Below are 42,947 nucleotides of genomic sequence, written 5' to 3' on the forward strand. Positions count from 1 at the left end.
CGAATGGGGAAACCCACCCTCACCATTTCCTTTCGATTGTCTTCGGACAGTCGGAAAGAGGTGGATAGGGTATCACCAGACTGAATACATAGGTTTGGTGAAGCGAACCCGGGGAACTGAAACATCTCAGTACCCGGAGGAAAAGACATCAACAGAGATTCCCGTAGTAGTGGCGAGCGAACCGGGACCAGGCCAGTGCCTTCATTTCAACTAGCAAAACACTTTGGAAAGAGTGGCCATAGCGGGTGACAGCCCCGTATGCGAAAGTGATGATGAAGGACTCGAGTAGGGCGGGACACGTGAAATCCTGTCTGAACATGGGGGGACCACCCTCCAAGCCTAAATACTCGCACATGACCGATAGCGAACACAGTACCGTGAGGGAAAGGTGAAAAGCACCCCGATTAGGGGAGTGAAACAGTACCTGAAACCGGATGCTTACAAGCAGTTGGAGCCCCATAGGGGGTGACAGCGTACCTCTTGCATAATGGGTCAGTGACTTAATCTACCATGCAAGCTTAAGCCGTTAGGTGTAGGCGCAGCGAAAGCAAGTCTGAATAGGGCGACTGAGTATGATGGATTAGACCCGAACCCCGGCGATCTAGGCATGGCCAGGTTGAAGGTGCAGTAACATGCACTGGAGGACCGAACCGGTGAATGTTGAAAAATTCTCGGATGAGCTGTGTTTAGGGGTGAAAGGCCAATCAAGCCGGGAAATAGCTGGTTCTCCGCGAAATCTATTGAGGTAGAGCGTCGGATGTATGCCGATGGGGGTAGAGCACTGGATGGGCTAGGGCTGCGCGAGCGGTACCAAACCTAACCAAACTCCGAATACCATCGAGTCTTATCCGGCAGACAGACGGCGGGTGCTAAGGTCCGTCGTCAAAAGGGAAACAGCCCTAACCTACAGCTAAGGTCCCCAAGTCATATCTAAGTGGGAAAGCATGTGGGAATCCCAAAACAACCAGGAGGTTGGCTTAGAAGCAGCCATCCTTTAAAGAAAGCGTAACAGCTCACTGGTCTAAACAAGGGTTCCTGCGGCGAAGATGTAACGGGGCTAAAGATATGCACCGAAGCTTAGGGTTCAGAATTTATTCTGAGCGGTAGCGGAGCGTTCCGTAAGCGAGTGAAGGCGAAGGGTAACCGACGCTGGACGTATCGGAAGTGCGAATGCTGACATGAGTAGCGACAAACAGGGTGAGATGCCCTGTCGCCGAAAGACCAAGGGTTCCTGCGCAACGCTAATCGGCGCAGGGTTAGCCGGCCCCTAAGACGAGCCCGAAGGGGGTAGTCGATGGGAACCACGTAAATATTCGTGGGCCTGAAAATGTGTGACGGATCGTGGAAGTTGTTTTCTCTTATTGGATTGAGAGGGCAGCCAAGCGGTTCCAGGAAATAGCCTCTTCACTATAGACCGTACCCGAAACCGACACAGGTGGTCAGGTAGAGTATACCAAGGCGCTTGAGAGAAGTATCCTGAAGGAACTCGGCAAATTGCCTCCGTACCTTCGGAAGAAGGAGGCCCCATATCGACGCAAGTCTTTGTGGGGGGCACAGGCCAGGGGGTAGCGACTGTTTAGCAAAAACACAGCACTCTGCTAAGTCGGCTTCAAGACGACGTATAGGGTGTGACGCCTGCCCGGTGCTCGAAGGTCAAGAGGAGGAGTGCAAGCTCCGAATTGAAGCCCGAGTAAACGGCGGCCGTAACTATAACGGTCCTAAGGTAGCGAAATTCCTTGTCGGGTAAGTTCCGACCTGCACGAATGGCGTAACGACTTCCCCACTGTCTCCAGGATATGCTCAGCGAAATTGAATTCTCCGTGAAGATGCGGAGTACCCGCGGTTAGACGGAAAGACCCCGTGCACCTTTACTGCAGCTTCAGAGTGGCATTAGGAAATTACTGTGTAGAATAGGTGGGAGGCTTTGAAACATCGGCGCCAGCTGGTGTGGAGCCAACCTGTGAAATACCACCCTGTGATTTTCTGATGTCTAACCACGCACCGTTATCCGGTGTTGGGACCCTCTGTGGCGGGTAGTTTGACTGGGGCGGTCGCCTCCTAAAGAGTAACGGAGGCGCGCGATGGTATGCTCAGGACGGTTGGAAACCGTCTGCAAGAGTGCAATGGCATAAGCATGCCTGACTGCGAGACCGACAGGTCGAGCAGAGACGAAAGTCGGTCATAGTGATCCGGTGGTCCCTCGTGGAAGGGCCATCGCTCAACGGATAAAAGGTACGCCGGGGATAACAGGCTGATGATTCCCAAGAGCTCATATCGACGGAATCGTTTGGCACCTCGATGTCGGCTCATCACATCCTGGGGCTGGAGCAGGTCCCAAGGGTTTGGCTGTTCGCCAATTAAAGTGGTACGTGAGCTGGGTTCAGAACGTCGCGAGACAGTTTGGTCCCTATCTGCCGTGGGCGTCGATTGTTGAAAGGAGTTGCCCCTAGTACGAGAGGACCGGGGTGAACATACCTCTGGTGTACCTGTCATCCTGCCAAGGGTGCCGCAGGGTAGCTATGTATGGACGGGATAACCGCTGAAAGCATCTAAGCGGGAAGCCTCCCTTGAGATAAGCAATCTTCGAACCGTCATAGACCATGACGTTGATAGGCCGGGTGTGGAAGCGCAGTAATGCGTGTAGCTAACCGGTCCTAATAGTTCTTTTCGCGCTTGTAGGATCTGCACCATCAATGACAGCCCTGTCGCAAGACAGGCGGCTCAACGGTGGTAGAGGAAACTTCAGCCGGATAAGCCCTCAAAAGCTCAACAGCATCGATTTAAAATCCGATACGGTCCCCGCAGGGTAAAACCTGCGGGCGGCCCGTCCGCCCGCTTTATTGCTTGGTGGCTATAGCGTCTGTGACCCACCCGATCCCATCTCGAACTCGGACGTGAAACCGGACTGCGCCGATGGTACTAGTGCTCAAGCACTGGGAGAGTAGGTCGCCGCCAGGCATTATAGCGGACGGACGCGGAACAAACCCATTCATGATTTCAAAAAGCCGCTGCCGGTGCAAACCGCGCGGCGGCTTTTTCGTCTCTGGCCTTGGTGCCAGCGAGGAAGGCGCCATCGAAGTGCGCAGCACTTCGCAAGGCCGACCGGCCGCCCGGACCCCGGACCTGATCCGGGGGAGGGAAGCCAAGCCGACAAATGTCGGCACCGGCGCTTGAGGCGTAAAAGAAGGTACCGCGGGGTGGAGCAGTCCGGTAGCTCGTCAGGCTCATAACCTGAAGGTCGTTGGTTCAAATCCAACCCCCGCAACCATCGAAGCCCTGAAATCATTGATCAAAATAGCCTCGCTGCTTACAGGGGGGCTTTTTGTGTCTGTATCCGTAAGCACATAGTAAGCAAATTTTCTTGGATGTGCCTTTCGGGGGTGCAAAATACCGCTACAACGCATCGGTCTATTGTCCGGTTTCCGCCCTCATCTCCGTCGTTTGAAGGGCTTCAATTTTTGCGCGAAAGCCGCCGTTAATTCAGACTGGCGTCGTTGGCAGCTACGCACCTTCCTTCCGGTTGTCTGACCGCTTCCAGAAAGAGCGATCTATCTGCAACACGCCGTAGTTTCAGTGTTAGGTCGGGCAATTGAGAATTTTCTTCAGTCGCCATTGTGGTCCCAATGGCGGTGATCCAAGATCGAGTCTTGCGCAAAATGCTGCGCCGATCGGAGAAGCCTGGTGCGCCTTACCTTTGCAATATTCGGCCCCGTTGAGGGGCGAGGGCACACAGTCGATGGTGTCATCGCGCCCGCCTCAAATCGCGCTGAGCTGCGGTTTCTGGCCATTGCCTCAGCGATGGTCTTCATCGCCTATTCCTTCACGCTTTCGATCGCGAATGCAGCCCCCTTGTGGGATGCTCTGGCCCCGGCGGCAGCCAATACCGTGCCGACGACGCTGTTTGGGGCAGTCGCCTATTGGATCATCGTCACCCATATTGTCGGCCGCCCCACGGCATTTCAGGCTGGGGCGCACCTTGTCCTGGCGGCCGGCTTCGCGCTTGTGTCCTACTGGTTCCTGCTGGTGCTGCTGGGAGTTGCGCAGAGTGCCTCGGCCATTGAGTTCGAGGTGCGGCCGCTCATCAGTCGAGCTATGGCGTGGCAGACGCTACAGAATGTGACTGTCTATGGGATTGTCGCTGTTCTCGCCCATCATCGCACCGGGCAGATCGGCGAGGAGCAGGAAACGGACGATTTGCGAGAGTCTCTGGCGCGCTATTTCATCCGCATTGGCGACGATGCGATCCCGATCGACACCAACTCCATCGTCTCCATAACGGGGGCCGGCGACTATGCAGAGGTCGCGACCGCAAGTGGTCGGCATCTGGTGCATATGACTTTGGCCAAATTCGAAAGCCTGCTGCCCCCTGCGTCCTTCGTACGCATCCACCGGTCGAATATCGTCAACCTTGATCATATCGCACGCCTCGAACCTGCCGGAAGCGGCAGGCTGCTGGTTCACATGGACGATGGCGCGACCCTCAGCGCCAGCCGCGCAGGTTCGAGCGTGTTGCGCGAACGGATTCTTTGACCTGCGGATGTGTCCGTTCACCGAACGATAGTGCCATTTGCGGAAATTTTCCTGGCCCAGCTGCGCCGCAAACTAGGCTCGCGTCAACTTCGGTTCTGATGCGAGACAAACATGACGTTTTTCAAGCTTGCCACGGTCATTGTAGCCTTTGGTTGCGTACTGATGGATCCCTACGGTGCGGCGGCGCAAACCGTGCGCTATGACCTCATGGCCTCGGACAGTGGTTCGCTGGACGATGCGGACCTCGCTGGGCTGGCGTCGCGCCTGCTCAACTCACCTCCCGACGGGGTCACCCGCCCGCCCGCGGATCGCGCTGCCCTGCTGCTGGCTGCAAGAGCTAGCGACAACCCAGCACAGGCCTATCGCGCGATCGGCTGCGTTCCCGATGCCGATCCGATGAGCAGCCGCACCTGTTTCCTCACGGCGTGGGCGCAAAGCCAGTCGGGCGATGTTCCGCTGGCGGACCGTCTTGGCGCGCTTTTGGCGCCACTGGATCCGGTTGCGAAGGAGCGGCTACTTGGCTGGCTGCGCGTGCGTGAGCGCGCGGACGGTGCCATGCTCGATCGCCTGCTTGGGCAATATGCAGGCGCCGAGATCATCGGCGACGAAGATGCGATGCAGATCGTCGAGACCGCGCTCGTGCTGCGGGCCTACCAGCGTGCTGGCGCTACCATCGACGCGCTCGTCGCGCAGGAACGCACGCGGAGCTACCAGATCGACGAGGATATCGTGATCCACACCCCGCAGGGCGCGACCCTCTCGGCAACTCTCGTCCTCCCGCGCACAGCAGGCGAACCGTTGCCCACCGCGATGTGGTTCACGATCTACTCCGACCTGGCGCGCAATCGGGAAATCGCAGCGATGGCGGCCGCCCATGGCTATGCGGGACTGGTCGTCAATGCGCGCGGCAAGTTGCAAAGCACCGACGAAATTCGGCCCTACGAAGTCGAGGTCGACGATACCGTCGCGGCGATCGAATGGGCGAGCCAGCAGGGCTGGAGCGACGGGCGTGTCGGGATGTACGGCGGCAGCTATACGGGTTTTGCGGCCTGGGCCGCGACGAAACGCCTGCCAGAAGCTCTCAAGACGATCGTCCCCTATGTTGCGGCAGTTCCCGGGCAGGGCCTGCCGATGGAAAACAACGTCTTCCTGAACGCCAATTACGGCTGGGCTTTCTATGTCGCGAACAACCGGACACTCGACAGGGAAACTTACAACGATCCCGATCGCTGGTCCTCGCTCAACGAGAACTGGTATCGCAGCGGTCGTCCTTACAAGGACATCGACGCCATCGACGGCACGCCCAATCCGTGGCTCCAGCGCTGGCTTCAGCACCCATCCTACGATGAATACTGGCAGGCGATGGTCCCCTATAGTGATGATTTTGCGCATATCGATATCCCGGTGCTGTCGATCACCGGCTATTACGACGATGGCCAGATCTCGGCGGTCCGATATTTCAAGGAGCATTACCGGCACCGGCCCGATGCCGAGCATTTCTTGCTCATCGGTCCCTACGACCATTTCGGCGCGCAGCAGTCGTTCAAACCGACCCAGATTCGCGGCTATGCGATCGATCCGGTGGCGCAATTCGATACGAGCGAGATCACCTTCGCCTGGTTCGATCACGTGTTCCGGGGCAAGCCGCGGCCGGCGATCTTGAAGGACCGGGTCAACTTCGAAGTGATGGGTGCGAACGTCTGGCGCCACGCTCCTTCGCTCACCGCGATGAGCAAGACGACTCAGCGCTTTTTCCTCACCAACGCAGTCTCGAATGGCCATTACCTGCTCTCCGAGCGCCCCCCGGAAGAGGCGGGCACAATCTCGCAAAGCGTGGACTTCGCCGACCGGACGACGAGTGATGCCGGATATTACCCATACCCGATCCTCAATCAGGACCCCGACCTGGCTTCCGGTACGGTGTTTGCGAGTGAACCGCTAGCTCAGGCCGTCGAGGTCAGCGGCGGGTTCTCGGGCGAATTGCACGTCCGTACCAACAAGCGGGACTTCGACTTTCTGGTAGCGCTGTATGAACTGCGCGCCGATGGGAGCACCCTTCCATTATCCTACTACATGGGGCGGGCGAGCTACGCGCGCGATATCACGACGCGCCGATTGCTCGAGCCTGGCGCAGTCAGCGTCATCCCATTCGAACGGACGCGCCTTGTTAGCCGGGAGGTGCAATCGGGCAGTCGGCTGCTTGTGGTGGTCGATGTCATCAAGAACAGTTTCCACGAGATCAATTACGGCACCGGAGGGACCGTGAGCGAAGAGTCGATCGGCGATTCCTCGGTGCCTCTGACGATCGACTGGCTGACGGACTCCTTCATCGAGGTGCCAATAACAAGGATCAGCGAAACGTCGATTGGGCAGTAGTCAACTCTCGCAGAAGCGATAACGCCGGGGTACGGCGTTGGTTGTATTGCGCGTTTTGTAAGTTTCGATCATGAAAGCCGCCCGTCCGCTACCGGCCCAAGCCGCGACATCTTGAGCGTTACCTCTTCGGCCATTCGGGCCAAGGAGAAATGCAATGGGATACTCACGTTTTGATACAGCAACGCGGCATCGTCCGGCTTGGAACGCTGGCAAGAATGTCGGAACGAAGCGTCCACTGACACAGAAGCAGATCTGGGCGATCCGGTTTCATCTAGATCGCGAGGGACGATTGAGGGACAGAACTCTTTTCGACCTCGCCATCGATAGCAAGCTGCGCGGCTGCGATCTGGTGAAGATCAAAATCGGTGATGTGGTTGCAGGTGCCGATATTCGCAATCGGGCCACCGTCATCCAGCAGAAAACAAATCGCCCGGTGCAGTTTGAACTCACCGCCGACGTTCGAGCCACATTGCTAGCGTGGTTGGAGCGCCGAGGCGGCTCTACAAGCAACTACCTGTTTCCAAGCCGTGTCGATCCAGCTGGCCATATGAGCACGCGGCAGTATGCACGCCTAGTTGATGAGTGGGTGACGGCGATCGGCTTGCGAAAAGCCGAATACGGCACACACTCCCTCCGGCGAACGAAAGCCGCGATGATCTATCGCGCGACCGGTAATATACGAGCGATCCAGATACTGCTCGGTCATACCAAGATCGAGAATACCGTTCGCTACCTAGGAGCTGATGTCGAAGACGCTTTGCTCTTAGCGGAGCGAACCGAAATCTAGCCGAAGAAGCGGTCGCTCAGCAGGTCTGATCGACCGCTTCCAAGTTGTTTCACATATGCGCTGATCGGCAGCGATTGGGTGGTAAGCAGACATTGAATGGCCATCTCGCACTACGACTATATCGCACTAACTTTGCGCCACCTATTTCGGTAGCCGCGAGGAAAATCTAGCGCGCGAAAGGATCTTCGAGTGCTCCCCCTCCCCTCAGACATCTATTAAGCTGTGCGTAGGCTTCTGACGCGCCTGTAAGGGGATATCCGTCTATAACCTCGTTCGCATGCACGAAGTTGATGGTCTGCTCTTCACTTAGGTCCTTACCTAGTTTCGCAGCGTTGAAGTAGGCACCGAAACCTCTACTTCCGTCATCAAGAGTGAAACTTAAGAATTTCGCCACACCCCACCCTCTGTCTGCCGTCCCGTCAGTTTCAAATATCATTTCGATTTCATATTCTTCGCCTTCACCGATGCTACGGAACTTCTCATTTGCGAAGGCGAGGAGCATTCGGTCGGCTCCGACATCTCTACCGAAGAGCAAAAGCGACTTGTTAGCCGCCCCCTGCTCCTGCGCAAACGCCGCCACCAAAGTGCATGCGGTTCGCTTGCGGTGCGTTGCGACCTGCCACTGTCCTTTCTTCCAATGGAATCTGGGCAACAAGAGTGAATCTGCGCCTTCGGATTCGTCTATCTGACTAGTCCCGCTTTCAGGGGTTTTCGCGAACTCATCCGGGTCCGATAGGACGGTGAAACTGATGCCCGATTCATAGGAGTCAGTGGGATCGATCCAGCGAAAACTGGAAGGGGAGGCACTGGTAGCGAATACAATGGCTTTTTGGGGCATATTCAGCAGCGTTAGGTAGCGACCTATCAATGCATTACCCAAGCCGGTTTCTTGATGCCGGCCGTCCTGAAGTGTGTAGCTAGCGTGGAAGCCAACGCGGCTATTCTGGCCGAGCGATCTTGAGCTTCCTGCCACCCAAATTAAAGCGCAAGAGGATACGCACGTGACGCCATCGGGGACCACTGTCCCGAACTCTTTCAATCTGATTATTTCTCCAATTTTGAGGGCTGGCTCCAAAGCCCCCCCGTTACTCTCAAGAACCACGGTCGCTGATTCTGTTTTGATGGCCAAGCGTTGAAAATGCATTGCATCTCCGGCCTCGATCTTCCCGCGCAAATGGATCCAATTGACACCATCACGGCGTTCGGTTGCGATTTCCGCCCCAAGAACAGGTGACGCGTAGAAGGTGGCGACCAGGGAAAGCCAAAAGCCAAACCAATTTCTCACGATAAATTTCCATTGATAGCTTTAGTCTGTGATCGCAGCAGCCGATGGCAGCCATCAAAGCGAATATCAAATCAGGTTGTCGACTGAACCGTCATAGTTTGCCGGAAGCCCCGTTCCTCTCCTTTGTCCGTGCGAAGGTAGAATCTGCCAGAAATTGCCTCTCACTTCGAGATAGAATCAGCGGGGTCGTCCGCTATGTCATTGTCAGCGGAGTATCCGAATTCACCCGAAACCTGGCTTAAGCTGCTCGTCCCAGTTCGTGTGAGCTCTGAAGCCGGGCTAGTGCATAATTTTGGGGTGGGAAGCAGACTGTCAGGGTGCCGAAGCGCGTCTTTCGCGTTTGCGCTAAAACCGACCAGGTCAGTGAGGCTCTTCTAGTGGACGAAGCGTTCCAGAAATTCCCGCGCAAGCGAGCTCGTTTCAATTTCTGCTCGGGCCGCGCTGTTTCCCCACCAAATCGCTTCGGTGTTGGCCAACGCTATGAGTGTTAGCCCCCGTTCCGGCACCTTAAGATACATGGCGGAGTATCGCCCAGGATCCCAGCCCGAGTGCCATGCAAGCCTATGATCCTCCCAATCTTGCACGAACCAGCCCCAGCGATAATCCCCGGCCTCCAGTTCGACCGGAGCCTCGAATATGCGTGCATACCAATCGGCTGTAAGGAGCGTCCCTTGCTCCAGCGCCTGGTCGAAAGTCGCGAGATGCCGGGCGCTAGCCTTGATCCCTGCTGCTGCTCGAAAATCGTCATCCCCAACCGCAGTCCTCACCCGGCGACCGTTCTCTACCGTAAACGGGAGCGCGAGCAATCTTAGAGCCGATCCGCCTTGCGGATCGCGCCAGCCCAGCGCGATATTTTGAATGGCAGCTCGGTCCATGATGCGCTCACGCACGATCTCGCGAAGGTCTCTTCCGCCGCCCCCGGAGATCGCGCGATCGATCCGAGCGTATCCGATCGGATTGTAAACGAAGGTCGAACCATCACCGTTTGCCCGCATATTGAGCATGTCGGAAAGTGTGGTTTCTCTCTCGCAATTCATCGGGGGGATGAACGTGCCGTCGTCCTCCATGCCGCCGCGACCGAACAGGATTTCGCTGTCACTCAACCATTCACAAATGTCGGCCCAACCCTCATCCTTGCGCATCGGAAGGGCCAGATCGAGTGCATCAGCCTGGGCCTCTATGATGATTGCCGCCGCGGTGATCGGCTTCGTGACGGACGCAATGGAATAGGTCGTATCCAACGTCGTAGGAGTGTCACCCTCGTCATCCGACCATCCGTAGGCTTTCTCGAAGATTGGAACTCCATCCTGCAAGACGATAACCGAGAGAGATGGGATCGACTTCTCTTTCCTAAAGGTCGCGAGGAAGTCGTCGAATTTTGAAATCGCAGCCGTATCGGCTTTCTGCACGACTACGGGCTGCTGGGCGCTTGCCGAAGATAAGACCAAAGCGAACGTCGAAAGGACAAACAACGTTCTCATTCCACCTCCTCCGTTTTATCACGCCGTCATGACCATGTAGCGTCTTTTCTCATAGCCTGTCCGGAGCGACTGCTATTGTAAAGTGCGTCAATCGAAAGAGCCATCCGCTGGCGGGTCGAGTGAACGGTCACCTTGCAGACATCGGGTCCTAAGCAATGATATTCCAACGATTGCCTCATGCGCGGAGCGGCAAGGTCCGCGGACTATTATGCAACGGGGCTAACCGCGCCGAGCCCTCCGTCAAAAATATGATCCACCCGCTCAGCCAGTGACTTGGACTCTAGCGCTTGTTCAAGCCGTTCTATCGCAGTGATCGCGTTTCCCGCCTCTGCATTCAAAGCTGCAGAAGCCAAGTCCAATGCAGCAAACAACGGCTCAAGCTCCACGGCAAGTGCTTTCCCCTTACTGGTCAAACCCAGAACAGATCGTCTTCCGTCACTCATGTCACGGATCGATTTAACAATTCCGGCAGCCTCGAGCGACTTACGCGTCACGCTAACGCTGACATGTGAGATGCCAAGGCGATCGGAGATGTCGGTAACGCTGAGCGCCTCTCCGCCTCGCAAGCAGTTAAATAGAGGAAACCAGCGCTGTTCGAATTCTATACCCATCTTCTCGTAGATTGATTTTGCATCACGATCGATCCTGTCGCTGAGGCGTCTGAGCCGTCCTCCCAATGCGAAAGCGCCATAAACCGCGAGGCGGTCTTCAGAGATCTCATCCGCTCCCGCGGCCATTCCGCTTGACATATCCGTAACCCACTACATAGTTATGTGTAATCAGTTACTCAATGACTGTCCGCCAGGAAATTGCAAGAGTGAGACCTTAGTATGCATCTTTTGAGAACCTCACGGCGCGGAGCGCTCTCTCTGTTTGGCGGACTGACTTCAGCCATGACAATTGCAAGCTGCGCAAGGCATGGGACCCAGAGCAAGGGGCTCGTTCGCCATTCAGAGGCGCTGGTGCGAACAAAAGACTTTAGCGGAACTGTATTGCTTGCTCGCGGCGAGCATGTCGAATTTGCCGCAAGCTATGGATTGGCGGACAGAGGCAGTGGTCAGCGCAACACTATCGACACGAAGTTCAACCTCGCATCCATACCGAAGATGTTTACAGCTACCTGCATTCTGCAGCTGGTCGAGGCTGGAACGATTTCGCTTGATGATACGCTCGGCATGCACCTGCCGGACTATCCCAATCGAGAAGCAGCTGGGCGTGTAACGATTGCTCATATGCTGATGCACCAGTCTGGGATCGGCAATTACTGGCAGGGACTGGATGAGCTGAACAGCCCACATCCCGAAAGCCACCGTGACTATTTGCCTTTGTTCGCAGACATTCCACTCGAGCACGAACCGGGTAGTGCATTTTCCTATTCGAACGGCGGCTATGTCGTCCTCGGACTGATCATCGAAGCGGTGACCGGAAAGAACTATTTTGAGCATGTCCAGCAAGCGGTCTTCGACAAGGCGGGAATGACGAACACCGGCAACTGGCGACAGGATGCCCACGTCTCCAGCCGTGCAATTCCGTATATGCGATCCGAAGAGCGGCCGGGCGAATGGATTGATTGCAGTAGCCGGTTGGAGCCGCGAGGCAGTGCAGCTGGCGGGGCCTACTCAACCGTCGGCGATTTGCATCGTTTTGCCATGGCGCTAATGCGCAATCGCTTGCTCGGCGCCGAGATGACCAAGGCGTTCCTGCAAGGCCGCGGGGAAACGCCGGTTGGAAGCTATGGCTATGGGATCATCGAGCAAGACCTTAATGGAACACGTCTGCTTGGACATTCGGGTGGCCACTATGGTGTTGCATGTGAGTTGATGATGTTTCCCGAGCTCGACACGACATTTGTCGTGCTCACGAACGGGGATGTAGATGCATATTGGGATACCGAAGCCTTCATGCATGAATTGATCGCCGGTCCCACGGACAAGACACGTAACTACCGTTTTACTCAGGACCTGATCGACCTGACCGCCCTGAATGGCCTCGAAGCTGGTGTCACAATGGGCCAGGCAAACACCGACGGCCGCAAAGCGCGAGAAGGTGTGATTGATCTTGCCGCATTCAAACATATCCATCGCGGCCAGAATGCTATCGGTATCAGCCTGTTGCAGCTCAATCGCGCGCTTCATCCGGACTCAGACTATGCGATCTACCGGCTCGCTGATGGTCTGCGAGTAACGGGTCGGACTGCATCAGCACTCAACATGTATCAAACCTATTTGAAACGCGTGCCGGGCGACGCAGAAGCCGCAAACCGCATTATTGAACTATTGGGAAGCTGAGTAAAATCTTGCTTAGCCCGCGTTGTCGCAAAGCTTAGCGTGATTGCGCTGAGCTCTTTTCCCGCTTCGCTTTCCAGATAAATGTAGGCCTTCACGTCATCTTATTGAAAGGCGTAACCACTTATGAACTTGCTTGCCTCGCTGTTGCTGGCCTCCAGTGGCCTCTTAACTTCTCAAAGTCCGCCGACTCCTCCGTGTATTGATGCGCAAACCACCATGAAGGCTGCGGCCGCTACCCTGCGCGCTCGTTATGTCATGCCCGAAATTGGCTCCGAAGCGGCCAGTCGGATCGATGCCCGGGTCGCAAGGGGCGAATATAAAAGCATTTGCGGGAGTCCCAATGAAGTCGCGCGTGCCCTTACACGGGCAGTTCGCTTTATCCTTCCCGACGAACATCTGCGCATCGCCGCTGGCCCACCACAACCCACTACCCTCCCTGCCGAGGCGCCTTCCGATGCGCTTGCAGACAATCTCGGCATTCACGAGGTGTCCCGCATGCCGGGCGGCATCGGCTATCTGCGGATTTCTGGATGGGCACCGATCGAGTGGGTGGAACCGCGGCTAGCCAGTGCGATGGCACTGCTGCGCGACGCCAAAGGGATTATTATTGACGTTCGCGGCAATGGCGGAGGTGATGGCAATACCATGAACCTAATGTTGCGCTCCTTTCTACCCATAGGGGCACCAGAAACGCAGATCGGATACGACCGTGAAGGCAAGCGATTCGACTATATCACACCGAATGAACCTGCGTGGGAGCGTTTTCCAGCAGATCTGCCTTTGGTCGTTCTGATCGACGCGGGCAGCGCCTCGGCATCCGAGGCGCTCGCCTTTTCACTTCAGGAAGAGTCTCGGGCGACTATCGTCGGACGCCGTTCGATAGGAGCGGCGCATGCAGTGTTCGACGCCGTTGAACTCCCGGGCACTTACTCTCTCTACATTCCTGAATACCGCGCTGAAGGCCGCATCTCCGGCAAGACCTGGGAAGGCATCGGTGTGGCCCCCGACATTTGGGCCGGACCCGGGGAAGAAAAGCTGATTGCTTGGGAGTATCTTCGCGAGAAGGCACGATGAACTAGGCTCCGATCAAATCGGCTTGGGTCGGCATAGGACAGTCAATCGTTTCCATCCGTAACCCATTTCCTAAATGCCACCCTGCGAAAAATGGCAGCATTTGAGCAGCCGCCTATCTCTCGTATTACATCGGCAATGGCGTCGGTAGCAGAATGGCGGGTTTCGGCAGTGACCAGGCCGAAGCTGCCTGGCCGTTCTGAAGGTCGCCCGGCGGCAACGTGAACGGCGAGATTAGGGGTGGTAAGCGGACGCGCTGTCAAAACGATCCTAAAAGGGTGGTGGAACGCGGTATTGTAGGAATACTGAATCTATCTCGCTGTCTGAGCGAAGCGTAACTCGAATATCCCAATAGCGCGCACCCGGTCCATCGGGCGCATAGGAAAGACGAAAAGACTGTCTAGTTGCAGGTTGGTCTGAGATGCATTCGATTCTCCAGACCGAACCGAAATCCACGCCAAGAAAAATTTCACGGGGTGGGATATTTGCCTGCTCGTAAGATGCGATACTTCCTGCCATCAGAACAAAGTTCTCGAATTCGCCAGCGGTCAGCCGTTCCTGCGCACTTCGTAATTGCGCGAGGAGTAAGTCAGCCTCTTCGTCCGCAACCCCCAAAACGTCACGCTGCTCGGGCATCTGAATTGCGACTGCATCCTGAGCATAAGCGATGCTCGGATACAAAAAGGCTAAGGCTATCGAAAATAATGGCGCAAACTTCATTATACCAGTCTAAAAGCATCTCGAAAGTCCGCAAGAGCGTCGGCAGCAGAAAGGCGGGTTTTAGCACCAGAAGACGTTCGGACGAGTACGCGATTTGCCGATGCTGATCGAATGCGGATCAAGGAATTACGCGTTATCGCAACACGATACTAACCTTGTTCCGGATCGGCCGCTTGGTTGGAGCCCATCGAGGTATTTCGATGCACCTTCGGGCAACATCGGTGCCGCAAAATGATAGCCCTGCCCGTAATCGAGGCCGATCTCTTTCAGCATCAATAATTCTTCGCCGCTTTCGATGCCTTCGGCGACTACCTTGCTGCCGATCGCGGCTGCGAAGTGGACGATCGCCTTTGCCATCGCTTGGCGCGCAACATCACGGTGGATGTTCCGGGTCAGACTGATGTCGAGCTTGAGCAGGTCGGGTGACAGGTCGACAAGGTAACGCAGACCGGCATATCCGGCCCCCACATCGTCAACCGCTACCCGTGCATAGCGCGAGATTTCCCGAAGCGCGTCCCGTAGTTGGCCGAAATTCTCGACACGTTCATGCTCTGTCAGCTCGACGACGATCTTGCGCCCCGCGTGGAGTTCGAGCAGCGCCGCCACCTTTCCCGATATAATGGCCTCGGGCGACGCGTTAACCGACAGATAGACGTCTCGACCTGCACGATCTGGCGTTTTCAAAGCCTGTTCTATGGCCATGAGTTCAAGCTCGACCCCGCGTCCCACTGATTTAGCCTCACCAAACCAGATGTCGGGCCCCCGCTGGCCAGCATCGGCGAAGCGCGAAAGGCATTCCAGCCCCATAATGCGCATCGTTGCAAGCTCGTGGATCGGCTGCTCTACGATAGAGATCGAGCGATTTGCGAGCACACCGTTAATTTGCTGCTCGATCCGCGCTGATTGCTCCTCTACGCCGAGTGATTCCTCGATATGTTCGGCCGCCAAGTTTGCGAACGCGCGCAAGACTTTCATGTCGCGCTGCGAAACGCTGCGGTCTACGGTCCGACTGACGCAGCAGAAGCTCCCGAACACATCTCCGTTTGCAAGCCGCAGCGGGACGTTGAAATGACAGCCGATCGGCAGAATTTTGGTTATCGGCAGTGTCTGGGCCAAGGGATAGTCCGCCGCGTCATGGATCAGTTCGGGCAGCCTGCCTTCAAGGATGTGATGGCAGAAACTTTCCTCGATCGGTTCGCTGAAGCCGGCTCCCACCGGGAGATCGATGTCGCTATCGACATACATCAATTCACGCCGGCCGCCCTCGATGTAGCGCCCCACAAATGCGATCTCAGCCCCGAGATGACTGCGAACCGTTTGAAGGATGCGCTCGACAGAATTGCTTTTGACCGCTTCGAAGCGAGGCCGATAATCGGAGGCCGACATAGCCAGTGCCAGTTCGCTAGACATTCGCTGGACTTAGCTGCGAGAGATTAAGAAACGGAGAACCACATCCGAGGAGCACCCTGAATTTCCGAGGTGTGCCCGAGGCGGACATTGCAATCGGCTCAACCTGCCGCCATCGTGTCGCGGGATTACCAGTTAGATGAAGGCTGATGGCGACACAGACGTTCACCGCGCGGGTAGATGCCGCCGGCTCGCAGGTCTTCATTACGTTCTACAAAGAGATGCCGGGTGGCTGGAAACTCGATTTCAAAGATGCTTAGGGATACCGTGTCGACAATGGCGACCGATGGGTCGCGACATTAGACGACCTAGTTCTTCAGCTGGCCAATTTCACGACCGACGATCTGAATTGGCGCACGAAGAATAACAGACCGGTGTCTTTCTACGCTGCCGTCCGAGAATGCATTCTCGCATCGAGAGTCTCTTGAGGCAATGTCCGCAATCGGGTCGTGAGCCGAATGGCAGCTTTCCGCCGTTTGCCAACGGGAACCGGACAGTCCGGATACGGCCCACAAACTGACACGAGGCGGCTGGTGCAAGCGGCAACCGGTCCCAATTCTCGCGTGGGACCGGGGGACCTCCATTATTCATGTTCGCCGTTATCGTCCTGCAGCGCTCTACTGATTTTGGATCGCCAAGGTAGCCGCACGTATTTCAGCGCGCTAGTTCTCTCCTATGGCAAAGACCACCACTGTAGGAGAGGGCTCCGGGATAACTTCGCGAACGCGTCGGCTTAAAGTCCTTGACGGATCCAACACGAACGATGTTGATGAGGCGGTCGAATTTTTCCGTGGGCAAGATCAACTCAATGAGCCTTGGGGCAGGCACACACGGCTAATCGAGACCATGAAGGCTAGGTACGAAGAGCTGAGATCTTCGGGCCTGATTGATCCTCAAGCGCACAAAAATCTCACCCAACCACGTACATCCGAGTTCTCTTACCTTTTTCAGTGCGTGCGCTACGCGCTTTTGGTTGAGAAGTACATTCGTTCGCGACCTTGGGAGGCAGTGTCGCTGGCGATGGATCTGATGGAGCTACTAACAGAATTCTCATTCAAAGAAGCGCACGAGCGCGACGCGCTCGGTGGCCGGGGAATGAATGAGGGTCGGATCAAAGGTGGGAAGAGCAGGCGAAGACAACCTCGCCAAGAGCGCATCGATTTCGTGAACGCTATGGTTGAGGAAGGCTCGGGCAAGCGCAAGGCAATGCGTGACGCGGCCAAGCATTTTGGCGTCAGTTACAGCGCGATCAGCAAGGACTGCTACTCGAAAAAATAGTGTTCCACATCAGATCGATTAGAACACGTGCACCTGCATAAACGGGCTGCTCCAAAACCAGGAGCGGCCGATGTCGACTACCCCAAAACCGACTTTCCTAACTACGAAGGAGCTTGCGCACAGGTGGCGCATCAGCCCCCGAACGCTTGAGGGCTGGCGAGATAAAGGGGTTGGGCCCGCCTATACGAGGATTGGTAACCGGGTGCGCTACCACACCGAAGTGGTGGAGAGCGCCGAGCGGTGCTGGTCCACGGTCGATCCCCTCAGCGGCTGAATGAATTCGTTCTCGCGGACTTCCGCGAGGGGCGCATTCGTTTGGCTAAACACGTTTGGGTATGCGCCTTAACTATCCCGCTACCAAATGGGGTGAGATCAAAGCGGTAACCCGAGTCCGAAAGGCAGAGCGGGGATCTCCGGAACAGCACGTAGTTTCGTAAGCAGCTGCTAAGTGGATGGGCCAGTGCCGGCACCATTCGCGTCCGAGTGCGACGGCTGGCTCCGAAGAGCATCTGTAACGCATGCGGGGAGGACCAACCCAGCCATCTGGCGGGGGTTGGTCGTCCTATGCCCGGTACCCCCGGCTTCACCAAAGATCATCGGTAAAAGCTGGTTACTACGACAGCGGATCAGAAAGGACTGGGACGCGTGAGCCATCGAACACGCGGAGCGGCACAGGCCTTTCTTAGCGCGAAGCTAATTTAGATACAGCAACCTAAAGGACCCGCATGCGGACAGCATGTGGGCCCGCTCTCTTAGTCAGCGTTTGAAGGGAAATACATGACGGGAAAGGGGGGGAGGTCAAAACCTTGGGGCTTTTCGATCGGACACCGGCGGGGGGCAAAAAAACGTGCGTGGTCGAAAAGTCGAGGGGGGTAGGCATACCCAGCGATACGCATAGAGCCCTTCAAAAACACCTTACCACTGCCGTTATCGACCGGAGCATAATGTCGGGATTTGGGCCGTTAGTGGACAGTCCGCTTTTGGCGCGGGACACATGAAAGCCGCCAGCATTTCTGAGCACAGTCGATCCTGCGTGACAATCGCACGATGCAACATTAGCGGATCGCGAGTGAATGTTTGTTGTTCTGAAGCGGCCTCGGCAGCCGTGCGCCCCGCCATGCCCGACCCTCGTCAGTTAATGCGCGACCTTCAGGTGTTCCGCGATCCCCAGCCGGGGCGCAGCCTGTGGGAGCTTGGCATCACGCTGTTTCCCTTTCTTGGACTGTTCGCCGTGATCATTGCAGCTGCGGACGCGGGTTACCTGTTCGTCCTCGCGCTTACTCCGCTCGCCGGACTGTTCCTACTGAGGCTGTTCATTATCCAGCACGATTGCGGCCACGGCTCCTTCATGCGGGACCGCGCGAGCAACGACTGGTTCGGGCGGTTGCTCGGCGTCTTCACGCTCACGCCCTATGATTGCTGGAGCCTCAGCCATGCGCGTCATCACGCCATGACCGGCAACCTCGACAAGCGCGGCTTTGGCGATGTCGATACGCTGACGGTGCGCGAGTATTTCGAGAGATCGAGGACCCAGCGGCTGGGCTATCGCCTATACCGCCACCCGTTGACCTTGCTTGGTTTTGGCCCTGTCTATCTTTTTCTGCTGCGGCACCGTCTGCCGGTGGGATTAATGAGCGAAGGCTGGAAGTTCTGGGTCAGCGCGCTTGGAACGAACCTTGCCACTCTCGCAATCCTTGCGGTGCCAATATGGTTGGTCGGCTTCGCAATGACGCTCGCAGTGTTCCTGTCGACTCTGCTCGTCGCGGCGAGCATTGGAGTGTGGCTGTTCTACATCCAGCACCAGTTTCCCCAAGCATACTGGGAAAGCAAGTCCGACTGGTCCTTCGCCGAAGCCGCCCTGATGGGCAGCACCCATTTAGACCTGCCGCCGGTTCTGCGCTGGTTCACCGGGAATATCGGCATCCACCACGTGCACCACCTTTCGAGCACGATACCGTTCCACCGCCTGCCCGAAGTCCTGGACGCGCATCCGGCTCTACGCGATCTCAACCGCTACACGGCATGGGAGTCGCTCAGCGCCTTCCGGCTGGCTTTGTGGGATGAGGAGCACCAGCGTATGGTGACATTTGTTGAAGCCCAAGAGACGATGGGCTAGGCTTGCGTTCGATGCCAAGAAACTGGTGGGATCAAATCGCGGGTATCCCGCTTTTCTGCTCATCGGCCTTCAAGACCCTCGGCGTTCGACGGCAATTTCCTTCCGGCCCTTATTCACCAAACCGCCCGAGCGCTTAAAGAGTCTTGCGCAGCTTCACATTGAGGCGCGGATTGTCGTTGTCTGTATCGTAGCGCGGCCCGCTTAGTGGCATGGCAAGTTCGACGTCGAAATCGAGACCGTTGACGATGTCGGTCCTCAGGCCGCCGCCGGCCGAATAGAGTTCGCCCGTCCCCCTCCCATCCTCGAGATTGCTGACATACCCGCCGTCGGCATAGGCGTAGATCTGTATGTTATCGACAAGGTTCAGCGCATCGGCCCAGTCGTAGCGCAATTCACCCGAGCCCATGATCCCTTCGTCACCTGAACGCTGGCTATAGGGATAGCCGCGCAGGAAGCGGTTGCCGCCAAGACCAAGATCTTCGGTCGAAAGCAATGGAGCGCTCGCGATTTGTCCGCGGGCGGCCAATTCCATGCTGAAGCCCGCGCCAAGCTCGCGTTCCCAGTCGGCCCACGTGTATAGGGTGCTGAACGCCGCTGACGCATCGTCGCGCGAGGCGAGCGGATCGCCTAGCTCGGTGGCGCCGAGGATCGACAAGCCCTGCGAGTAGGTTACCCGCGCACGGTATCGGCCCCCGACGGCCGTGCCGGCCATGAAGGCGCCAATGCGGACAACAGGGATGCGATCGTGCCGGTCGAGCGCACCGTCGCGATCGCGCCGAATATCTTGAATCTGGAATTCGGCTTCGCCCCAGAGGCTGAAATTGCGACGTCTTACAAACGGATGACGCAATTCGATGCCAAGTCTTGTCGATCTGCCGGTAACATCGTCATCGGCGAGATAGGCGCCCGGATCGGTTCTGGAGTGGGAGACGACAACGACCGCTTGCGTGCCGTTGGAACTGATGACCGCCTCGTATTTCAGCTTGGCATATTGCAGTTCGCCCGGTTCGAAAGGCGTGGTCGCCAGCGTAATGTCGACCTCGTCGGTCGATGTGAGCAATCCGTTGAAATCGGCGTCGATTCGCAGTCGCTCGGGCCCTACAGGTGCCGAACCGTCATTTTCGAACATCAGGGCACCACTGGCCCGCGATCGTCGCGCTTCAAGAACCAGGACACCTTCCTCGTCCTGGCGTTCGAAATAGGCTCTGCGCACCCAGACGCCCGAAATATCGTCTGCCAGAAGCAAGTGCCGTTCGAGCCGTGCCTTGGTGACGGGGCGGCCGCCTAGCAACGGGTTCAACTGATTGCGAATGGCAGCATCATCGTCGCCATCGATCCTGATCCGGTCGATCCGGCCTTCGTCGACACGAACGCGTAGCACGCCAGCGCGCAGTGATTGCGGTTCGATCATCGCGGTCGCAAATACATAGCCCATGGTCTGCGCGCGCGATGCCAAATCGCTGGCGAGTGCGTTCAGCTGTTCTCCGTCGAGATCGCGCGCGGCGTAACGCTCAACGATGTCGACGAAATCGGCGACTGACAATTCGCGCAACCCTTCGAGCGAGATCGGCCCTACGGTGTAAACGCTTGATCCAAAGCCTTGATCTTCGCCAGAACGAGGTTCGATCTGCGCTGCGGCGGCCGCATCGCGCGGCGCCAGCACGCCACTTTCCTGTCCGTCGACGGCTAGGGCCTCATCGATTGGATCGCGCGCATCCTGTGCATTCGCGGAGAATGCGACGCACAGGCCGACTGCCGCCAGTGAGGGATAAGATAGATAACGCACGCGTGAGAGACTCCAAGTGGACCACTCAAACTACCCGGGCGCGTCTTAATTTTTGGTTGCATTACCAGATGTTTAACCATGTTCGGTTGGTATATTGGAATACCCTTCTGCGAGATCGGACGCTCATAGGAGACCCATCTTGTCGACCCGGAAATTCCTGAAGACCGCTTCTCTCGCCCTCCTGCTCGCCAGCACCAGTGTCCACGCACAGGTTGCATGGACAGTCAGCGAAACGGATGGACGCGTAGCAATCCGCGACGAGAATGGTGAGAGACCGGCGCGCCGCGGGGCGAAGATCGCTGCTGGCGGTGCGATTGAGACCGGGGCGAATGGCTCGGCCGTCATCGTGCGCGAACGCGAATTTGTTACCGTCCGGCCCAACAGCCGCGTAAAAGTGCCGCAGCCTTCGGAAGAGCGATCGGTGATCCAGATCGTGCAGGACTGGGGCAGCGCGATTTTCAATATCGGCAAACAACCCGATCCCCATTTCGGCGTCCGCACGCCGACCCTGGCTGCGGTAGTGAAGGGAACCAGCTTCTCGATTACGGTCGATGGCAGCGGCTCTTCCATGCAGGTCACCGAGGGTGCGGTCGAGGTCTGGACCGGTGATGGAGGCGCACGCGATCTCGTGACACCAGGCGAGGTGGCGATGGTCGGCGCGGATGATCCGTTCCGCCTCACGATCATGGGTGATGAGACGCGCACCCTGGATTCACCTGCTCGCGACAACAATACTCCATCACCAACGGCTGCACCGCCCCCGACACCAAACGCATCTGACGCCAATACGAACGTAACTGTGGAAGCAGTCGCTTCCGAGCAGCCGGTCATCGAGACACGTTTCGTGAGCGGGCCGAGAGATCTGGAGGATACGACCGAAGGCTTGGTTTCGGGCGAGATCGCGGCGGTCACGGATGATTTCGTTGCTGATCTATCACAGGAAGATGCCGAACCCGATCCCGCGCCAGCTCCGGAACTCGAGCTGGAACCACGACCCGAGCCTGAGCCGGAGCCCGAGCCGGAGCCCGAACCTGAGCCTGAGCCCGAGCCGGAGCCCGAGCCGGAGCCTGAGCCCGAACCTGAGCCCGAGCCGGAGCCGGAGCCGGAGCCCGAGCCCGAACCTGAGCCTGAGCCCGAGCCCGAGCCCGAGCCGGAGCCCGAGCCGGAGCCCGAACCTGAGCCTGAGCCCGAACCTGAGCCCGAGCCGGAGCCCGAACCTGAGCCCGAGCCGGAACCCGAACCTGAGCCAGAGCCGGAGCCCGAACCTGAGCCGGATCCGGGTGATGACGACGATGACGACGACAACGACGATGATGACGATGATGACGATGACGACGATGATGACGACGACGATGATGACGACGATGACGACGACTGATTGGCTCTAAGTGATCGTGCCCTGATCCTATGCGTTCGCCGTCCTACTCGACTGTGCCGCCGCGCTTGCCGTGGGAAAACATCCTGCTCGCTGCTCTCCTTATCGTCACGATCGGGTCGGCAGCGCAGTCAGGCGCTTTTCGCGAACTCGACAATGGCTTGAGGAATTTCAGCTTTGGGCTGAGGGACCGCACCGCGAGCGGTCAGATTCAAGTCGTCGAAATGGATGCTGCGAGCGTTGCCGCGATCCAGCGATGGCCTTGGCCGCGCAGCAATTATGCCGAAGTGGTGGCCGCGCTGAATGAAGCTGGGGCCCGCTCAATCATTTTCGACGTCGATTTTTCCTCAACTTCGAACCCGGTCGAGGACGCCGCACTCGCGCGCAGTCTGAGCGAAGCATCTGCCGAAATCGTTCTTCCCACATTTGGCCAGAGCGAAAGCTTCGAATCCGACCGGCAGATCGATGCCTTGCCCATAGCGTCATTGCGGCAACACGCTTCGCTGGCATCAGTTTCCGTCATTCCTGATAGCGACGGCGTGGTGCGCAACATGCCCTTGGGCACGATGACCGCGGGCGTTCCCCGGCCCTCGCTTTCGGCTCAGGCTGCCGGCGTGGCCGGAAAGGCCGGTAACCAATTCCCGGTCGACTTCGCGATCGACCCCGCATCGATACCTCGATACAGCTTCATCGACGTCGCGAGCGGAAGGTTCGATCCTTCCACGATTACCGACAAGGATATACTCATTGGCGCGACGGCGATCGAGATGGGGGATCGATACGCGACGCCGCGGCACGGCGTCCTACCCGGAGTGATCGTACAAGCGATCGCTGCGGAGACATTGCTAGGCGGAATACCCATTTTCGGAGGATGGCTGGTTCCGCTGCTGGTGGGCGCGCTGGGTGCCGCCTTGGTCTTCGCGCAAAAGACCTATCCGCGCGTCGTAGCGACCTCCGGTCTTGGCGCTGCTGCGCTTCTCGGCGCGGATATCGCCGCATATAGCCTTGCTGGAGCGGACTTCCGGATCGTGGCCGGGCTGATCTTGGTCCTGGCATCCGGCGCAGCGCGTTCGGGTTTATTGCTTTACCGCGAAATGTATCGCGGCAAGCGGATCGACCAGGAAAGCGGCTTGCCGAACCGCCTTGCTTTGCGCGAGGCCGATGGTTCGCAGGAGAATGCCCAAACCATCGTCGCGATGCTCGCAAATTTCGACGCAATCAAATCGGTTATCGGTGCGGATGCTATCGGCTCATTGATGGGGAGTCTGGCGGCGCGAATGGGCGGCAGGGATATCGTCTACCGCATCGATGATCGCTGCCTTGCGTGGATTTCCGACGAGGCGCATGAAACCCGCATAGAGACGCTGACCGAACTGCGCCGCGAGTTACGACGGCCGTTAGAAATCGCCGGAAAGCGCGTCGATCCCGCGATTGTGTTCGGCATCGCTGCTGCAGGGGCAACTGCCGAAGCTTCGCTGGCAGCTAGCACCGCGCTGGCCAACGACAAGGTTTGGCACATGCATGAGGCGGCCGAGCAGGACCTTCTCGAGCAGCAGGTTTCGCTAATGGGAGAACTCGCCAACGCGATCGAAAACCATGAGCTCGAAGTCCACTACCAGCCCAAGCTCGATCTGATGACGGACCGTATCGCCAGTGTCGAAGCGCTCGTCCGCTGGCATCATCCCACGCGCGGCTATTTGAGCCCGGACAGCTTCATCCCGCTAGCCGAAAAGAACGATCACATCGCGGATATGACGCTGTTCGTTCTGCAGCGCACCCTGCGGGATCTTGCGCAGTGGCATGGCGCTGGCATCGAAGTGAAGGCGGCAGTGAACATATCGGCGCGCCTGCTTATTTCTCCGGCATTCTTCGATGCTGTAGGGGCCGCGCTCCAAGTAAGCGACACATCTGCCTCCGACCTCATTTTTGAGGTTACCGAGTCAGCGACCATGGCCGATCCGGCAGCCGCTTTGCGCGCGCTAGAGGGATACCGGCGGATGGGCATCATGATTTCGCTAGACGACTACGGCACCGGGCAATCGACGCTGACCTATCTCAAGACCCTGCCTCTCGGCGAATTGAAAATCGATCGAAGCTTCGTCGAGAATGCACATGAAGACAGCAGCGATGCGCTTTTGGTCCGCTCGACGGTGAACCTCGCCCATGCTCTTGGCCTGCAGGTCGTCGCAGAAGGAATCGAGACTGTAGAATGTCTCGACTTTCTGCGCGAAGTAGGATGCGATCTCGCACAAGGCTACTTCGTATCTCGTCCCCTTCCGGCCAGCGAATTGCTGGCGCTTTGCCTGTCCAGCAGCACAGCCTCGGATACGCTTGCCAGGACCGCAGCGTAATCCAGTATCGTCAGTCGGAAACTCGGGACTTCCCAAGCAGCGACGACAGACATAGCGGCGCCTACAAAGAACTACGCTGGCGCTTTTTGCCCCCTACGCGCCGAGCTGATTTTGAATGAGCCATTTGTATCATTCGATATGCGCACCAAGCTCACTACCCAGCTTGAGGCAAGTTGCTGGAACCGGATAGAGCGCCATACGCCCACTCCAAAAAAGCCTTAAAGCGGCATTAACCAATTCCCTTTAGCTCTCCCCCATGCCCACTTACCGCGCTGGTCACTTTTTTCGCTTCATCCTCCCGCCGACCGCAACCGGCATTGTATATTTTCTGGCTGCCACCATCACTTTTGGGCTGGTAGGAGGGAGTGGTGGCGTCGCTATCCTCTGGCCTGCAAGCGGCATTCTACTCGCGATACTGCTGTCTAGCGGATGGGGCCGAGCATATCGGCACGTAATCGCCGCTGGTGCCGCAAGCCTTGCGGCAAACGTGCTAGCCGGGAACTCGCTCGGTATCTCATTCGGGTTCACCGTCGCTAACATTTCAGAATCGATAGCTGCGGCGTGGTTTCTCAGGCAACAACTGCCACGTCGATTGTCCTTTTCGGAGCCAAGCGATTTGGTCTGGTTTTGCTTGGCTGCGGCGGCGGGATCTGCATTGAGCGCTACTATAGCGGTGGTCGTGGCGCCGATTTCGTCGATCGAATTCTGGTTTTCTTGGTTCTCGACGGACCTCCTCGGCATACTGATCGTCACCCCTCTTGCTATGATTGGCGCTAAAGCGGTCCGGAGCGACGGGAGGATAGGTCAGGCTTCAGTTATGCTCGAAGGTCTCCTAATATTTGCTCTAGTGGCTATTGTGTCATGGGTAGTCTTCTCGCAGACCGGCGCCCCCATCCTATTTCTACCCATGCTTGCGGTCCTTATGTCAGCATCGCGACTCGGCCCGACCGGAGCAGCTGGCGGCGTGCTGATCGTAGCAGGCGTCAGCACATTCACCTTCAACGTATGGTCGCCAGCGCAAAACCTCTTCGGCATTGGACCGCTCGCCAAAAGCATCTATCTGCAATTCTATCTGCTAACGCTATTCGCAGCCGCTTTGCCAATCGCTGCGCTGCTAAGTTCGCGCAACAAGGTGGTGAACCAGCTTGCAGAGGAGAAGCGACTGCTTGAACTCGCCGAGGAGGCGGCGAACCTCGGCCATTGGCGCCTCGACGTGCGAACCAACAAGATCGTTTGGTCGCGCGAAGTGTTCAGTATTTTTGGCCTGGAAGGCAGTGTCCCGCCACCATTGGAGGGTGCGATCAATGCTTACCATCCTGACGACCGACAGATTGTCACCGACCATATTGATCGCGCGATCGAAAATCGCTGCGACTTCGACTTTACGGCTCGCATCGTCCGACCGAATGGCGAAATTCGGCACGTTCGATCAAGAGGCGAAATAGACAAGATCGAAAGCGACGGATCCTTCGGACTGTTCGGGATCGTCCAAGACATCACTATTCAGGTTTCGCACGCAGCCGCGATCGAGAAAGCGCGAAACCGTGCTGAAGAAGCTGCTCGGCAAGCCCAAGCCATCGCAGAGACCGATCAACTGACCGGTATAGCGAACAGGCGCCGAACGACCTCTGAAATTGTCCGAGCGGTATTGGCCGCCCGCCGGGACGACCGCTCCCTGGCCGTCGCAGTGTTCGACGTGGACCACTTCAAAAGGGTCAATGACACCTATGGCCACCATGCCGGCGACGAGGTGCTGAAGCGCGTCGCAAATGTCGCTGCCAAAGCGCTTCGTGCTGGCGATATGGTGGGCCGTTTTGGAGGCGAGGAATTCGTCATCATTCTACCGGATACGACGACGCAAACCGCAATGCTCATCGCCGAGCGAGTTCGAAGCTCAATTGCAAAGAGCGGCAGCACCCCTCGTGTAACTGTTAGCATAGGTATCGCAGAGCTTGCCGAGGGAGAGACCGGCGAGAGCCTTCTCCGGCGAGCCGATGAAGCGCTCTATGTCGCCAAGCGTGCCGGACGCAACACGCTCCGGTCGGCCGGCTAGAAGACGATCGAATGCGACGCTCGTTTTAAGTCCTGCGATCGGCTCCCTTCTGCTGACTATCGGCCATAGGCTTCCGCGACCGCATAAACTGCTAATTGATAACTACCAAATCTCGAATTTTTGCGCATCTGACATGGGCGCCGCGCGGAAGCGGTCGACCGGGGTCGGCCGCTTCCGGCAGACTACGATGCTGCGATGAAAGGTAAGCCGCGGCTCTACGTGGGCGATCGTGGGAACGATATTAGCCGCGCCTCGCCTCCCACGCTCCCATCGAACCCAAATAGACATCGAGATGGTCGAACCCATGAGCATCGAGCCAACCGGCGGCGACAGTCGCGCGCATGCCGCTTGCGCACATGAGTGTATAGCGCTGGCCGGGATCGAGGTCTTTCCACTTCTCGTTCAGTTCGCCGACGTAGATGTGACGAGATCCCTTGATCGAGTGCGCCTTCCGCTCGTCTGCATCTCGCACGTCGAGCAGGGTCCAGTCGCCGGGCTTTCCCTGCAAGCGGCGTTCAACTTCTTCCGTGCTGATCATCGGGATCGAGCGCATACTTTTCCCCGAGGCTGCGGCTGGAACCACACCGACATAACCCCCGACGATCTTGTCGAGCGCGATCCTCACCAGATGCTCCATCGTCGTTGATAGCTGGTCCTGCGACGAAGCCACCAGCGCGAGCTCTTCGCCTTCGGCAATAAACCATCCGGCAAAGGCCGGGATCATGTCGACCGGCAAGTTGATGCTCCCCGGCAGGTGCCCGGCCGCATAGGCGAGCGGCTCGCGGACATCGATGACCCTGTCGGCTTCGCAAGACGACAACTCATCGAGGCTCATGGGTTGGGGCATGAGCACGCGCGGGGCGGCATTGCCTCCGACCAGGTTGAGATGTTCCATCAGCCGGAAATAGGGCGGCTGGTAGTGATTTTCGTTCACCTTGCGATCAATGAACGTGTCCCGACTCTCGATCTTGAGCATAGGGTTGTTGCGGCGCTCATGCCCGACCGTTGAAAACTCCCTGTCTGCCATGCCCGACCCGCAAACCGAACCAGCACCATGGGCGGGATAAATGATCGCCTGGTCGCCTAATTCGCAAATCTTGCGGAGAGAGTCGAAGAGAAGGCCGGCAACCTCACGCTTCCGTTCAGGATAGAAATCGGTTCGGCCAACATCGCTAACGAACAGCGCATCGCCGGTAAAAACGCCCACCGCCGTCTCGGGGTATTCGCTATCGAATATGGCATAAGCGAGGTGATCGAATGTATGTCCGGGCGTTTCGAGGACGCGGATTTCGAGCTGTCCGATCGCGTGACAATCACCATCCCTCGTAGTCTTCGCGTATTCCACCTCGCCATCCGCGTTCGGCCCATGGAAAACCTCTGCCCCGGTCAGTTTTGCGAGTATCGGCGCTCCTGAAACCAGATCCTCATTGCGATGGGTCTCGAAGATATGCGTTATCCGCAGCCCCTCGTTTCGTGCTCTTTCAACGTAGATCTCGCAATCTCTGCGAGGATCGATGACGGCAGCCATTCCGCCGGCTCCGATAAGATAGGAGAGGTGTGAAAGACCGGCCGTTTTAATTTTTTCGAACAGCACTGTTATCTCCTAATCGACTAATAGCTTGAGAAACACCTCAATCAAGAAGGCGAAGAGCCTAAGTTGGAATACAGCGCCTTTAGCATTCGTTCGCTTGTAGCCGGTTTCCCCAAGCAAAAGCCTTGCCCGTAATCGCAGCCCACTGCTCTTGCCATTTTTAGCTGCTCGTGGGTTTCGATATGTTCGGCAACACATCGAGCACCAGCCGAATGACACAAATCTACCAGACCTGACAATATTTGGCGCGAGCGCTCGCTGTGAATGATATTGTCCATCAAAGATCCGTCCAGCTTGATTGTATCAAAGGAAAGCTCTCGAAGGTATGCTACCGATGCGTAGCCAGAACCGAAGTCATCCAGTGCGCTTGTAAAACCATATTGGGATAGCTTCGCTAGTTCTTGTTCGGCATGCCCCAGATCGGCAAGGATTGCTGTCTCTGTGATCTCGAACTGAACGCGGTGAGCATGAAAAGAAGAAGCCGACACAATCTTTTGAAGTTTGTCACTAGCCCCCGAACGGCTCAATTGCATGGCGCTGAGATTGAATGAAAGAGACAGGTTTGCCGGCCAGGTCTCAGCTGACGCCAACGCCATTTCCAGTAGACGTTCGTTCAATCGATCAATGACGCCGAGCTTCTCAGAGATGCGAATGAACTCATCGGGAGACACCGCGCCCAGTTCTGCGTTGTACCAACGAGCAAGAGCTTCAGCGAATACAGGAACTCCTTCCTTAAGATCAAAAATTGGCTGGAAGTGGACCTCCATTTCACGAAGCGCTTCACCCGACAAAATTGACTTTTCAATCTTTGCTCGTCGTTGGTCTGCCTCGAATTGAGGCAGATCGTATAGGTGCCAATGTCCACGCGAGGACGCTTTCGCCTTATAAAGAGCGGAGTCCGCCTGCCGGAAAAACTCTTCGTCAGACCAAGTGTATGGTCCTGCTTCCGTTACGCCGCACGAAGCACCGACGAATAGCTCCTTTCCGTCCCATAGGACCGGTTGGCTTGCTAGCTCACAAATGTGAGTTGACGCAGCTTCCAGTCCAGGTCTCGATAATCCATCCTTCCAGAAAACTGAAAACTCGTCGCCTCCGAGCCTGGCAACTAGCGCCTCGGCTCCGAAAGCATCTTTCAACCGTCGAGCATACTCGCGCAGTATCTCGTCGCCCGCAGCGTGACCGAATGCGTCGTTCGCTGACTTGAACCCATCAAGATCGCAAATAGCAAGCACGCTGCCGCCCCCAGTCAACGGGCCGCGGACCATGCCCTTCTCAATCTCGCGAACAAGCTTTCCGCGATTGGCAATCCCGCTTAACACGTCTTCATCGGCTCGCTTGGTCGCTTGGAGCTCAGCCTCAACAGCTCTGTTTCGCTCGCGAGCGATTGCCAATTGTCCACGCACCAAGCCCAGAAGAGCTCTGTTATGAACATGGAGCTGCCAAATGAAGAGGGCTAAGACGAATATCAGACTGAGGGCGATCCCTCGATCTGACGGCTTCCCCATCCAAAACAACCGGATTGCTACGGGTAGACCGAGTATCAACAACGGAAGAAGCGCCGCCCGCGGAAAACTGCTCAATCCATAAGCGACCCCCAGCGCAGCAAGAACGCTGTAAAGCAGGATGGTCATCGTCTCGCTAGGGTAGGCGGTTATGAGGGACTGAGCCCAGATCGAAAACCCGAGACACAAGATGGTTGTGAAGAGGACCATCGTGACCAGTTCGCGTTTTATCCTCGCGGAATCCTCGGAAGGTTTTTGAAACGCGATCCAATAGATCATCCGCCATAATAGGATGGCTGATAAGATAGTTAGCGGCGAGAACCAGCGCAGCTCACCGCCATGTGTCGCCACATGGAGGCCCAGAAGGTTCACGAGCGCGACCCCATAGAGTAGCGGGATCTGCCTCCTTAAGCTCTCAAAGATTCCAGTAATCTGCTCGCGTTGCTCGCGAGGGCTGTCCGCTGGGAACAGGAACCTTAAGACCCACTGCATCATACGAGCCATAGCCTCGAATAGGCATTTTCTGGTTAATGCACAAATACGAGGTATCTTGAGCCAACTGGGCGGATGACGAACCGTCGAAGCGGACAGGGTGCTGCGCTGTTAGAGCCAGAAGATTGAGCTTGCAAATTAGCGCCGCTGATCACTAGCAAGACTGATGCCTCTTAGAAATTCTAAGCCAATCAGCGCCGCGCAGCTGGGCTTCATCGTAGAGGATGCGGCTAGCGAAATTTACCTCTTTTCTGCATCCGATTTTCGGTTCTTGCTGGTAAATCGAGGGGCGCGCGACAACCTCGGGTTCGGATTCGACGAGTTGCGTAAACTCGCACCGTGGGACCTGAAGCCACATCTGAGCGAGGCTCAATTTCGTGAAAAGGTTCGCCCGCTCCTGGAAACAGGCTCTGGCGACATGGTCTTCGAGACGGTTCACCGGCGCAAAGACGGGTCCTTATATGACGTGTCGGTTCACCTTCAGTTGCTCGAAAATGACGGCGAGCCAGTATTCTTCGCTGCCATCCGCGATGTCACCCGCGAAAATCAGTTGAAACGGTCACTTGAGGATCGAGAAAGAGACTTGGAGGCTGCTTTGGCTGGTCGCGAGGTCCTTTTTCAAGAAGTCAATCATCGTGTAAAAAATAGCCTACAGTTGGTTATGGCACTACTTCAGCTTCATGCTCGCGAAGCGACCGATGACGGTCTCAAATTTGCTTTGTCGGAAGCAAGGCACCGGGTCTCTGTGGTGGCTTCTATTCACCAGCGGCTTTATATGAGTGGCGATTACTCGATGGTGGACATCGGAGATTTCCTTGCTGAGCTGGTTACGGCCACGGTGCGATCAATGAGCAGAGTGGATGACATCGGAATCGAACTCGAGCTTCAGTCTGGTGTCGCAATAGGAATGGATAGAGCAGTGCCCTTGGCGCTTGTCGTTTCGGAACTGCTCACCAACAGCCTCAAATATGCATTCCCTGATCAACGGAAGGGAACCGTGGGCGTGCATCTCAGTTCAACGGAAACGGAAATCACCGTTACCGTGCTTGACGATGGCGTAGGTTACTGCGTCGCGGACAGTGCAGAAACTGGCACCGGATTGGGTTCAAAAATCGTGCACGCCCTTACGGGGCAAATTCGGGCGAAAGTTGAAACGCAGACTAAGGCTGGCGGAACGCACATAAGCATAGTTCTTCCTCGCGGTTGATCGGCTGTAAGTTCGAATTTTTATGAAGATACTAATTGTTGAAGACGAAGCCCTAGTGGCTATGAACATGCAGGACGTTCTTGAAGCACAGGGACATCAAGTAATCAAAATAGCTGATGATGAAGAGTCGGCGATCTTAGCTGCAATTCATCGTAAGCCCGATCTCGCGCTGGTTGATATGCGGCTCTCAGGAGGCGGATGTGGGTTGGTCGTGGCTCGGCAAATGCACGACATCGGCGTCGCCGTTTTGTTCGCTACGGGGAATTGTCCCGGACCAAACCATGGTGAGATCGCACTAGGGTGTCTCCACAAGCCTCTCTCGGATGATCAGCTTATCGCAGGCGTCTTAGTCGCGGAAGCCTTGCAAAACCGTTCTGCCAACCCACCACCAATACCGGCCGGAATGCATCTCTATCGCTAGTTTTCGATGAGACATACGAAGCTGTGCATTACCTGAATCTAAGGGCTAAAGCCGCGCTATAGATCTAGAAACACTTTAGCGGACGCCTACTCCTCGGGCGACCTTCCGATCGATCGCGCGATGTTGCGATCCTCCTTGCCGAAATTGTCCTCCGCAACCCGCAAAGCCGTAATCATGATCAGGCTGATAACGGTCAGAATCGCAACCAGAGGCCATTGCGCAGCACCGCAGGCAATACCGCCGCGTGGGATACTCTCTCCTGTAGACAGCCGGGCAGCGCCCCTACGATAACCCGTTGCAAAGGTGAGACAATCTCTTCGTGGGACCCTTGCCCCATACGGGGTTGCTCATATATTTTCTTAGTGCGGACGGGTTCTCGACACGACGCGAGGAGAAACGTGATGGCGAAGGGAGACAAGGACAAATACACCGACAAGCAGAAGCGCAAGGCCGAGCACATCGAAGAGAGCTACGAGGACCGCGGCGTCTCGCAAGAAGAGGCCGAACGCCGCGCCTGGGCGACGGTCAACAAGGAAAGCGGCGGCGGCAACAAGTCCGGCTCCGGCCGGGGCGGCCAACAGAGTTCGCGCGAAAACGGGGCGGAAAGTAAGTGATGCACAGTTACAAGCTGCGCGCCCGCGACGATCATGATTCAGTGATTGAAGAAATCGATTTTGAATGTCTTTCGATCGCCGGCGCTCTGGACAAGGCCAAGGCCATGGTCAAAGCCGGCCAAGCCGATCTCTACGAAGATGGCATGCCGATTTGTTCGATGGAACTGGTGGCAGAAACAGGCGTGTGGCTGGTTGGTAAGCCGCGGCGAGCTGAACGCTAAACTGAATTATAGCCGAGCAGGGCTTAGGTCGCGGGAAGTTTCCAGCTCTTCGTCTGCTTTTCGAATTCGCCGCGTGCAGCAACTAAAAGGGCATCCGAAAGCAGCCGGGAATTGCCGCAATTGGGACGCCTTGTCGACGGCGGCTGCGGGGCCGGAAGCTGACCGGCAGCTTCGCATCATCAAATCGAAGAAGCTGCCGTTCAACGATGAGCAGGTTGTGCTTCGCGCTAGCTACTGCGATTCTTCTGCTCCCGCCTTCTGCATCGGTCGTATGATTTTATCGGCGCTGCTGCCCGGGCGGTTCAGCAGGACCGTGCACTTATGGCCGGGAGTCTCGCAGTCAAACTGCAAGCGATTGGGATAGTCCTCAATCGCGAAGGTATTGTCGCCGAGATAGCGCATCTCGCTGCGGTCCCTGCCCAGAAACTGGGTGAAGAATTCGGACACGACCCATAATCTGCCGCCCTGCTTTTCGATCCGGTAGTCCAGCCCGAGTTCGTAGAGGAGCCCCGTATAGGTCCCAACAAGCTTGCTCGTCAGCGGTTCTGGGAGCGGCAGGGTGGCCAGCGGGACACGTTGGCTCCACCCCATTCGCTTGATGATCTCGCGCCGCAGCGTTGCAAACACCGGGCCGGTATTTGCGTCATCTCCATTGCCAAGCATGATTATGCCATAGCCGCCCTCCATCGAGCCCAGCAAATCTGCGTTCACGCCTGTGTTCGATCCATCGTGACGAAACCAGTCGGTATTTCCGAAGCCGAAGCCGCGAAAGAAGGGCATGCTAATGCCGCCGACCGGCTCGAGCGAGAAGATGTCCGTTAGCGCCCGTGCTTCCGCTGGCTTTATCGGTCCGTCCGTTCCGCCTGCAAGCGCGCGCTGGATCGCGATAGCGAAAGTGGCCAGATCGGCGGGACTTGACCACATCCCCGAAGCAGAGATTTGCGGAGTTATTGGAAGTCCGGTGCGAATGATCTCGCCGGCCTCGTCATGAACCAGCGCCGCATCGGTCGGGAAACCAACCGCGCCCGGCTGGATCATCGTCGTGTGCTGCAATCCAAGCGGCTCAAACACTTCGCGCGCGGCAAGTTCCGGGAGGGAGATGCCGGTATGGTCCTCCAGTGCAAGCTGCACGACCACGTAGCCGCCGCCGCTATATTGCCAGTCCGTTCCCGGCGCGAACAGAAACTCGATCGGCTTGTCATAGCGCGGCAGTCGGCCTTCGAGGCTGTCGATCAATGTAGGTAGGTCGTCGCCCTCGTAGTAGTCTGCAAATCCGTGCTGCGACGTGCCTGAGGTGTGCGTCAGGAGCTGCCGCCAAGTTACATCCGCAGCCCCGGAGAATTCGCTTTCTGGCAACTTCCAGCTTTTTAGATAGGTTGCGATTGGCGCATCCAAGTCGATAGCACCGTCCTCGGCCAGCTTCAGGCAGACAAGTGCGGTTACGACTTTCGAAATGGAGGCCGTTGAGAATACGGTGTCTTCGGTCACTGCCTCGCCACTAAGGGCGGATTTCGTTCCGAACTTCTCGACATCGACAATCTTGTAGTTGTCGAACACAGCAACGCTGAGCCCGTGAAGAGTGTTCTGTTTCATCTCCTCAGGCAATGCCAACCAGAGCTCATCCAAGCCGGATTCGTCGGCCACGAGCGAAGGTTCTCCAATCGAACTCGAGCGCGTCTCCGGACTTCACGCCCGTCGATGTACAACCCGTCACGGCCAGTCCGATGGCTAAAGCGAAAATCGAAGGTTTGATGGCTGACACCCCTCTCTCAGCTAAATGATGAGGTGTGTTAGTCACGCACATCACCCTTAGTCAATGTCAGACGGCCGCTCCTGCTCTACCTTCCACACACAACGCTGGCGGTCGCGGCTCTCCTTCTCTCTCGCTCAGCGCGACCAAATCTGGGCCGTTTGCCGACTGGCAGGGCCCCGGCGGCGAACCGTCAATAGCTGCCGTTCCGCGGCGCGCCGCAGGTGGCGGCTTCCGACCAACGTCGGTCGTTCAGATCAGCCACCTCGAACGTCTGCTCCTGACAGAAGCTGCCGCTAGGACGCTCTCCACTAGCGACATCACTCGCTGAGCCGGATGGTTATCGACGCGACAAGCCAATTTCAGTATTATACCCTGAGGCGATGGTGGGGATTGATGAACATATTCGGATGGTGCTGGCGCGGCACGCCGTGGACACCGGCCTTAATTCGCCTGTGCGCGGCGTCCAAGCCACGATCGACCCGGTTCTCCGCAGCTGGGGCACTCAGTATATCGTCGATATTTGCCCGAGCGGTTCCTTTGCCAAAGGCACGGCGGTGCATGGCGGCACTGACATCGACATTTTCATTTCCCTGACGTCGACGCTCGGCAACACGCTCAAGTCGATCTACGGCACCCTCTTCAACGCCTTGGCTCAAGCGGGCTATGTAGCGCGGCGTCAAAATGTCTCGATCGGCATAGCAGTTGGCGGCTGGAAGGTCGACGTGACCCCGGCACGCCGGCAGGATCAGTACGGAAACTATCATAGCCTTTGGAGCAACAAGACCAGCAGTTGGCTCCAGACGAACATCAACGAACATATTCGCGTCGTCTCCGGGTCGGGCCGGATCAACGAGATCCGCCTGATCAAGATCTGGCGCAATCGCTTTGGGCTGGACTGGCCGTCCTTCTACCTCGAACTCTTCGTGATCGACGCCTTGAAGGGCGCGCGGGTCGGCGCCGTGCAGGACAATGTCGTCACTGCCTTTCGCGCCATCGATCAGTCGATCGCGACACGAAGGCTCATCGATCCCTCAAATACAAATAATGCCGTATCGGCAACCTTAACGGCTGACGCGAAAGCCGCCCTCGCAGTGGCCGCGCGTTCGGCGCTGAACAGCTCCTGGGAGACTGTGTTTCAATGACGTCCGACTGGTCGCTCGCCCTCCTCTTCGCCGATTTCCACGACAAGATCGAACGCGAACTCGCGACCGCCCGAAAGCTCGGGCACCCAACGGAGAAGGGAGATGCGAGCGAGCAGGTCTGGAACGACGTGCTCAACCACTATCTGCCGCGCCGCTACGAAAGCCGGAAAGGCTTCGTCGTCGACAGCAAAGGCGCGTTCAGCCAGCAGATCGACGTCATCGTTCACGACCGCCAATATTCGCCGTTCGTTTTCAGCTTCAAAGGCACTGACGTCGTCCCGGCGGAGAGCGTCTATGCTGTGTTCGAAACCAAGCAGGAACTGACCGCCGATCATATCCGCTACGCGCGTGAGAAGGCGGCATCCGTGCGCCGCCTGCATCGCACCAGCCTCTCCGCCGAGACAATCGAAGGCCCTTCGCGACCCAAGCCGCTCCATCATATCCTGGCCGGCATCCTCACCCTCGGGGCAGGGTGGATACCGCCGCTCGGCCACACGCTGATTGGCCATCTCCGGCAGGATATGGCGGAAGGCGTGATCGATCTTGGCTGCGTCGCCAATGCCGGCTGGTTTACGCGCCGGGACGACGATTTCGAGGTGACCTCGATCGACAAGGCTTCAACGCGCTTCCTACTCGAGCTGATCGCGCAGCTCCAGGCGATCGGGACCGCGCCTATGCTCGATGTGCGCGCCTATTCAGGCATGATCTGAACGCGGATTGGTTGGGCGATATCTCGACCGCAAGCGTGATCAGCGTCACGCTCGCTCTGCGCCCTGAGCCCTGATCTGATCGATCTGCCCATCGCGATGACCGGCCGCCTGATAAAGCCAGCGCTCGAGAATTTCGCGCAGCTCGGCCATCTGGTCGCGTAGGACCTCGACGCTGATGAGCTTGTGCTCGGCCAGGTGTCGGTTGCGGGTGCGCATCGGAACGAGCCGCTATGCTATTGAGCACACGCTCATCGAGCCGTTCCCGCAGGCGATCCAGACTGGTAAGGAATTCGCCGAACTCACCTCCGAGATCGAGCAACGGTTCGACGGCAAGATGCCGAAGCCCGGCAGGTACGAGATCATGTTCCCGGTGCACCCGGCCCAAGGCGTGCACCGCCGAGAGCACGAGGCCCTCCGCGCACGGATGGATGCCTGGATCAAGGCGGCGGCGGGCGAACTGCACGCCGAGCAGCCCGAGCGCCTAGACAGGTCGCGTCGGCCGCAGGGCTATCATGGCAGCCGCAGCCGAGAGTTCGATGGGATCGCCGTGACACTCAGGCGGCGGGTCCACTGGTCAGAAAGCGGAATCCACGACGGCACGCTCTGCCTGGTGCGCACCGTCGGCGACGACCTAGAGGACCTCCGCCTTGCGCGCATCCGTACCGCGCTCTAACGCAAGCTGCCCAAGCTGCTAAAGTGCGCTGACGAGGGCGACGTCACGATCCTGGTCCTGGAATGGTCAGACATCGCCCTCACGAACCAGATTGTAATCGCGCGTGCGCTCGAGGTGGCGCTGGCCGACGAGCCGGCCTGGCCCGACCACATCTTCCTCGCTGACACCAGCATCCCAGGGAACTAGCACTTATTCCACCCCGTGCGGGGTAGGGCCTTCTTGATTGACATGGAATACATCGAGATCGACCGCGACCTTTCGGCCGCGGCTGACGACTAATAGTCTTCCAGTTCTAGCACGCGGGACACCTTCACCTGAATGCTGGGGGGAAGTACCAGGTCGTGCATAGCTGCCCGCAGCCCGAATGCGTGGAGGTCGGCCAAGTCTGGGTGCGAGGCACGGTAGCGGCCCGCCTTCGTGAGCGCATACTCGATGTCGCCGTGGGCCAACGCGCGGCACAGGTCAGCCTTGAAGGCCAAAGCGACCTGACGCGCGTATTCGCCGATTTCGAGCTGCCGGCTGAAGGGAGGCGAGGGCACAATGCCGATCTCGTGGCGGAACTCGAGGGAATGAGTGATCCGCGCGTATATGTCGCCGAAGCGCGCGCGATCGAACGCATATAGGTGACCGGGGCAGGTCACGAAGATCGGCTCGTCGCGAGCGATGTCGACCAACCGGCGGGCGGTGGCGGCCAGATACTGCGTGCGGTCATTCTCGAGGCTCAGGACCGTGCCCTCCCCCGGCACGAACGGCAGGTAGGCCGGTTCGCCCACCGCCATACCCAGCAGCTTCAGGTTCACCGCAAAAAACTCTGGGCCGATCCAGCCAGCCATCAGGTCGAGGGCGAACCTATGGAAAGCGAACACGTCGTCGCTCGGGCCACGCTCGATCTGCGACTTCAAGGGAGCCAACCTGCGCGCCATGTCCAAAAAGTTCGGCATCCCGGAGAGGTTGGTGAGGCTCTTCTTCTCGTTCATGGCCGGGAAGAACGGGGCGATCGGCGTGTTGAGCGCGAAATATGCAGCGATCGAGCACACGACGTCGCTACGCCAGTCATCGTCTGGAAGTCCTGCCTCGTCGAGAAACCTTTCGCGCAGTTCGACGACGCGACGCGGAAGAATGGCGACCGGGTCGATCACAGCCCCGGGCAGACGGCCCAGACCAGCCTGAAGGTGGGCCAGTTGCCCCAGGCCGGCATGCAACTCGAAGAGGATGCTGGACCCCACTGCGTAAGCGAAATTGTCCTCGATTAATTCTGCCCTTCTGACGCTGACGCCGGTGAATGAGGCCTCCGCCGTGCCGTCGAAGCGGAAGCCGCGCTCCCGCAGTTGGTTGAACACGCGTGAGAACAGTTGCGCTCCGTCGAGGAGCCGCGTCGACCAACCCGGGCCGTAATCCGTCTCGAAGTGCGCCCTCTTGCGATCACCGGCCATGGCCGCGCCGAACAGTTCAAGCGCCTCCCACACCAGCAACTCAGGCTCGCCGCCCCACACCTGCCGCAGCGGCGGTGTTGTCGGAAGCGGGGAATCCTCGAGCCGCGCCATTGCCTGCTCAAGCACCAGTTGCTGGATTTCGGCGTTGAAGATCTGGAGCAGGCCCGAGAAGGTCGAGAAGTGCTGTATCCAGTGGATACGCTCGTGAAGATAGCGGCTGTTGAAGTCCGACACCTCCCGTGCCGCTTCCTCCGGGTCCATGCCGCGAAAGGCCTCGAGCCCCGGTTCGGGCATCTCGAGGACCAGCGATACCGGATCGAAGCGGAACCTGGCCACGCTACTACTTGTCGAGCACGGGTTCCAGCAAATCGGTGATCTCGCGCTTGGTCAGTGGCCCTTTCAGCGAGATCTTCCGCTTACCGACTGTCAGTTCGACCGACCTGTTCCGCTGCTTGAGATACTCGACGAGGACATCCTTCAACGCGCGGACGGCCAAGGTGCCCGCGCCGCTGCCGGCGAGCCAGGTCACCATATCCCTAGCCGTCGTGGCCGAGTGCAGCGAACTGTCGAAACCGCTCGGTCGTTCGTCGTCCCGTTCGCCGCGGGTCACCTCGGCCTCGACCTGTTCCTGCAGCGGGCCGAGATCCGGCGCATCGTAGTCACTAGGATACCGCAGGACGAACCGAACCTCGCCACCATCACTCATGCTACTGCCACTCCTCTAAATTTCCCGTCCAACATCGCACCTACCCCGCGTCAAGTCGATGCAAACCGATCACGATCGAAAGAAAGCTGCCGCTTCCGCTGCCATGAACGACGACCCCGGCCAAGCAGCTTGACTTGAAATACAACTATGGAATCTGACGGGCTCAAGCTGACGGCCCACTACCGGCTCATCTCAGTCCGCACATAAGATCATTAGGTGCGATTGCTGAACGTCGGCATTTGATAAGACCCGCCGTTCGCCGCGCCGCCGGCGTAAACGGCGGGAAGGTTCCAAGGTCCGTCGTCTGACCGACCCAGATGCCCAGGAGCGAACGACCGCTTCTAAGAACCCCATGCGGGTCGTTGAACGGCTTCAATTAGGGCGCAAAGCTGCCATTGCCGGCGAACCGGCTGGATATACGCGTTTGCCACCCGGCCGCAACCAACCGGTCTGTCTGAGGGATTTCCACGCTCCGCCCATCGCAGCGATGACGATAGGCACAGCGTTCATCCGAGTGCTACGATGAACATTAATTGGAACTGCAAAGGTAATGCAGATCGGTTCCATTTCGCGAACGAGACCACCGGGTCAAGTAGCGCCGCCGAGCAGCTGTTTGGCGATGAGCGATGATACGTCGTTGGCAGCCTGCATTACTGGCTGGCTCGCGAGATGCGCGTAACGTGCAGTCGTCTGAACTTGCGTATGGCCGAGGAGCTTTCCGATCATCGGCAGGCTCTGACCGTTGCTGACCGCCACTGATGCAAACGTATGCCTGAGGTCATGAATGCGGGCGTTCTTTAACCCGGCTCTACCGCGCACCCGCTGCCAGAACGGCTGGAGATCAGTCAGGTGTGCCCCCTCGTTTCGACCGACGATGACCCATGGATTACCCATCGTACGTTCAATGCTCATGAGCACCGAGACTGCTGCCGTACCAAGATGCACTTCCTTAGCGCCGGTCTTGCTATCTGGGAGGCGCAGACGCCGGCCCTGCAGATCGACATATTCCCAACGAAGGGTCATTATCTCGCCTAGCCGACAGCCGGTGAAGAGTAGCAGGCGAACTGCTGCGATCGCGCTCGGCAACTCCACCCGCTCCTCTTCCATCTCACCGAGCACCCGACCGATCGCCTGTAGCTCCGCAGCGGAGAAATACCGCTCACGCTTCTTTTCCGGATACTTCTTGATGTGTTTACGCGGATTGGTCCCGTCGGGCCGCAGACCCCAAAGCTCGGCAAGATTGAACATCTTCGAGATGATCTCAATGTTGCGGTTCGCCTGGTAGGGGCGATCCCGCCAGTCGTGATGATATTTGGCGATATCGGCGCGGGTCACGTCGATGATGCGCAGATGCCCAATGGCGGGGAGGATGAAGAGCTTCAGATTCCGGCGATATTCCTTGGCGGTGCTGGGCTTGAGGTGAACCTCGATATGCTCCTCGTCGAACCGCTGCGCCAAATCGCGGACCGTGAGCGCTGTCCTCTTTTCTCGCTTCTGCACCTGCGGGTCGACGTCCTGCCGAATCTGGACGAGAGCCTTGAGGGCAAGACCACGCGCCTGGTCAGGTGTTATTGCGCCAAATCGGCCAAGGCTCATCCTTCGCGAGGTTTTGCCGAAACGGTACTGAAGGACGAATTGCTTGCGGCTGCTTGGGAACACGCGAATGCCGAAACCGGACAGCTCGCTATCCCAGACGAAATAGTCCTTGTCCTTGATCTCGAGCGCCTCGATCTGTCTCTTCGTCAGCTTTGGCAAATTCGCCTCCTGTTACCAGCGGCCGCTACGTGGCTCGATCCGTAAGCGAATAGGAAGCAAGAGGGAGCGAAGCATAGCGAAACCGTGCGTAGCCACACAGCCGCGAGGCGCTCCAACAGTCAATCTAACACGTTGAAAATAAGTCTATAAAAGTAGATGGGCGTGCTCTGGGGTAGCATCGGAACAGAGCCCTCATAACCTGAAGGTCGTTGGTTCAAATCCAACCCCCGCAACCATCTCCCAAATAACTCTCCAATAGCGACGCTCCGCCGCAGCATGCCCGCGGACCAGGAACTGCGCGCATGCGCACCGTGGGTCGGGGAAAAGCCAGGCGTGCCGGATGGAAACGCCGAAGCAGAGATACACCCCATCGACTAGCCCTAAAGAAAGCGTGACCGTGCGCACCGCTTCGATCGCCACATCCGAAACCGAAGAATAAATTACCCTGCTGCTCTCAGCGAGACTCTTCGCGTTTGGTCCTGTAGGCGCATGGCAAGCAAAGATCTTGGCGTCCGCTCATACGGATATCGCCAAGCCGGAGCGCCGCTCTTCTGTATCTACATTGCTGCCTCATTCGGGCGATCGGGGCTTCTTCGACTAACCTGTCAGTACTCGTTAGCGCGGCCAATCCGGTAGGGTCCGGACCGTGCCGACAACTTCCTGCCTTTCCAGCTCAACCTGATGAGTCCCTGATCCAAAAGTTGGTCGGCGGCATCATGGACAAGTGGCATCGCCAAACGCCAAGCTCTTTTGTCCCCTGAAGCGATCTCGCGTGCGACTTCGCTGGGGCATACCGTCGCTCCGAGGTTGCGTTGGGAAAGCAGCGTCAGCACCGCCGTACGCGCGCGGTCAGGCGTCACTTGCGTTTCCGGCCGGATGTCATGGGGTCGGGCTTTGGCGGCGCCTTCCAGTCTGGCGGAGTAACCGGGCGCTGCCGGCTCGACCCAAGCCCCATGGCGCCCGAGCGCTGGCGAACCAGTCCCGAGGTGTCGGCTTCGTCAGCCTCTGTAGCGTTGGCGCCGCCTCGCATCAGGTTGATGCGATCGCGAATTCGCCGCGCCTCCTCGAAATCGAGAGCGTGCGCCGCAGCTTCCATATCGCGCTGGAGATCCTCGATAGTCTTGTTCATCATCAACCAACGTATGGGTAGGACTTTTGGTGCCATTGCGCCCCTCCGCCTCCACCCAATCTCTGGGCGCGCCATGCTATCCACTATCGGGTGCCCGCCGATCCAGGCAGCCTTGCGTGACCCCAGCATTTGCCAAGTCATCGCGAAGCGCGGTCAGGCCGGTGATGTTGCGTTCCACCCGACTGTATGTTGCTCCACGAGTTGACCGATAGGCTCGTACGGCTTGTCGCTGTGCTCGGACGGCGCGGGCAGCTCGCGCACGTGCGTCATGCTGAAGCCCACCTCGCGCCGCTGCCGCCAGAGGGGAGCGGCGCCAATGAGTGTCCAAATAGGCGTGATAAATGCGGTAGGCCCGATCGGCAGGACGGAGAATGCCTTCCCGTTCGTACTAGCACAAATATCGCCTCACCTCAGGCGGTCGTTCAGTAGATAGCCCTCGGGCCGAGCTTCACATAAATGGCATTATCGTTCGCTGCGGTTCGCGCTGCTCGAATCACGGTCGGTTCGGCAAACAGCCTTGCCGCGGGGCGAATCCCGAGAATCACGCGCGAATCTCACGGTGTAGAACGGAAGGATTCGCCAGAACCCGCATGGCTGCGGTGGTTCTGTACCTCCCGATACCGTGAACTCTACGCATCCGTAACGCTCGAAACCCCTAGTATTCCGGGGTTTGTACGAAATTATCGGATTGAGG

The 42,947-nt window shown here is 57.7% G+C and carries 33 protein-coding genes, 1 tRNA gene, 2 rRNA genes and 1 pseudogene (1 of these 37 only partly in view); 21 read left to right on the top strand and 16 right to left on the bottom strand.

Annotated elements, in window-relative coordinates; translation table 11 throughout:
• The 6 genes from SJY12_RS12900 to SJY12_RS12925 form a co-directional block, all read left to right on the top strand.
• Positions 1–2,678: ribosomal RNA gene (locus tag SJY12_RS12900) — 23S ribosomal RNA — on the top strand; it begins 114 nt to the left of the window's first position.
• Between the two features lie 165 nt (positions 2,679–2,843).
• Positions 2,844–2,958, top strand: a 5S ribosomal RNA gene (rrf, locus tag SJY12_RS12905).
• 233 nt (positions 2,959–3,191) lie between these two features.
• Positions 3,192–3,268: transfer RNA gene (locus SJY12_RS12910), tRNA-Met, on the top strand.
• Positions 3,269–3,798: 530 nt separating this feature from the next.
• Positions 3,799–4,530 (top strand): LytTR family DNA-binding domain-containing protein, encoded by a 732-nt coding sequence (locus tag SJY12_RS12915; RefSeq protein WP_397505577.1) that lies wholly within the window; start codon positions 3,799–3,801, stop codon positions 4,528–4,530.
• A 396-nt stretch (positions 4,531–4,926) separates the two neighbouring features.
• Positions 4,927–6,906: a CocE/NonD family hydrolase gene (locus SJY12_RS12920; protein WP_397505578.1), complete on the top strand. Its 1,980-nt coding sequence runs from the start codon at positions 4,927–4,929 to the stop codon at positions 6,904–6,906.
• A 154-nt stretch (positions 6,907–7,060) separates the two neighbouring features.
• Positions 7,061–7,693 carry a tyrosine-type recombinase/integrase gene (locus SJY12_RS12925; protein ID WP_397505579.1) on the top strand — a complete coding sequence of 211 codons (633 nt, stop codon included), beginning with the start codon at positions 7,061–7,063 and terminating at the stop codon, positions 7,691–7,693.
• Between the two features lie 166 nt (positions 7,694–7,859).
• Here SJY12_RS12925 and SJY12_RS12930 read toward each other — a convergent pair whose 3' ends face one another.
• The 3 genes from SJY12_RS12930 to SJY12_RS12940 form a co-directional block, all read right to left on the bottom strand.
• A complete protein-coding gene (locus tag SJY12_RS12930; RefSeq protein ID WP_397505580.1) occupies positions 7,860–8,978 on the bottom strand; it encodes a hypothetical protein in 1,119 nt (372 codons plus the stop codon).
• A 374-nt stretch (positions 8,979–9,352) separates the two neighbouring features.
• Positions 9,353–10,459, bottom strand: a complete 1,107-nt coding sequence (locus SJY12_RS12935; RefSeq protein ID WP_397505581.1) for a serine hydrolase domain-containing protein — start codon at positions 10,457–10,459, stop codon at positions 9,353–9,355.
• A gap of 206 nt (positions 10,460–10,665) precedes the next feature.
• Positions 10,666–11,196, bottom strand: coding sequence for a MarR family winged helix-turn-helix transcriptional regulator (locus SJY12_RS12940; RefSeq protein WP_397505582.1), 531 nt, complete (start codon positions 11,194–11,196; stop codon positions 10,666–10,668).
• Between the two features lie 156 nt (positions 11,197–11,352).
• Here SJY12_RS12940 and SJY12_RS12945 point away from each other — a divergent pair, with 156 nt between their 5' ends.
• Positions 11,353–12,747: a serine hydrolase gene (locus tag SJY12_RS12945; protein ID WP_397505583.1), complete on the top strand. Its 1,395-nt coding sequence runs from the start codon at positions 11,353–11,355 to the stop codon at positions 12,745–12,747.
• 123 nt (positions 12,748–12,870) lie between these two features.
• On the top strand, positions 12,871–13,821 hold the full coding sequence (locus tag SJY12_RS12950) for a S41 family peptidase (RefSeq protein ID WP_397505584.1): 951 nt from the start codon (positions 12,871–12,873) through the stop codon (positions 13,819–13,821).
• 267 nt (positions 13,822–14,088) lie between these two features.
• Here the strand turns inward: SJY12_RS12950 and SJY12_RS12955 are convergent, their stop codons facing one another.
• Both SJY12_RS12955 and SJY12_RS12960 read right to left on the bottom strand, forming a co-directional pair.
• Positions 14,089–14,538: a hypothetical protein gene (locus SJY12_RS12955; protein ID WP_397505585.1), complete on the bottom strand. Its 450-nt coding sequence runs from the start codon at positions 14,536–14,538 to the stop codon at positions 14,089–14,091.
• A 126-nt stretch (positions 14,539–14,664) separates the two neighbouring features.
• Positions 14,665–15,948 carry an EAL domain-containing protein gene (locus SJY12_RS12960; RefSeq protein ID WP_397505586.1) on the bottom strand — a complete coding sequence of 428 codons (1,284 nt, stop codon included), beginning with the start codon at positions 15,946–15,948 and terminating at the stop codon, positions 14,665–14,667.
• Between the two features lie 672 nt (positions 15,949–16,620).
• Between SJY12_RS12960 and SJY12_RS12965 the strand changes: the two genes are divergently transcribed.
• The 3 genes from SJY12_RS12965 (at position 16,621) to SJY12_RS12975 (ending at position 19,339) form a co-directional block, all read left to right on the top strand.
• Complete coding sequence (locus tag SJY12_RS12965) at positions 16,621–17,223, top strand: hypothetical protein (protein ID WP_397505587.1); 603 nt, start codon at positions 16,621–16,623, stop codon at positions 17,221–17,223.
• A gap of 70 nt (positions 17,224–17,293) precedes the next feature.
• Entirely contained in the window at positions 17,294–17,497 is a 204-nt protein-coding gene (locus SJY12_RS12970; RefSeq protein ID WP_397505588.1) for a helix-turn-helix domain-containing protein, read from the top strand.
• An 843-nt stretch (positions 17,498–18,340) separates the two neighbouring features.
• The gene (locus SJY12_RS12975) at positions 18,341–19,339 is read left to right on the top strand and encodes a fatty acid desaturase (RefSeq protein ID WP_397505589.1); all 999 of its coding nucleotides are present in this window, start codon (positions 18,341–18,343) and stop codon (positions 19,337–19,339) included.
• A 133-nt stretch (positions 19,340–19,472) separates the two neighbouring features.
• Here SJY12_RS12975 and SJY12_RS12980 read toward each other — a convergent pair whose 3' ends face one another.
• Positions 19,473–21,125 carry a ShlB/FhaC/HecB family hemolysin secretion/activation protein gene (locus tag SJY12_RS12980; RefSeq protein WP_397505590.1) on the bottom strand — a complete coding sequence of 551 codons (1,653 nt, stop codon included), beginning with the start codon at positions 21,123–21,125 and terminating at the stop codon, positions 19,473–19,475.
• A 139-nt stretch (positions 21,126–21,264) separates the two neighbouring features.
• On the opposite strand from SJY12_RS12980, the gene SJY12_RS12985 reads away from it, so the two are divergent.
• From SJY12_RS12985 to SJY12_RS12995, 3 genes are all read left to right on the top strand, one after another.
• Positions 21,265–22,503, top strand: coding sequence for a FecR domain-containing protein (locus SJY12_RS12985; RefSeq protein ID WP_397505591.1), 1,239 nt, complete (start codon positions 21,265–21,267; stop codon positions 22,501–22,503).
• A 65-nt stretch (positions 22,504–22,568) separates the two neighbouring features.
• The gene (locus tag SJY12_RS12990; RefSeq protein WP_397505592.1) at positions 22,569–24,851 is read left to right on the top strand and encodes an EAL domain-containing protein; all 2,283 of its coding nucleotides are present in this window, start codon (positions 22,569–22,571) and stop codon (positions 24,849–24,851) included.
• A gap of 256 nt (positions 24,852–25,107) precedes the next feature.
• Positions 25,108–26,904 (top strand): diguanylate cyclase, encoded by a 1,797-nt coding sequence (locus tag SJY12_RS12995; protein ID WP_397505593.1) that lies wholly within the window; start codon positions 25,108–25,110, stop codon positions 26,902–26,904.
• A 241-nt stretch (positions 26,905–27,145) separates the two neighbouring features.
• Here SJY12_RS12995 and SJY12_RS13000 read toward each other — a convergent pair whose 3' ends face one another.
• Positions 27,146–28,498 carry a rhodanese-like domain-containing protein gene (locus SJY12_RS13000; RefSeq protein ID WP_397505594.1) on the bottom strand — a complete coding sequence of 451 codons (1,353 nt, stop codon included), beginning with the start codon at positions 28,496–28,498 and terminating at the stop codon, positions 27,146–27,148.
• 41 nt (positions 28,499–28,539) lie between these two features.
• A complete protein-coding gene (locus tag SJY12_RS13005) occupies positions 28,540–30,501 on the bottom strand; it encodes a putative bifunctional diguanylate cyclase/phosphodiesterase (protein ID WP_397505595.1) in 1,962 nt (653 codons plus the stop codon).
• A gap of 154 nt (positions 30,502–30,655) precedes the next feature.
• On the opposite strand from SJY12_RS13005, the gene SJY12_RS13010 reads away from it, so the two are divergent.
• The 4 genes and pseudogenes from SJY12_RS13010 (at position 30,656) to SJY12_RS13025 (ending at position 32,952) form a co-directional block, all read left to right on the top strand.
• Positions 30,656–31,696 (top strand): sensor histidine kinase, encoded by a 1,041-nt coding sequence (locus SJY12_RS13010; protein WP_397505596.1) that lies wholly within the window; start codon positions 30,656–30,658, stop codon positions 31,694–31,696.
• A gap of 22 nt (positions 31,697–31,718) precedes the next feature.
• Positions 31,719–32,117, top strand: a complete 399-nt coding sequence (locus SJY12_RS13015; protein ID WP_063506185.1) for a response regulator — start codon at positions 31,719–31,721, stop codon at positions 32,115–32,117.
• A gap of 401 nt (positions 32,118–32,518) precedes the next feature.
• Positions 32,519–32,716: pseudogene (locus SJY12_RS13020) on the top strand (plasmid stabilization protein); the annotation flags it as partial.
• 14 nt (positions 32,717–32,730) lie between these two features.
• Positions 32,731–32,952 (top strand): hypothetical protein, encoded by a 222-nt coding sequence (locus tag SJY12_RS13025; protein ID WP_063506188.1) that lies wholly within the window; start codon positions 32,731–32,733, stop codon positions 32,950–32,952.
• A gap of 231 nt (positions 32,953–33,183) precedes the next feature.
• On the opposite strand, the gene SJY12_RS13030 is transcribed toward SJY12_RS13025, so the two are convergent.
• The gene (locus SJY12_RS13030) at positions 33,184–34,596 is read right to left on the bottom strand and encodes a serine hydrolase domain-containing protein (RefSeq protein ID WP_397505597.1); all 1,413 of its coding nucleotides are present in this window, start codon (positions 34,594–34,596) and stop codon (positions 33,184–33,186) included.
• A gap of 489 nt (positions 34,597–35,085) precedes the next feature.
• Between SJY12_RS13030 and SJY12_RS13035 the strand changes: the two genes are divergently transcribed.
• Positions 35,086–35,847, top strand: coding sequence for a hypothetical protein (locus SJY12_RS13035; protein ID WP_397505598.1), 762 nt, complete (start codon positions 35,086–35,088; stop codon positions 35,845–35,847).
• Positions 35,844–36,557 (top strand): DUF6602 domain-containing protein, encoded by a 714-nt coding sequence (locus SJY12_RS13040; RefSeq protein WP_397505599.1) that lies wholly within the window; start codon positions 35,844–35,846, stop codon positions 36,555–36,557. The genes SJY12_RS13035 and SJY12_RS13040 overlap by 4 nt, the downstream gene beginning before the upstream one ends.
• Positions 36,558–36,602: 45 nt before the next feature.
• Here SJY12_RS13040 and SJY12_RS13045 read toward each other — a convergent pair whose 3' ends face one another.
• On the bottom strand, positions 36,603–36,773 hold the full coding sequence (locus SJY12_RS13045; RefSeq protein WP_397505600.1) for a hypothetical protein: 171 nt from the start codon (positions 36,771–36,773) through the stop codon (positions 36,603–36,605).
• On the opposite strand from SJY12_RS13045, the gene SJY12_RS13050 reads away from it, so the two are divergent.
• Positions 36,766–37,230: a hypothetical protein gene (locus SJY12_RS13050; RefSeq protein ID WP_397505601.1), complete on the top strand. Its 465-nt coding sequence runs from the start codon at positions 36,766–36,768 to the stop codon at positions 37,228–37,230. The genes SJY12_RS13045 and SJY12_RS13050 overlap by 8 nt on opposite strands.
• Before the next feature lie 66 nt (positions 37,231–37,296).
• On the opposite strand, the gene SJY12_RS13055 is transcribed toward SJY12_RS13050, so the two are convergent.
• The 6 genes from SJY12_RS13055 to SJY12_RS13080 form a co-directional block, all read right to left on the bottom strand.
• Positions 37,297–37,419 (bottom strand): hypothetical protein, encoded by a 123-nt coding sequence (locus SJY12_RS13055; protein ID WP_397505602.1) that lies wholly within the window; start codon positions 37,417–37,419, stop codon positions 37,297–37,299.
• 86 nt (positions 37,420–37,505) lie between these two features.
• Positions 37,506–38,999: a hypothetical protein gene (locus SJY12_RS13060; RefSeq protein WP_397505603.1), complete on the bottom strand. Its 1,494-nt coding sequence runs from the start codon at positions 38,997–38,999 to the stop codon at positions 37,506–37,508.
• A 4-nt stretch (positions 39,000–39,003) separates the two neighbouring features.
• Positions 39,004–39,369: a hypothetical protein gene (locus SJY12_RS13065; protein ID WP_397505604.1), complete on the bottom strand. Its 366-nt coding sequence runs from the start codon at positions 39,367–39,369 to the stop codon at positions 39,004–39,006.
• 588 nt (positions 39,370–39,957) lie between these two features.
• A complete protein-coding gene (locus SJY12_RS13070; protein ID WP_397505605.1) occupies positions 39,958–41,124 on the bottom strand; it encodes a tyrosine-type recombinase/integrase in 1,167 nt (388 codons plus the stop codon).
• A gap of 605 nt (positions 41,125–41,729) precedes the next feature.
• Positions 41,730–41,984, bottom strand: coding sequence for a DUF3253 domain-containing protein (locus tag SJY12_RS13075; protein WP_082835649.1), 255 nt, complete (start codon positions 41,982–41,984; stop codon positions 41,730–41,732).
• The gene (locus SJY12_RS13080) at positions 41,981–42,253 is read right to left on the bottom strand and encodes a UvrB/UvrC motif-containing protein (RefSeq protein ID WP_397505606.1); all 273 of its coding nucleotides are present in this window, start codon (positions 42,251–42,253) and stop codon (positions 41,981–41,983) included. The genes SJY12_RS13075 and SJY12_RS13080 overlap by 4 nt, the downstream gene beginning before the upstream one ends.
• Positions 42,254–42,947: the final 694 nt, after the last annotated feature.

This window comes from Qipengyuania sp. R86523 (assembly GCF_044596365.1).
GTDB classification, from domain to species: domain Bacteria; phylum Pseudomonadota; class Alphaproteobacteria; order Sphingomonadales; family Sphingomonadaceae; genus Qipengyuania; species Qipengyuania citrea.

Bases quoted from the DNA above. Each gene is read 5' to 3' on its own strand.
- SJY12_RS12915 (WP_397505577.1), top strand. From the start codon at position 3,799: ATGGTCTTCATCGCCTATTCCTTCACGCTTTCGATCGCGAATGCAGCC.
- SJY12_RS12920 (WP_397505578.1), top strand. From the start codon at position 4,927: ATGAGCAGCCGCACCTGTTTCCTCACGGCGTGGGCGCAAAGCCAGTCG.
- SJY12_RS12925 (WP_397505579.1), top strand. From the start codon at position 7,061: ATGGGATACTCACGTTTTGATACAGCAACGCGGCATCGTCCGGCTTGG.
- SJY12_RS12935 (WP_397505581.1), bottom strand. From the start codon at position 10,459: ATGAGAACGTTGTTTGTCCTTTCGACGTTCGCTTTGGTCTTATCTTCG.
- SJY12_RS12940 (WP_397505582.1), bottom strand. From the start codon at position 11,196: ATGGCCGCGGGAGCGGATGAGATCTCTGAAGACCGCCTCGCGGTTTAT.
- SJY12_RS12945 (WP_397505583.1), top strand. From the start codon at position 11,353: ATGACAATTGCAAGCTGCGCAAGGCATGGGACCCAGAGCAAGGGGCTC.
- SJY12_RS12950 (WP_397505584.1), top strand. From the start codon at position 12,871: ATGAACTTGCTTGCCTCGCTGTTGCTGGCCTCCAGTGGCCTCTTAACT.
- SJY12_RS12955 (WP_397505585.1), bottom strand. From the start codon at position 14,538: ATGAAGTTTGCGCCATTATTTTCGATAGCCTTAGCCTTTTTGTATCCG.
- SJY12_RS12960 (WP_397505586.1), bottom strand. From the start codon at position 15,948: ATGTCTAGCGAACTGGCACTGGCTATGTCGGCCTCCGATTATCGGCCT.
- SJY12_RS12965 (WP_397505587.1), top strand. From the start codon at position 16,621: ATGGCAAAGACCACCACTGTAGGAGAGGGCTCCGGGATAACTTCGCGA.
- SJY12_RS12970 (WP_397505588.1), top strand. From the start codon at position 17,294: ATGTCGACTACCCCAAAACCGACTTTCCTAACTACGAAGGAGCTTGCG.
- SJY12_RS12975 (WP_397505589.1), top strand. From the start codon at position 18,341: ATGCCCGACCCTCGTCAGTTAATGCGCGACCTTCAGGTGTTCCGCGAT.
- SJY12_RS12995 (WP_397505593.1), top strand. From the start codon at position 25,108: ATGCCCACTTACCGCGCTGGTCACTTTTTTCGCTTCATCCTCCCGCCG.
- SJY12_RS13005 (WP_397505595.1), bottom strand. From the start codon at position 30,501: ATGGCTCGTATGATGCAGTGGGTCTTAAGGTTCCTGTTCCCAGCGGAC.
- SJY12_RS13010 (WP_397505596.1), top strand. From the start codon at position 30,656: ATGCCTCTTAGAAATTCTAAGCCAATCAGCGCCGCGCAGCTGGGCTTC.
- SJY12_RS13015 (WP_063506185.1), top strand. From the start codon at position 31,719: ATGAAGATACTAATTGTTGAAGACGAAGCCCTAGTGGCTATGAACATG.
- SJY12_RS13025 (WP_063506188.1), top strand. From the start codon at position 32,731: ATGCACAGTTACAAGCTGCGCGCCCGCGACGATCATGATTCAGTGATT.
- SJY12_RS13035 (WP_397505598.1), top strand. From the start codon at position 35,086: ATGGTGGGGATTGATGAACATATTCGGATGGTGCTGGCGCGGCACGCC.
- SJY12_RS13040 (WP_397505599.1), top strand. From the start codon at position 35,844: ATGACGTCCGACTGGTCGCTCGCCCTCCTCTTCGCCGATTTCCACGAC.
- SJY12_RS13045 (WP_397505600.1), bottom strand. From the start codon at position 36,773: ATGCGCACCCGCAACCGACACCTGGCCGAGCACAAGCTCATCAGCGTC.
- SJY12_RS13065 (WP_397505604.1), bottom strand. From the start codon at position 39,369: ATGAGTGATGGTGGCGAGGTTCGGTTCGTCCTGCGGTATCCTAGTGAC.
- SJY12_RS13080 (WP_397505606.1), bottom strand. From the start codon at position 42,253: ATGAACAAGACTATCGAGGATCTCCAGCGCGATATGGAAGCTGCGGCG.